Origin of the sequence: Wolbachia endosymbiont (group A) of Epistrophe grossularia (assembly GCF_947251435.1) — a bacterium.
GTDB classification, from domain to species: Bacteria; Pseudomonadota; Alphaproteobacteria; order Rickettsiales; family Anaplasmataceae; genus Wolbachia; species Wolbachia pipientis.
Genome location: NZ_OX366363.1, coordinates 115,343 through 173,013 on the forward strand (window position 1 = coordinate 115,343; position 57,671 = coordinate 173,013).

At 36.1% G+C, this 57,671-nt stretch carries 50 protein-coding genes, 1 tRNA gene and 2 pseudogenes (2 of these 53 running past the window's edge); 39 read left to right on the top strand and 14 right to left on the bottom strand.

Features of this window, described 5'->3' with window-relative positions; translation table 11 throughout:
* Window positions 1-136, top strand: partial view of a DNA polymerase III subunit delta gene (gene holA, locus OPR28_RS00525; protein ID WP_265023267.1) — the final stretch only. Its footprint begins 857 nt before the window's first position; only the last 136 of its 993 coding nucleotides appear in the window; its start codon lies beyond the left edge, outside the window; its stop codon occupies window positions 134-136.
* Between the two features lie 120 nt (window positions 137-256).
* On the opposite strand, the gene OPR28_RS00530 is transcribed toward holA, so the two are convergent.
* A protein-coding gene (locus tag OPR28_RS00530) for an IS630 family transposase (protein ID WP_264705388.1) occupies window positions 257-1,116 on the bottom strand; the annotation gives its coding sequence in 2 pieces (ribosomal slippage) (window positions 257-792 and window positions 792-1,116; 861 coding nt in all).
* 141 nt (window positions 1,117-1,257) lie between these two features.
* Here OPR28_RS00530 and OPR28_RS00535 point away from each other — a divergent pair.
* From OPR28_RS00535 to OPR28_RS00575, 6 genes and pseudogenes are all read left to right on the top strand, one after another.
* The gene (locus OPR28_RS00535) at window positions 1,258-2,292 is read left to right on the top strand and encodes a Fic family protein (RefSeq protein ID WP_265023268.1); all 1,035 of its coding nucleotides are present in this window, start codon (window positions 1,258-1,260) and stop codon (window positions 2,290-2,292) included.
* Between the two features lie 83 nt (window positions 2,293-2,375).
* Complete coding sequence (locus OPR28_RS00540) at window positions 2,376-2,510, top strand: hypothetical protein (RefSeq protein WP_265023269.1); 135 nt, start codon at window positions 2,376-2,378, stop codon at window positions 2,508-2,510.
* Window positions 2,511-2,690: 180 nt separating this feature from the next.
* A complete protein-coding gene (gene dapB, locus OPR28_RS00545) occupies window positions 2,691-3,476 on the top strand; it encodes a 4-hydroxy-tetrahydrodipicolinate reductase (protein ID WP_010962542.1) in 786 nt (261 codons plus the stop codon).
* Window positions 3,473-4,231, top strand: a complete 759-nt coding sequence (pstB, locus tag OPR28_RS00550) for a phosphate ABC transporter ATP-binding protein PstB (protein WP_065094809.1) — start codon at window positions 3,473-3,475, stop codon at window positions 4,229-4,231. The genes dapB and pstB overlap by 4 nt, the downstream gene beginning before the upstream one ends.
* A gap of 78 nt (window positions 4,232-4,309) precedes the next feature.
* A pseudogene (locus OPR28_RS07070) lies at window positions 4,310-5,440 on the top strand (IS3 family transposase).
* A protein-coding gene (locus tag OPR28_RS00575) for an IS630 family transposase (RefSeq protein ID WP_265023237.1) occupies window positions 5,413-6,271 on the top strand; the annotation gives its coding sequence in 2 pieces (ribosomal slippage) (window positions 5,413-5,738 and window positions 5,737-6,271; 861 coding nt in all). Before OPR28_RS07070 ends, OPR28_RS00575 begins: the two are co-directional and overlap by 28 nt.
* Window positions 6,272-6,481: 210 nt before the next feature.
* Here OPR28_RS00575 and prfB read toward each other — a convergent pair.
* Window positions 6,482-7,586, bottom strand: a protein-coding gene (gene prfB / locus OPR28_RS00580) for a peptide chain release factor 2 (RefSeq protein ID WP_141456981.1) whose coding sequence is annotated in 2 segments (ribosomal slippage) — window positions 6,482-7,510 and window positions 7,512-7,586 — 1,104 coding nt in all. Because the reading frame shifts where the segments join, the coding sequence is not laid out codon by codon here.
* A gap of 153 nt (window positions 7,587-7,739) precedes the next feature.
* Between prfB and mgtE the strand changes: the two genes are divergently transcribed.
* Window positions 7,740-9,110 carry a magnesium transporter gene (gene mgtE / locus OPR28_RS00585; protein WP_006280192.1) on the top strand — a complete coding sequence of 457 codons (1,371 nt, stop codon included), beginning with the start codon at window positions 7,740-7,742 and terminating at the stop codon, window positions 9,108-9,110.
* A gap of 255 nt (window positions 9,111-9,365) precedes the next feature.
* Here mgtE and OPR28_RS00590 read toward each other — a convergent pair whose 3' ends face one another.
* Window positions 9,366-10,826 carry a TrkH family potassium uptake protein gene (locus tag OPR28_RS00590; RefSeq protein ID WP_265023271.1) on the bottom strand — a complete coding sequence of 487 codons (1,461 nt, stop codon included), beginning with the start codon at window positions 10,824-10,826 and terminating at the stop codon, window positions 9,366-9,368.
* 132 nt (window positions 10,827-10,958) lie between these two features.
* On the opposite strand from OPR28_RS00590, the gene OPR28_RS00595 reads away from it, so the two are divergent.
* A complete protein-coding gene (locus OPR28_RS00595) occupies window positions 10,959-11,648 on the top strand; it encodes a hypothetical protein (RefSeq protein ID WP_265023272.1) in 690 nt (229 codons plus the stop codon).
* A 54-nt stretch (window positions 11,649-11,702) separates the two neighbouring features.
* Here OPR28_RS00595 and OPR28_RS00600 read toward each other — a convergent pair whose 3' ends face one another.
* Window positions 11,703-12,719, bottom strand: a complete 1,017-nt coding sequence (locus OPR28_RS00600) for a substrate-binding domain-containing protein (RefSeq protein ID WP_265023273.1) — start codon at window positions 12,717-12,719, stop codon at window positions 11,703-11,705.
* A gap of 141 nt (window positions 12,720-12,860) precedes the next feature.
* Here OPR28_RS00600 and dcd point away from each other — a divergent pair, with 141 nt between their 5' ends.
* Window positions 12,861-13,418, top strand: coding sequence for a dCTP deaminase (gene dcd / locus OPR28_RS00605; protein WP_006280485.1), 558 nt, complete (start codon window positions 12,861-12,863; stop codon window positions 13,416-13,418).
* A gap of 5 nt (window positions 13,419-13,423) precedes the next feature.
* On the opposite strand, the gene OPR28_RS00610 is transcribed toward dcd, so the two are convergent.
* Window positions 13,424-14,446, bottom strand: a complete 1,023-nt coding sequence (locus tag OPR28_RS00610) for a hypothetical protein (RefSeq protein WP_141456986.1) — start codon at window positions 14,444-14,446, stop codon at window positions 13,424-13,426.
* Between the two features lie 407 nt (window positions 14,447-14,853).
* Between OPR28_RS00610 and OPR28_RS00615 the strand changes: the two genes are divergently transcribed.
* The 5 genes from OPR28_RS00615 to OPR28_RS00635 all read left to right on the top strand — a co-directional run bounded on the left by OPR28_RS00615 (window position 14,854) and on the right by OPR28_RS00635 (window position 22,540).
* Window positions 14,854-18,069 (top strand): glycoside hydrolase/phage tail family protein, encoded by a 3,216-nt coding sequence (locus tag OPR28_RS00615; RefSeq protein ID WP_265023274.1) that lies wholly within the window; start codon window positions 14,854-14,856, stop codon window positions 18,067-18,069.
* 57 nt (window positions 18,070-18,126) lie between these two features.
* A complete protein-coding gene (locus tag OPR28_RS00620; RefSeq protein WP_213862945.1) occupies window positions 18,127-18,942 on the top strand; it encodes a hypothetical protein in 816 nt (271 codons plus the stop codon).
* A gap of 144 nt (window positions 18,943-19,086) precedes the next feature.
* Entirely contained in the window at window positions 19,087-20,289 is a 1,203-nt protein-coding gene (locus tag OPR28_RS00625; RefSeq protein WP_458694390.1) for a multidrug effflux MFS transporter, read from the top strand.
* 132 nt (window positions 20,290-20,421) lie between these two features.
* A complete protein-coding gene (locus tag OPR28_RS00630; protein ID WP_265023275.1) occupies window positions 20,422-20,760 on the top strand; it encodes an ankyrin repeat domain-containing protein in 339 nt (112 codons plus the stop codon).
* Entirely contained in the window at window positions 20,723-22,540 is a 1,818-nt protein-coding gene (locus OPR28_RS00635; RefSeq protein ID WP_265023276.1) for an ankyrin repeat domain-containing protein, read from the top strand. The genes OPR28_RS00630 and OPR28_RS00635 overlap by 38 nt, the downstream gene beginning before the upstream one ends.
* 25 nt (window positions 22,541-22,565) lie before the next feature.
* Here the strand turns inward: OPR28_RS00635 and OPR28_RS00640 are convergent, their stop codons facing one another.
* Complete coding sequence (locus OPR28_RS00640; RefSeq protein ID WP_264724113.1) at window positions 22,566-22,688, bottom strand: hypothetical protein; 123 nt, start codon at window positions 22,686-22,688, stop codon at window positions 22,566-22,568.
* A 215-nt stretch (window positions 22,689-22,903) separates the two neighbouring features.
* Window positions 22,904-24,889 carry a transketolase gene (gene tkt, locus OPR28_RS00645; protein ID WP_265023277.1) on the bottom strand — a complete coding sequence of 662 codons (1,986 nt, stop codon included), beginning with the start codon at window positions 24,887-24,889 and terminating at the stop codon, window positions 22,904-22,906.
* 113 nt (window positions 24,890-25,002) lie between these two features.
* Between tkt and rpsD the strand changes: the two genes are divergently transcribed.
* From rpsD to OPR28_RS00685, 8 genes are all read left to right on the top strand, one after another.
* The gene (rpsD, locus tag OPR28_RS00650; RefSeq protein ID WP_010962555.1) at window positions 25,003-25,617 is read left to right on the top strand and encodes a 30S ribosomal protein S4; all 615 of its coding nucleotides are present in this window, start codon (window positions 25,003-25,005) and stop codon (window positions 25,615-25,617) included.
* Between the two features lie 9 nt (window positions 25,618-25,626).
* Window positions 25,627-25,713, top strand: a tRNA-Leu gene (locus tag OPR28_RS00655).
* Between the two features lie 30 nt (window positions 25,714-25,743).
* On the top strand, window positions 25,744-25,944 hold the full coding sequence (gene iscX / locus OPR28_RS00660) for a Fe-S cluster assembly protein IscX (protein WP_007552114.1): 201 nt from the start codon (window positions 25,744-25,746) through the stop codon (window positions 25,942-25,944).
* Between the two features lie 446 nt (window positions 25,945-26,390).
* Entirely contained in the window at window positions 26,391-26,732 is a 342-nt protein-coding gene (locus OPR28_RS00665; protein WP_010082513.1) for a DUF721 domain-containing protein, read from the top strand.
* A 37-nt stretch (window positions 26,733-26,769) separates the two neighbouring features.
* Window positions 26,770-27,084, top strand: coding sequence for a 50S ribosomal protein L28 (gene rpmB / locus OPR28_RS00670; RefSeq protein ID WP_006279619.1), 315 nt, complete (start codon window positions 26,770-26,772; stop codon window positions 27,082-27,084).
* Window positions 27,077-27,940, top strand: coding sequence for a lipoyl synthase (gene lipA / locus OPR28_RS00675; RefSeq protein ID WP_010082514.1), 864 nt, complete (start codon window positions 27,077-27,079; stop codon window positions 27,938-27,940). Before rpmB ends, lipA begins: the two co-directional genes overlap by 8 nt.
* Before the next feature lie 60 nt (window positions 27,941-28,000).
* Window positions 28,001-28,717: a bifunctional demethylmenaquinone methyltransferase/2-methoxy-6-polyprenyl-1,4-benzoquinol methylase UbiE gene (ubiE, locus tag OPR28_RS00680; protein WP_265023278.1), complete on the top strand. Its 717-nt coding sequence runs from the start codon at window positions 28,001-28,003 to the stop codon at window positions 28,715-28,717.
* The gene (locus tag OPR28_RS00685) at window positions 28,714-29,829 is read left to right on the top strand and encodes an FtsW/RodA/SpoVE family cell cycle protein (protein ID WP_209472889.1); all 1,116 of its coding nucleotides are present in this window, start codon (window positions 28,714-28,716) and stop codon (window positions 29,827-29,829) included. Before ubiE ends, OPR28_RS00685 begins: the two co-directional genes overlap by 4 nt.
* A 194-nt stretch (window positions 29,830-30,023) precedes the next feature.
* Here the strand turns inward: OPR28_RS00685 and OPR28_RS00690 are convergent, their stop codons facing one another.
* The gene (locus OPR28_RS00690; protein ID WP_265023279.1) at window positions 30,024-30,887 is read right to left on the bottom strand and encodes an Rpn family recombination-promoting nuclease/putative transposase; all 864 of its coding nucleotides are present in this window, start codon (window positions 30,885-30,887) and stop codon (window positions 30,024-30,026) included.
* A gap of 1,038 nt (window positions 30,888-31,925) precedes the next feature.
* Between OPR28_RS00690 and OPR28_RS00695 the strand changes: the two genes are divergently transcribed.
* From OPR28_RS00695 to OPR28_RS00725, 7 genes are all read left to right on the top strand, one after another.
* The gene (locus tag OPR28_RS00695; protein WP_265023280.1) at window positions 31,926-33,632 is read left to right on the top strand and encodes an ABC transporter ATP-binding protein; all 1,707 of its coding nucleotides are present in this window, start codon (window positions 31,926-31,928) and stop codon (window positions 33,630-33,632) included.
* Window positions 33,633-33,827: 195 nt separating this feature from the next.
* A complete protein-coding gene (locus OPR28_RS00700) occupies window positions 33,828-34,046 on the top strand; it encodes a hypothetical protein (RefSeq protein WP_010962563.1) in 219 nt (72 codons plus the stop codon).
* A 93-nt stretch (window positions 34,047-34,139) separates the two neighbouring features.
* Entirely contained in the window at window positions 34,140-35,846 is a 1,707-nt protein-coding gene (argS, locus tag OPR28_RS00705; protein ID WP_010962564.1) for an arginine--tRNA ligase, read from the top strand.
* Between the two features lie 94 nt (window positions 35,847-35,940).
* On the top strand, window positions 35,941-36,165 hold the full coding sequence (locus OPR28_RS00710; RefSeq protein WP_010962565.1) for a hypothetical protein: 225 nt from the start codon (window positions 35,941-35,943) through the stop codon (window positions 36,163-36,165).
* Window positions 36,143-36,445 (top strand): type II toxin-antitoxin system RelE family toxin, encoded by a 303-nt coding sequence (locus tag OPR28_RS00715; protein WP_233395579.1) that lies wholly within the window; start codon window positions 36,143-36,145, stop codon window positions 36,443-36,445. Before OPR28_RS00710 ends, OPR28_RS00715 begins: the two co-directional genes overlap by 23 nt.
* Before the next feature lie 379 nt (window positions 36,446-36,824).
* Window positions 36,825-37,683, top strand: a protein-coding gene (locus tag OPR28_RS00720; RefSeq protein ID WP_265023237.1) for an IS630 family transposase whose coding sequence is annotated in 2 segments (ribosomal slippage) — window positions 36,825-37,150 and window positions 37,149-37,683 — 861 coding nt in all. Because the reading frame shifts where the segments join, the coding sequence is not laid out codon by codon here.
* 37 nt (window positions 37,684-37,720) lie between these two features.
* Window positions 37,721-37,876 (top strand): hypothetical protein, encoded by a 156-nt coding sequence (locus OPR28_RS00725; RefSeq protein WP_167513690.1) that lies wholly within the window; start codon window positions 37,721-37,723, stop codon window positions 37,874-37,876.
* 519 nt (window positions 37,877-38,395) lie between these two features.
* On the opposite strand, the gene OPR28_RS00730 is transcribed toward OPR28_RS00725, so the two are convergent.
* Window positions 38,396-39,691 carry a Na+/H+ antiporter NhaC family protein gene (locus OPR28_RS00730; RefSeq protein WP_006280467.1) on the bottom strand — a complete coding sequence of 432 codons (1,296 nt, stop codon included), beginning with the start codon at window positions 39,689-39,691 and terminating at the stop codon, window positions 38,396-38,398.
* A gap of 203 nt (window positions 39,692-39,894) precedes the next feature.
* Here OPR28_RS00730 and OPR28_RS00735 point away from each other — a divergent pair, with 203 nt between their 5' ends.
* On the top strand, window positions 39,895-40,062 hold the full coding sequence (locus OPR28_RS00735; RefSeq protein ID WP_155975180.1) for a hypothetical protein: 168 nt from the start codon (window positions 39,895-39,897) through the stop codon (window positions 40,060-40,062).
* 742 nt (window positions 40,063-40,804) lie between these two features.
* Here the strand turns inward: OPR28_RS00735 and ccmA are convergent.
* Both ccmA and OPR28_RS00745 read right to left on the bottom strand, forming a co-directional pair.
* The gene (gene ccmA, locus OPR28_RS00740) at window positions 40,805-41,428 is read right to left on the bottom strand and encodes a heme ABC exporter ATP-binding protein CcmA (RefSeq protein ID WP_155968378.1); all 624 of its coding nucleotides are present in this window, start codon (window positions 41,426-41,428) and stop codon (window positions 40,805-40,807) included.
* A 3-nt stretch (window positions 41,429-41,431) separates the two neighbouring features.
* A complete protein-coding gene (locus OPR28_RS00745) occupies window positions 41,432-41,863 on the bottom strand; it encodes a hypothetical protein (protein ID WP_174515653.1) in 432 nt (143 codons plus the stop codon).
* 196 nt (window positions 41,864-42,059) lie between these two features.
* Between OPR28_RS00745 and aspS the strand changes: the two genes are divergently transcribed.
* Both aspS and OPR28_RS00755 read left to right on the top strand, forming a co-directional pair.
* Window positions 42,060-43,862: an aspartate--tRNA ligase gene (gene aspS / locus OPR28_RS00750; RefSeq protein ID WP_265023281.1), complete on the top strand. Its 1,803-nt coding sequence runs from the start codon at window positions 42,060-42,062 to the stop codon at window positions 43,860-43,862.
* A gap of 61 nt (window positions 43,863-43,923) precedes the next feature.
* Window positions 43,924-45,186: an MFS transporter gene (locus OPR28_RS00755; RefSeq protein ID WP_006280528.1), complete on the top strand. Its 1,263-nt coding sequence runs from the start codon at window positions 43,924-43,926 to the stop codon at window positions 45,184-45,186.
* A gap of 7 nt (window positions 45,187-45,193) precedes the next feature.
* Here OPR28_RS00755 and OPR28_RS00760 read toward each other — a convergent pair whose 3' ends face one another.
* A complete protein-coding gene (locus tag OPR28_RS00760) occupies window positions 45,194-46,117 on the bottom strand; it encodes an RluA family pseudouridine synthase (RefSeq protein ID WP_006279888.1) in 924 nt (307 codons plus the stop codon).
* Between the two features lie 408 nt (window positions 46,118-46,525).
* Complete coding sequence (gene pdhA, locus OPR28_RS00765; protein WP_006279887.1) at window positions 46,526-47,506, bottom strand: pyruvate dehydrogenase (acetyl-transferring) E1 component subunit alpha; 981 nt, start codon at window positions 47,504-47,506, stop codon at window positions 46,526-46,528.
* A 55-nt stretch (window positions 47,507-47,561) separates the two neighbouring features.
* Here pdhA and hemJ point away from each other — a divergent pair, with 55 nt between their 5' ends.
* From hemJ to miaB, 4 genes and pseudogenes are all read left to right on the top strand, one after another.
* A complete protein-coding gene (gene hemJ / locus OPR28_RS00770; RefSeq protein ID WP_265023282.1) occupies window positions 47,562-47,990 on the top strand; it encodes a protoporphyrinogen oxidase HemJ in 429 nt (142 codons plus the stop codon).
* Between the two features lie 200 nt (window positions 47,991-48,190).
* A pseudogene (locus tag OPR28_RS00775) lies at window positions 48,191-49,399 on the top strand (IS4 family transposase).
* A gap of 46 nt (window positions 49,400-49,445) precedes the next feature.
* Window positions 49,446-49,724, top strand: a complete 279-nt coding sequence (locus OPR28_RS00780; RefSeq protein WP_155968384.1) for a hypothetical protein — start codon at window positions 49,446-49,448, stop codon at window positions 49,722-49,724.
* 614 nt (window positions 49,725-50,338) lie between these two features.
* Window positions 50,339-51,658, top strand: a complete 1,320-nt coding sequence (gene miaB / locus OPR28_RS00785; RefSeq protein WP_265023283.1) for a tRNA (N6-isopentenyl adenosine(37)-C2)-methylthiotransferase MiaB — start codon at window positions 50,339-50,341, stop codon at window positions 51,656-51,658.
* 139 nt (window positions 51,659-51,797) lie between these two features.
* Here miaB and OPR28_RS00790 read toward each other — a convergent pair whose 3' ends face one another.
* Window positions 51,798-53,264, bottom strand: a complete 1,467-nt coding sequence (locus OPR28_RS00790) for a peptide MFS transporter (RefSeq protein ID WP_265023284.1) — start codon at window positions 53,262-53,264, stop codon at window positions 51,798-51,800.
* Window positions 53,265-53,440: 176 nt separating this feature from the next.
* Here OPR28_RS00790 and OPR28_RS00795 point away from each other — a divergent pair, with 176 nt between their 5' ends.
* Together OPR28_RS00795 and OPR28_RS00800 are read left to right on the top strand one after the other, a co-directional pair.
* On the top strand, window positions 53,441-56,806 hold the full coding sequence (locus OPR28_RS00795) for an isoleucine--tRNA ligase (protein WP_265023285.1): 3,366 nt from the start codon (window positions 53,441-53,443) through the stop codon (window positions 56,804-56,806).
* A gap of 58 nt (window positions 56,807-56,864) precedes the next feature.
* On the top strand, window positions 56,865-57,671 hold the beginning of the coding sequence (locus OPR28_RS00800) for a hypothetical protein (RefSeq protein ID WP_265023286.1). The gene runs 1,941 nt beyond the window's last position; only the first 807 of its 2,748 coding nucleotides appear in the window; the start codon lies at window positions 56,865-56,867; its stop codon lies beyond the right edge, outside the window.

The window sequence follows — 57,671 nt, forward strand, 5'->3', positions numbered from 1 at the left end:
TAAATCTCATTTGAAAAGTTTGCAACTTTCAGAACTTAAGAAGATCTTGGAAAAATTGATAAGCTTAGAAGTTACCTGTAAAAAAACTGACTTGGATCATAAAATGATTTTTCAACATGCACTGACGAGTAGCTGACTACTCAGATCCAGCCTTTCTTATAATTTCATCAAAATGTTGTATTTTAACATAAAATAGCTGCTTTTATGCCTACCAAAATTCATTCTTTATAGCATTTCTCATAATAGTCCAAACAGTTCATAGGAAGGCAGAATCAACAGCACGACGAAAGGATTCGAATAGAGGAATGTTTTTCCTGGCTCTGTTTTTTATAGCAAACCAATGATGCTCAATTTTGTTGAAATCTGGAGAATAAGGCGGCAGATACAAAATTTCTGCACCAACCCCTTTAGCAAGCTCGATAATCTTATCAGACTTATGAAAAGTAGCATTGTCAAGAATGACAGTCTGTCCAGGTTCCAAGATCGGTGTCAAAAATTGCTCAAACCATCCATTAAAAACATCCATATTACAGTGGCCTTCAAAGGTTAACGGAACAACTATCTTTCTTCCACTTAAAGCTGCAACCATACTGATTCGTTGAGTTTTCTTTCCAGATTTTAAGGCATAAAACCGCTGTCCTTTCTGGCAATATCCGTAGGGGTAGTCTTCGGTGTTATCAATGCCAGACTCATCTATATACACTAAGTTTTTAGGTTCTTTTGTCGCTATAATTTTCAAAAATTCAGCACGTTTTTCTTCGTTTCTTTCCTTGTATCCATATGTCTTTTTTTGCGCGTAAATCCAATTTTTTTAAGGGCTCGATAGATCGTTTGGATACTAACGTTGTTCCAAAGTTTAGCCATTTCCGATAGAGTCTTTCCTCCGTGTTCTCTGGCAAATTTGGCAAAGGTATCCCAGTCGGTAATTTTGTGATTGTAACCCCCATTTCCAAGTTTTTTTGATTGAAAGTCTCCTGTTTCTTTTCTTCTTTGCTGCCACTCCCATAAAGTAGTTCGTCCAATCTTAAATCTTGCTGCCACTGTTTCTCTGCTTTCTCCTTCGTCTAGTGCTTCCATTGCTTTTTTTCTTAAATCATAACTATATGCTGCTGGCATTCAACCTCCTTATCATCATCTACCCTTATCCTATCACATCCGGACTTTTATGAAAAGAGCTATAGTGTGTGTCTCACAAGTATTCTTTGCTAATAGGATATTTTCGAATATAATTGAATATAACTAGATAAAAATACAGATATGTTTGACATTTCAAAAATTGTAATAACACCTGAAATGTTAAAATTAGTTGCTGAAATTGATGAATTTAAAGGAGCATGGCAATTGTTTGGTAATTTAGCTCCAGAACGTTTACAAATGCTCAAGAAAATTGCAACAATTGAAAGTATTGGTTCTTCTACCCGTATTGAAGGGGCAAGATTATCAGACCGTGAAGTTGAGCAATTACTATCCAAACTTGATACACGCTCATTTCGTTCTCTAGATGAACGAGAAATAGCCGGATATGCGTATGTGTGTGAAGAAGTATTTCAAAACTTTAACAAGATGCCATTTACAGAAAACACTATAAAACAGTTTCACATCTGGCTTTTACAATTTTCATATAAAGATCAAAGGCACATGGGAGAATATAAAAAATTCCCCAATCATGTTGAAGCGTTTGATGAATCTGGAAAAAGCTTGGGCATAGTTTTTGAAACAGCCTCTCCATTTGAGACAGCAACACAAATGCAAGAACTTATTTATTGGACTAGCCAGCAATTAGAGGTGAAATCGTTACACCCTCTATTAATTATTGGCATTTTTATAGTTACTTTTTTAGCTATTCATCCCTTCCAGGATGGAAATGGCAGATTATCACGCATTCTCACAACTTTCTTGTTACTAAAGTTAGGGTATATCTATGTACCTTACAGTTCCCTTGAAAGTAATAAGGAGAGTTACTACTTAGCTTTGCGTCGTACTCAACAATCCTTGAAGACGAGCAGCTATGATTTTAATCCATGGCTTATATTCTTTTTAAGGTCACTACAAAAGCAAAAATTTCATCTTGAACAAAAGGTGTCACATGAAAAAGTGTTAAATCTCTATTTACCACTACTTTCTGCTAAAGTATTAGCACTACTCAGCAAACATGGACGTCTTACAATTAAGGATTTGGAAAATATTACTAAAGCAAACTGCAATACCTTAAAGAAGCACGTATCTAATCTCGTAAAGAGTAATCACATCACTCAGCATGGAAAAGGCAAAGCAACCTGGTATGTAATATAGAGCTCAATAGGATATGTATTCATTTTGAATTGTTAAATTATTCAGCTATAGAATATAGATCACAGCTGTACAAACATTGTAGTTTGAGCCCACTAGATCCCAGTGCCCTATTCTTGTCATCCCAGTGCCTTCTCCTGTCATCCCAGTGCCCAGACACTGGGATCCAGAAAAGTTTGCTTGTAAGCAAGCAAACTAGCATAGAAAAACGTTTTCGATGAGATTGCAGAAAGGCTAGATTCCAGACTGGAATGACATCGTTCACTATGTACCATATTGCAATAGTTGTGGTCAAGGCACTGGGATCTGAAATTGCAGTGTTCGTACAGCTATAGAATATAGATCAGAAGTGACAGAGCTTAAAAAAAGGCCTAACATTCTTAATAAACGTAAAAAGCTTTATGAAAATCAGAGTTGGAGTAATAGGCTGCTTAGGCAGAATGGGCAAAAAAATACTCAATGAATTAATTACAAATACCAAAGTGGAAATAGCAGGTGCTGTTGCCCGTTCAGGTAGTAAGTACATAGATTCAGATATTGGACCAATTATAGCCAATCTAGGAATTAAAGTTACAAGTTCTATTAGTGGCATATTTGAGTCATCTGACGTTGTAATAGATTTTACAACTAAAGAATGTATGTTAGACTGCCTTAAAGCAGCTGTAAAATTTAAAACACCGCTGGTTAGTGGCACAACTGGAATAGAAGGTGTCGATTTGAAAGAATATGCTGCTGAAGTTCCAATATTATGGTCAGCAAATATGAGTGTTGGGGTTAATGTGTTGCTGAAATTGGTAAAAAAAGCTGCTGAGCTTTTAGGTAATGAATATGACGTTGAGATTTGGGAAATGCATCATAACTTAAAAAAGGATTCACCATCTGGAACAGCTATAGAACTTGGCAAAACAATTGCTAACGCTTCAAAAGTGGATTTTCAGTCCAATCAATATTTACATAGTGGTTCAAACATAAGAAAAAAGGGGGGAATAGGTTTTGCAGTATCTCGTGGAGGTGGAGTAATAGGAGATCACAGCGTGATGTTTGTTAATTCTGATGAACGGATAGAACTAAACCACAAAGCAATTGATCGCACAACATTTGCTAGAGGAGCTGTTCAAGCAGCAGTATGGCTATACGAAAATAAAAGAGAAATTCCGGGGCTCTATTCAATGCAGGATGTGATATGAGCAATACACGTGCCTCTGTTAAAGATTTAAATCTCTGGTACGGCTCTAAGCAAGTTTTATTCGATATAAATTTGAATATTTATAAAAGAAAAGTTACTACTTTTATCGGACCATCCGGGTGCGGTAAATCAACATTTTTGCGTTGTTTTAATCGTATGAATGACTATGTACCAGGTTGCAAAACTGTTGGTGAATTAGATATCGATGGGCTGGGTGATATATATTCACGCGATATGGATGTTGTACTACTTAGAGCAAAAGTTGGTATGGTATTTCAAAAGCCAAATCCTTTTCCAAAATCAATATATGATAATGTTGCTTATGGGCCAAAATTGCATGGTATGGCGAAGGATAAGCAAAAATTGAATGAGATGGTGGAAAATAGTTTAACCAAGGTTGGTTTATGGGAAGAATTGAAGGACAGATTGCAAGATAGCGCACTCAATTTATCCGGTGGCCAACAACAGAGGCTATGCATCGCTCGCGCAATTGCAGTGAAGCCAACTATTTTATTAATGGATGAACCGTGCTCTGCTCTTGATCCAATGGCAACCAATGCAATCGAAAATCTTATACAAGAGCTGAAATTAAGATTTACTATAATTATGGTGACTCATTCAATGAAGCAAGCTAAAAAGTTATCTGATAGTGTAATTTTCTTTCATAATGGCAGAATTGTTGAGTCTGGAAGCACTCAAGAAATATTCGAAAATGCTCAATCTCCCTTAACAAAGGAGTATATCCTGGATCATTAAATTTCTGACCTTACCCAGAAAAAGTGGAGAGAAAGAAAAGAGTTTTTTTGGGTAAAATAAAATTTTGGAGGATTAGAAATGGTAAGAGAATATACAGCAGAATTCAAATTGGAAGCTGTTAAGCTGGCAAATGAACAAAGAAAGGTAGGTCAACCAGTTGCAAAAGTAGCAAGAGATCTAGGAATAAGGGATAGTGTATTAGGAAAATGGATGAAGAAATATAACGAAAAAAAGTCAGCAGCAGATGCATTTCCAGGTAGAGGTAACATGGCTCCTTACGACAAAGAGAGGTTTGATTTACAAAGCAAGAGTAACAAGGGAAAGAGACATTTAAAAAAAAGCCCTGGCCAGTCAAAAAGAGTAAAATATTTTTTTATATAGTAACTGCTATAAAGTACAGGAATTATGTAGGATTTTCTGCTAGTGGCTACTATAAGTGGACCACAAGGAAAATAAGCAGTAGAGAATCAGCAAATAAAGAGTTATTAGCAGATATTCAAAAAATATATCAAGCTTCTAAATGTAGATATGGAGCTCCTAAAATTCATGCTGAATTAAAGGCTTTGGGTAAAAGTTGCAATTTGAAAACGGTGCAAAGTATTATGCAGAAAAATGACATCAGGGCTATACTGAGAAGAAAGTTTAAAATTAAAAAACAACAAACAGATAATAGAGCTGTAGCTCCCAATATACTAGATCAAAACTTTATTGTTGATCAACCAAATAAAGTATGGGATTACTTACATCAAAACCAAGGAGGGATGGCTATATTTGGCAGCAATAATTCTCACGTATGGTAGTTAATGAGTAGTGCAATAAATAAACAATTGGTTATGAACTCTTTATTAATGGCCATTAATAGGCGTAAACCTGTTAAAAATCTACTGCTGCACAGTGACCAAGGTTCACAATATACTGCGCAAGGGTATCAATATCTCTTAGCTGTAAAGAATATAGATGAGTAATAAAGGCTGTTGTTACGACAATTCTGTTGCAGAAAGCTTCTTTAGCTCATTGAAAAGAGAAATACTTATTGATACTTCACAACACTCTGCTCAACAAACTAGAACTGCAATATTTGAATACATAGAAATTTTTTATAACAAACAACGTCACTATTATAGCTCTTCTCATAATAATCCAAATAAGGTAAGATATGGATTTATGGTAGTGGGGTTTGTATGCCAGCAGCGTATAGTTATGACTTAAGGAAAAAAGCAATGGAAGCATTGGATGAGGGAGAAAGTAGAGCAACTGTTGCCAAGAGATTTAAAATTGGAAAAACGACTTTATATGAGTGGCAGAAAAGGCGTGAGGAAACAGGAGATTTTCAGTCAAAAAAGCCTGGAAGCGTAGGATATAACCATAAAATTACCGACTGGAATGTCTTCACCGAATTTGCAAAAAACCATGGCGGCAAAACTCAGTCAGAGATGGCTAAACTCTGGGGCAATATCAGTCGACAAACGATTCACCGCGCACTTAAAAATATTGGCTTTACAAGAAAAAAAGACCTACGGATATAAAGAAAGAAATGAAGAAAAGCGAGCTCAATTTGCAAAGGTTATAGCAACAAAATATCCTGAAAATCTTGTATATATTGACGAATCTGGGATAGACAATACAGAAGACTACCCATACGGATATTGCAGAAAAGGAGAGAGGTTTCATTCACTAAAATCAGGTAAAAAAACTCAGCGTGTCAGTATGATTGCAGCTCTAAATAAAAAGAAAATCATTGCTCCATTGACCTTTGAGGGATACTGCAACAAGGATGTTTTTGAGGCTTGGTTTGAGCAGTTTTTGACTCCAATTTTAAGGTCTGGCCAAACTGTAATTCTTGATAACGCTGCTTTCCATAAATCTAAAAAAATCGATGATCTTGCTAAAGGAGTAGGTGCTGAAATTCTTTATCTTCCTCCATATTCTCCAGACTTTAACGAAATTGAGCATCATTGGTTTGCTATAAAGAACAGAGCTAGAAAAAATATCCCTATTTTTCAGTCTTTCCGTCAAGCTGTTGATTCTGCTTTTTTATGATTTGTTCTGACTATTATGAGAAGAGCTATAACTATTGCATTCCAGAACAATTTGATGCATCATTCTTTTTGTAAAAAACATTCCACACTTTCTCTCCACTTTTTCTGGGTAAGGTCACTTTTCCACTGATCATATTTAATCGCCATAACTTTACTCCTACTTTAACAATATTTTAATTATCATATATTATGGCAAGAAAGTCAACCCTACCTAATTTTGCTTAGTAAGCACACTAACTATGAAACAATCTATATTACCATCAAAAACAGAATTTATATTGCCCACTTCATGTCCGGTTCTTAAATCCTTCACCATTTGATATGGATGCATAACGTACGATCTGATCTGATTGCCCCAGCCTATATCGCATTTTTTACCATATTCTTCAGCCATCTTTTGTTCTTTCTTTTCCAGTTCAATTTGGTATAAACGTCCTTTAAGTAATTTCAATGCCTCATCTTTATTTCTGTGTTGAGAACGACCATTTTGGCATTGAACTACAACACCAGTTGGAATATGCGTAATGCGTACTGCACTTTCAGTTTTGTTCACATGCTGACCGCCTGCTCCAGAAGCTCGGTAGGTGTCGATCTTTAGATCCTTTTCATCCACAGCAATATCAATTGAATCTTCTATCACTGGAGTTACTCCTACACTTGCAAAACTGGTATGACGTTTACCATTTGCATCAAATGGCGATATTCTAACCAGCCTGTGAATTCCACTTTCACTTTTTGCCCACCCATAAGCTTTTTCTCCAACGATTTTTATCATTGCAGACTTTATACCAACTGACTCTCCTTCTAATTTTTCTACAACTTCAACTTTAAAGTTGTGATAAATTTCTGCCCACCTTATATACATGCGCATCAGCATTTCAGCCCAATCATTGCTCTCGGTTCCGCCAGCTCCTGAGTGGATTTCTAAAAAGCAGTTATTATTATCTGCTTCACCAGTAAATAAGGACTCTGTTTCTTTATACTTGATTAATTTCTCTAGCTTAGCTAATTCATTTTCAACTTCAGAGAAAAATTCTTCATCATTTTCATCAATAGCAGACTTCATTAAGCTGATGGCATCGTTGTAATCGCTTTCCAGCTTTAAAAACGACTCTACGTCATTCTTAATTTTAGAACGTTCTTTTAAAACTTCTTGTGCTTTTTGGTTATCTTGCCATAGGTCATCATTCGACGCTTGGGAGTCAAGCTCTTCAAGGCGCAACTTTAATTTTTCTATGTCAAAGACACCTCCTGATAAGAGAAATACTTTTATTTAAGCTTTGAAAGTGTTCAAGAATTTCTGGATAAGTTTTCATTATACTTTAGATTTTAATATATTTACTATCAATAACAATAACAGTAAACAAAATAGAAATTTAACCATATGATAGTTAATTTAAATAATTTCATTATACTTTAATGTTTAAGGAAATCAAGCGCGTATATTTATTAAAAAACAAGGTAAAGTAATGAATATTGAAATAAGTTCCCATTATGGTTTAGACAAAAAGGCTATTGATGACTTAATAGAGTCACTTGATAACGAGGAGCTAGAGAATGTTCGTAATATTGTAAAAACGATAGACAGTGTTCAGTTAGCTTATTTTTTATCTACTTCGATCAGTGATCACAGGGAGAAATTAGTTAATATCCTCGATCAACATTTGTTAAGTGATGCCCTAGTGCATGTAGTGCCAGATTTACAAATAGAGATCATAGAAACATTGGGAATAGAAAATACAGCAAAGTTACTAATGCTCCTTGATGTAGAAGATATAGTAACCATAGTGAAAGATTTAGATAGAAAGTCTGTAGAAAATATACTTTACTATTTGCCCAGCAAAACTCAGAAATCGGTAGAGGAGTTGCTATCATATCCAGAAGAAAGTGCAGGAAGGTTAATACATAAAGATATGGTTATAGCTCCATATTATTGGACAATAAATCAACTGACAGAATTTGTGTGCAACTATAAAAAAATACCAGAAAAATTTCACCAGATATTCATTATCAACTCAAAATTAGAGCCTATAGGCAGTGTTAATTTAAATAAGGTAATATCTCACTCAGGAGACACAATAATAAAAGAGATAATGGATCATGACATAAAAATCATTAAAACTGGAATAGACCAAGAGGAAGTAGCAAGAATATTTAAAGATTACTCTCTATTATCGGCTCCGGTAGTAAATAAGAATGGTAAAATTATTGGTGTGATCTTAATTGAAGATGTGATAAAAGTTGTTCAACAAGAAACAGAAGAGGATGTACTCAAAATAAGCGGTGTATCTTCTAAAGCCGATATAAATGCCCCTATACATAAAACTATAATTAAAAGGCTACCTTGGTTACTGTTTAACCTCTTAGCTGCAACAATGTGTTCCATAGTAGTTGGCTTTTTCGATGATGTAATAAAAAGTTTTATAGTGCTGCCAATAATCATGCCGATAATTGCATCAATGAGCGGAAATGCAGGATCCCAAACAGTAACGCTAACCATCCGGGCAATCGCAACAAAATATCTAACTGAGCAAAATGCAAAAAGAATACTGATGAAAGAATTTTTAATAGGTCTTATAAACGGGGTGATCTTATCTACTATTTCATTAGTAGTGTTAGCAATAAGGTTTCACAACTTCAAAGTGGAGATGATTTTTGTGGTCTCCATGATTATGATGTCAATTATTGCAACGTTCATCGGAACTTTCATTCCTATAATGCTTCACCGTTTAAAGTCTGACCCTGCCGTTTCTTCTTCAATCCTAACATCGGCAACAACTGATATTCTCTCAGCTTTTATATTTCTTGGTTTAGCTACGATCTTTTTATTAAATAGCTAATACTATCTATAGCTATACCGCCGCGAACCGTCATGCCGCGATTCATTCGCGGTATCTCTTAGCATAGATCCCGCTAACAAGTAGCGGGATGAGGAGAAAGGGGCTACTTGGATGACATTCTTCCTGGTGTGCCCAAATCACAATGTTCGTACATCTGTGGATTTATTCGCGGTATAGATTCCGCTAACGAGTAGCGGAATGACGGTTTTTCAAATTGTCGTAAGTCAGTTTAGCTATAATATCAAATTTTACCAACTATTTCTTTCTATTAAATAAGAATAAATTGCCTATACAAAAATAGATTGGCAATATTTCAAGTCTGCCAAGCAGCATTAAAAACGATAGAAATAATTTTACTTCAATACTGAAAGAGGAATAATTACCCGAAGGACCTATTAAATTACTAAATCCCGGGCCAGAGTTTGTAAGCGTTGCAGAGACTGAACTGATGCTAGTTATAAAGTCTGCATTGCTTAAGTAAGACATCACTATTGATGAAATGGTAAACGTTAACATGAAAATTGCAAAAAATATAAAGACAGAGTGAACTTCATCATTCTCCAGGGTTTTTCCATTGAATTTTACTCCATTGTCTGCATCAGGGTTTAATAAAAGGTAAAAGTAATTTCTTATAGACCTTAAAAGAACAATCAAGCGGAAGATTTTGACACCACCACTTGAAGAACCACTACATCCACCAACAAAGGTGAGAAAAAAAGCTAAGACTGAAATGAAACTCCAATCTATATGATTACAGATTGCATAACCAGTTGACGTAATCAAGGAAGTGATGGTAAATGTGCTGCATCTAAATGATAATGACACTCCTAAATCAACATTTTTATACAACCAAAAACAAGCAAATAAAGATGAAACAATAGCTATCTTAAAAAAGTAAGAGACCTGCTCATCATAGCAAATGTCTAACCGTCTTATGATTTTTAAATAGCTAAGAAAAGGCAGAGAACCCAAAATCATAAAAACGATCGTTATGGCTTCTAGTATGGGATTATTATAGTGCCCTATAGAATCATTATAGTTAGCAAATCCACCAGTTGATACAGCAGACATTCCGTGACATATTGCATCAAATAGTGGCATACCAGCTAGATAATAGGAAAATATACATAACAAAATTAAGCCATAATATATTGCCGTAACATGAATCACTACGCTTCGCGTATTCGGCAACTTCCTTTTGGTAGCATCTGAATACTCAGAATAAAGTAAATTATTTAGGCTGAGAACCTTAAACATAGGAAAAACTGCAATTCCTAAAGTGATTACACCAAAACCCCCCATGCCATGTAGCATTGCTCTCCATAGCAGTATTCCTGGAGATTGTTTTTCAATATCATTAAATATAGTTGCTCCTGTGGTTGTGATGCCAGATATCGTTTCAAACAATGCATCAACATAGCTCAGATTATCAAAATAGAAAGGAATAGCTGCAAACAGAGACAAGGCAATCCAGGTGCAACTAGTAATCGCAAAAATTGCTGGCATTCCATGCAATCTACTTAATTTACCGAGTAAAATAAAAATTGCGCCAGATGTGCAGGTAATTATGAATCCAGCGAGGAAATTTTTCCATTCGTAGCTGAGATACTTATTGGTAATAGCAGGAATAAGCATTGCTAAGCTAAACAGCAATAGGAATATTCCCACAATAAATGCAATTGAACGCAAATTTTGTAAACGTTGATGATTTTTCATAGAGTTACTTTCTAGCTATACAAAACCATAAAAGCTATTCTAACGTCAAGCACTTTGTTGGCCTTTATTAACAGTTATTCTTGACTTACTTGTAAATATGTGTGATAATTAAATTTTTATTAGAGGTAAGATATGGTTGAATTAACTGATGCACAACAAAAAATTCGAACTTCATTAATTACAGCAATTAGCAATGACAACCTTCAAACGGTCCAGGACATATTCAACAACAATGAAAATGAACATGATGATATACAAGCAGCTTTGAGCCACAAGGGGACTGCGGATTCTAACCTAGATACCATTTTAGATTTTGCTATTGTGTGTCTTAAAAAAGAAGTTGAAGCTCAAGGAGAAATTGGAAGAAGCGTAGAGATCATTAAACGAATTTGGCAGGAAGCTGATCGAAAAACTCGTGATTCTGTGTGTTATCGTGCAATGGATAGTTTTCAAGACTATGAAGTTGATAACATATCTACTCTTAAACCAGTTATTCAAGAGGTGGAAGAGCACAAGAGGGTAAGGGGTCTTGATTCCAACGCTCCTATAGTAACTAACACTACTACACCAACTACTGGCAACAAAACCCCAGAAAAGAACGATACAAACTTCTTGAGTAAACACAAAGGGAAGATTGCTCTAGGCGTTGTTGGACTATGCGTAGTTGGTGCTATTGCAGCCTATGTGCTGGCATATCCTGTAGTTGCATTAGTTTTAGCAGTTTCAGCATTGGCTGTACTAGCTGGTGCTTATATTGGAGGAGTTTTTGAGAATCCAAGTGCAGAAAAAACGTTTACATCACCAAAAGAACGAGAAGTATAACATTAATAATGTCATCCCAGCGCGCCGCGCTGGGACAAAGAATATAAAAGACCGTCACGTTATATCATAAACTTTTGCTGAAGCTTTTTTCATGTCTTCACTTGAAAGTGGGATTAGACCAAGCCTAGATAGATACCCATCTTCAATGCCGATCGAATCTATAATTTCTTTTATGAATTCTCTTAATCCATCAACAGTATCCAGGTGTTCTTTCTTTATATAAAGGTATAGAGGTCTTGCTAATATATATTTTCCCGATGATATATTTTCGTAAGTTGGCTCAATTCCTGCAATTGTGCTCCCTTGTATTTTATCTTGATTCCTCATTAAAAAGCTAAAACTAAATATCCCTAAAGCGTTCTTGTTACTTTTCAATTTTTGTATTATTATGTTTTCATTAATTCCAACTTCTATATACCTTCCGTCATTCCTTATATTACCACATGCTTGCTTTCTTTCTTCCTGATCTTTATAATTCTCTTTGAAAATTCTCGAGTTCATGCATGAATATTGATCAAGCATAATAGAATTAACCAAAGTTTCGTATGTGCCTGTATTTTGATGTGGACCATAAATTTCAATTTCTGTTTTTGGTAAGGCTTGATTTACATCAGACCAAAACTTCTTATTATTTTTTACTAATTTATCATTTTCTTGAGAATATGCAGATAAAGTTTCAAATAAGTCCTTCTTTGTGAAATCAAATCTATGGCTTTGATTTGAATTTGCAATGACAATTCCATCATAGCCAATGATGATCTCTATCACTTCATTAATTTTATTTCTTTTACATAGTTCTCTTTCTACTTCCTTCATAGGGCGAGATGAAGTGGTGATGTCTGGCGTGTCTTCCCCTATTCCTGAGCAAAACATTTTGAACCCTGATCCACTTCCTATTGATTCCACAACTGGAGTCTTAAAAGGGAATACACGATTGAACTCCTCGGCTATAAACGAGATAAAAGGAAAAACAGTTGAAGATCCAACAATTCTGATGTATTTCCTGGCATCAGCATTTGACGGCGGCGTGAATAATACGAATACAAAAATCAGGAGAAAGTTTCTAAGCATTATTTTTAGTTAAGAACATAAATCTAATTATTGTAACAAAACATCAAACTGAAAAGCTTTAATTGCATGACAAAAGCTACAGTTTACATTTAAATTTTATTTTATATTATTGTAAGTATTACACAACTTTAAGGAACAGTTATGGCAGTTATGCCAGATAAATGGATAAGAGAAAAAGCTGAAAACTTTGGAATGATAGAGCCTTTTGTGAATCACAAAAGCAGCAAAGGTGTTATATCTTTCGGACTATCATCTTACGGTTACGATGCAAGAGTGGATAATAAATTTAAAATTTTTACTAACGTTAATTCAGCCATCGTGGACCCTAAAAATTTTTCTGAGAATAGTTTTATAGATAAAGAAACAGACGTATGCATAATTCCACCAAATAGCTTTGTGCTTGCAAGTACAGTGGAATATTTTCGTATACCAAGGAATGTACTGGTCATTTGTGTTGGTAAATCAACTTACGCAAGATGTGGAATTATAGTAAACGTTACTCCCTTAGAACCTGGATGGGAAGGTCATGTCACACTCGAATTCTCAAACACCACTCCGCTTCCCGCGAAAATTTACGCTAATGAAGGCGCATGCCAATTCGTATTTTTAAGCGGCGAAAGTGAGTGTGAGAAATCATATGATGATATGAAAGGAAAATATATGAATCAGCATGGTATCACTTTGCCGTTAGTTAAGTGATTACTTTAGGTAAAGCGTGATATTGTTTTATTGTACTGAAGATTACTAAAATGAGTTTTAACTAATTTGTCGCATTCTTTATCACCTAAAACTGCACGTGCAGAGTGGTTTTTAAATGACTCTACATAGCTTGAAAAGAAATTTGTAGAAGGATTACTTAAAGCTTCTGCAACTTCTTTTTTTTCTTTATCATTGGAAAGCTGATTAAATAGTTCTTCTCCCTTTTTTTGCAGCTCATTTTCAAATTCCTGCTTTATAGTATTCTTATCTGCTTTTTGCAAGAAGGAAAACTCTTCAAAAGTGTACAAGGAAGAGACAATACTGTTGAAGGTGCCAGTAAAACATGCACTTGAACCACGACCACCACGCACTCCGTATTCTGTTTGCGATTCTACTAAATGTTTAACCAGTTGATATTTTCTCTGTGATATGCGGGTATTAATAGCTATATTATTTGCTCTAGTTTGATCGTTGCAAGCCTTCCAAACTAAATTTAAAACTTGCTTCAATGTTAACCCGCTTCCACTATGTGTACCAGGGTTATTTTTTATACGCTTCAAGCACTCAAGTGCATGTTTTTTCTCATCTTCTGTAAGTTGATCTTTATCTGCAGCTTTTTGTGTGCCATTTGCTATGCACTCTAACTGATCAATAAATCCTTCTATTTCCTCTATAAACTTATCATCAATATCAGGCTCACCGTAGTTTTCTTTTAGCTTTTGAACGTTAATATTAATTGCATCATTTACATCAGTATCATGCGTTGTTTGTGGAATACGTGCTGCCTCCATAAATGCTTCAGCTCTTTGCTCTAACCATTCTGGTGCTTTGCCTCCTGCAAAAAGATATAGCTTACTCAATACATTGGCGATTGAGAGAAACACCAGGAAAGAAATAACAAATATTATCAAAAGTACTACAGATAAACCTATGATTAGCCACCTTACAGGAGCTAGCAGAATTTCTTTTGCTTTTTTTAATTTTGACGGTCTTTGTATGTTGTCTGGTGTATTTACTACTGCTGGCATAATTAGTTTAAGTTAATATCAATATTATTAATATACTATATTTTTTCTTATTTTGTCAACTCAAATTTCTACTTCCGCACTTTCTTATTGTTGCTTACAATGATTATAGCTACATGATTTACTCATGTATTTTTCCTGATTAAAAACTTCAATTATTCATTGTAAGCTGCTGAATTTCCTACTATTTAGTGGCAAATTGTTATCCAAGTGGCTGTAAAACGACAAATTCGTCATTCCGCTACTAGTTAGCGGAATCTATGCTAAGAGATACCGCGAATGAATCGCGGTATGACGGTTCGCGGCGGCATAACGATAAGCTCGTCATCCCGCTGCTTGTTAGCGGGATCTATTCGCGGCGGCATGACGTAGAGCCTACATTAACTATAGAAACAAAAAGGAGGATTATCATGTCTACAATAATTTTATCATCAATTTTCGGTCAAGCAGGCAGCATTTTTGGGCCAATTGGCCGGATTATCGGCTCAGAACTTGGTGCTCTTCTTGGTGCACAGCTAGATGGGGCAATGTTCGGCCTTGAAGCCGAGCAAAAAGTAACGCATGGGGCAAGGCTAAAAAATCTGCAAGTTCAAACCTCAACCTACGGCAGAACGATCCCAATTATCTATGGCACTGCTCGTGTTGCAGGGAATATTATTTGGGCACAGCCAATAAAAGAAGAGGCGATAACCACCAAAAGTAAAATTGGAAGAGGTATGAACGTTACATATAATTACTATGCAACGCTTGCAATTGCGATCTGCAAGGGGAAAGTAGAAAAATTAAACAGAATCTGGGCAGATACAACATCACTTAGCTTTGATGAAATAGATTATACTTTTTACAGCGGCAGAGAAGACCAAAATCCTGATCCATTTATGTCATCAATTGAAGGAGAGGGGAATGTGCCGGCTTATAGGGGAATATCTTACATAGTCATCAAGAATTTTCCTTTAGCAGACTATAATAATCATGTTCCGGTATTTACGTTTGAAGTGCAAACTGCAGTAAAGTCAAATGAATTTTCAGTAGCAAAAAATATTCGGAATATCAATATAATACCAGGCTCAGGAGAGTTTGTATATGATACAAAAATACAGAAGAAAATCGCGCAAGAGAAAATAAGCAGCAACCAATATATCCCATATGGGCTGGCGCAAAGGGTAAATCACAACAACCACACTAAAAAGAGCGATGCAATGCTTTCTTTGGATCAATTAAAGGGAGATTTACCAAATGTTGAGTGGGTATCGGTAGTAGTCAATTGGTTTGTGAATGATCTGAACATTAAAGATTGTAAAATATATCCTGCAGTTGAATTTCAAGATGATTCCGCAATATTACCTGATGATTGGCAAGTAGGGGGTGTAACCAGAGATAATGCTCAGCTAATTTCAAAAGATGCGAGTGGAAACCCAAGGTATGGTGGCACAGTTAGTGATGCAGCGTTGATAAGATATATAGAAGAGCTACACAGCAGAGGCTACAAGGTGATGCTCTATCCAATGCCCTTACTTGATACAAAGAACAAAGAGTGGCGAGGAAGGTTGAGCGGGACTCCTGAAGATATAAGTGATTTTTTTAAGAATCAGTACAACAAATTTATAGAGCATTATGCAAGCATTGCCAAACAAACTAAAGTGGAAGGGTTTATCATTGGTTCTGAATTTGCGCAACTTACCAAAATCAGGGATGAACAAGGGAATTACCCTGCCGTTATAGAGCTGGTCAAGCTTGCAAAGCGAATAAAACTTCAGCTTGGAAAAGAAGTAACGGTAACTTACGCTGCTGATTGGAGTGAATACCATTCATATGATGGTTGGTATAATATGGATGAACTGTGGTCTTCAGAGTACATCGACGTTGTTGGCATAGATGCTTATTTTCCACTGACTGATGGTCCAGAGCCTCCTTTTGGCTATTCTGCGGAAGATGTAATGGGTGGTTGGAGCAGTGGAGTGGGGTATGATTATTTCTATGATTACTCAAAGGGTGAGCCTGAAAGAGTAAAGTATAACGACAGCAGGTATGCGTGGAAAAATATAGAGAAATGGTGGAGTGAAACTCACACAAATCCTGACGGTAGCAAAACGAAATGGCAACCAAAGATGAAAAAAATATGGTTTACTGAGTATGGATTTCCCAGTATGAACGGCTGCACTAATGAGCCAAATGTGTTTGTTGACAAAGGCAGCATAGAGAGCAAATATCCACGATATTCAAACGGAGAGGTGAGCTTTCTTTCGCAAAAAATTGCAATTGAAGGAACGCTAAAAAAGTGGCAAAGCTCAGAAATGGTAGAAAAAATGTTTCTCTGGGCATGGGATGCAAGGCCATTTCCTTACTTTCCCAATTTATGTGATGTGTGGGCTGACTGCCATAACTGGCAAACAGGACATTGGATTCAGGGAAAGCTTTCACAACTTAATATTTCCGATGTTTTATCGGATCTGTTACAAAAAACAGGTTTAAAAAGCGATCAGTTCGATACAAGCAACGTCAAAGGGTTATTGTCTGGGTATGTGATAAACGACCAGCAACCCGTACGTTCAATTATTAAAATGCTGCAAAGTTGCTATTTTTTTGATGTGGTTGAACAGGACTCTAAACTGAAATTTGTCCAAAAGGGCAGGGGAGTTACGACTGGAATACCAATTGGTGAAATGGTTTTCAGTAATAATTCAAAACTTGCTAATATCAGTCAATTAGATTTAAACAATAAAGTTAACGTCGTTTATTTTAATCGCAATTTTGGCTATCCAATTGATGTTAAATATGCTGAGTTGCCAAAGCAAGGCGCTGCTATAACAGTTGAAATACCGCTCATTATGGAGGAGGGAGAGGCGCAAAATATAGCTGAGGTTTTACTTTATTCTTCGTGGCAAGAGAGAAATATATACAATTTCAAGCTGCCGATAAAATATGCGTGGCTTGTGCCAAGTGATGTAATAACGATTTTAGACGGTGAGAAAAAGCATACGGTGAGAATTATAAAAACAAAATTCGAAAGCATGTCCATTCAAGTAATTGGCGTTGGTTATGATCACTCTATATATAAGCTTTCTTTTCCTTCAACAAGGTCACTTATGCTGAAGGAATACCCTCCCTCTCACATTAGCAAAACCATCGTAGAAATGATAGATTTACCGGATATTAAAGGTAATAGTGCAAGCTTTACTTTAATTAGTGAGGAAAAGAATTGGAAGGGAGCAACACTCTTTATTTCGTACAACGATAAGGATTATAAGCCTATTGCAAGCACAAACAAGCAGTCTACTTACGGATATGTAATGGAATCTACCGACGAGGGGCTTATAGTAGTGCTACGTTTTGGTAAGCTGCTAGGAATTATCGATTCAAATTCAGCATTAATCGGAAAAGAGGTAATAAAATTCCAGAGTGCTGAACTTATAGATAAAAATAAATATAAGCTTAGTAACCTAATCAGAGGACAAGAAGGTACTAAAGAGTATCAGCACACTGCAGGTGAAAAATTTGTTCTACTTGATGATTCAATAATATCTTTCGAAGTGCAAAGGGGAAAAAAGTTTTACCTAAAAGCAGTGACTTACGGTGACTCGCTGGAAAATACGGAAGTGAAAGTGATAAATTCATTTAGTAATTGAAATTTAATAAAGTAAGTGCTAGAATTAATATACAGGTATTAATGGTAGAGATATAACATGTCAAAGGAAATGGTCAATGCGTTGAAAGCTGAAGTGAAGAAGCTCAAATATGCTGATTTCAAAGCTAACACTTGGGACGAAGTAATTTCTGGTGAGGGAACATATAAGGATCTTAATAGAACACACGGCCTTGCTATTAACGGACAAAAAATAACTAACGAATTTATTAACAATCTGTATTCAAAACATAAAAATCTAATTCTACGGGATGAAAACGGAAAAGGGAATTATCGTCCATTTCTCAGACAAATTTTTACAGAAATGTTTAAACACGTTGGTGCAACAATTCCCAATAACTCTATTATTGAGGAGTTAATAAATAACTATTATCAGGGCGGATATACTCATTTTCTTCCTAATGATATGAGTCAAGCTCTTGGATCTTTTCATTTGTCAATGCAAAGCAACTGTATGACAAGAGAGTATATTATGGATTGTCGTGAACCCAATTGTATAAAGCTTAGTTTTAGCATGAAATATACAAAAATGCTTAACTATGATGATTATACATATATCGAAACACCAGGTTTTTGCAGTTCAGCGGAATTTAAACTGAAATGTGAAGATAAAAATGTAACATATGAAGATGGTAAAGTACTTCTTACCATTCCTAAAGAGCTAAAAAACTACAAAGTAAGTGGTAAGAATTTGTTTGATGTTATTGTTGAATATTTTCAGAAGCTTTGCGAAAAATTGGGCTTTAAATTTGAGACAAAAGTCGAACATAGCCTTGGTGAACCACTAAAGGTAGTAAGTGAGGCAAATGCATCTTCTGTTGAAGACTTAAAGCTTAAAGTGAATAATCAAAGGTAAAATATTGAAATTCGTGCTTTTCATGATTTTAGCTTAAGATTTCAGTGTCCGCTACTCGAATGACATCGTTTACTATGTAACATTGTACTTATACTAATGAAAAAAATACATTATAATTAAGCATATTTACCAATAAATCATTAAGTGAAAACAGCTCTTTCGCAAAATATCATCTCTCTTATTATGATATTGTCTGTAGCAATTGTCGATATGGCAACTGACCTATACTCAGTTGCACTACCAAGCATTGCCAATTATTTTAAAGTAGAAGGCAGTGTAGTGCAGCTTACAATTAGCTTGGATCTAGTTGGATTTGCGGTGTCTGGATTAATTTATGGTCCATTATCGGACCATTATGGTAGGCGTCCAATGATGCTGATTGGTATGACAATTTTTACTTTGGCAAGTGTCATGTGTTATATAGCCGACAGTATTGCGCTCTTGATACTAATTCGCTTCATACAAGGAACAGGGGCTGGTGTTGCAGGTGTTGTTGGGTATGCAGCAATAAGGGATATGTACTCGGGTAGTGAATACTCGAGAGTAATTTCAAAATTAAATATGGTTGTGGCACTCTCACCTGGAATAGCTCCAGTGGTGGGCAGTTATATAATTTCACATGGTTATCATTGGAAATTTTTGTTTTTTATTATGTCACTCGCAGCAATTGCTATACTTATTTTTATCTACTTTAAGTTACAAGAAACACTCACTGTAAATAAAAATGAAACCAGTATAACTAACATAACTACTAATATCTTCAAGCAATATATATCAATATTTAGAAATTATCGTTTCCTTGGGTTTTCAGCCATTCATGGATTAACTTTCATGTGGCTTTGGGCATACATTGCTAACTACCCGTTCATATTTGAATCGATGGGCATTGAAGTACAGTATTTTGGCTACCTCATATCGATCATAGTCATATTTTACATAATTGGAACTTTAATTAATAGAAGGTATGTACCAAAAGTAGGGGTTAGCAAAATGCTAATAATAGGTTTGGTGTTACCGATAATATCCGATAGTTTATTGGTATATTTTTATTTCGCGGACAAGTTAAATATATTAATTCTTCAAACTGTTTGGATTCCAGCCAATATCGGACTTGCATTAATAATAAGCAATAACGTAACTTCTGCTTTAGAAACGATCAAAGGTATAGGGCTTGGTAGTGCAGTCCTCTCATTCTGCAATATGATATTTGGGGCTATTGGAATATATATAGTAGGAAAATTTTTTCGCTATGGTATTTTACCAAATTTACTATTAACAATAGCATGCTCTACAATTGCAATTCTTATGTACAGCCAGCTCAAATGTACTGAAAAACACAGGGAATAACCATTATTTGCGTGATCCAGAGCTCATGGGTTATTAATGACTTTATCATGATAATATAATTTTACAGGGGGTGAGAGCTCATAGATTATTAACGACTTTATCATAACAATATAGTTTTACAGGAGGTATGGGATGAGTAATTTACAAAGTATAAATAATGATTGGTTTTCTGCTGTTATAAAAGGTAATACTAATAAAGTAAAGCGTCTAATAAGTGAAGGAGCTGAGGTTAATGCAGTAGATGAATATAACATGACTCCTTTACATTATGCTGCTACGAATGGCGATGCAGAGATAGTAAAAGATCTATTGGATAATGGGGCAGATGTTAATGCAGTAGGTCAAGATAAAAAGACTCCTTTACATTGGGCTGTTGCACATGGCCGTAAAGATGCAGTAGATGCCCTACTGAAAGTAAAAGGGATCGATGTTAATGCACAAGATAAAGATGGAAAGACTCCTTTACACTAAGGCAGAAGAAATAAAAACTCTATTAGAAAATGCAGGAAAAACAGATAATGCTAGTCCAGTATTGCAAAATGATGAAGAAGAAAGCCAAGTTCCACAAAATGCTGCTTTACTTGAGGCTGCTAAAAGTGGTGATATTAATGAAGTAAAGCGTCTAATAAGTGAAGGAGCAAACGTTAACGCAGTTGAAGATTTGTATACTCCTTTATATTGGGCTGCTAAAAATAATCATTTTAATATAGTAGAAGTTCTATTAGATAATGGAGCATATGTTGATGGTGTCAATTATTCTATGGAACGTGATGTGTTGACTCTATTACAAGAAAAAGAAGCTGAATATTGCAAGAGCTCTTTACATCTGGCTGCTAGGCTTGGCAACTTGGAAGCAGTAAAAGATCTATTAGGGAAAGGGGCAAATGTTAATGCACAAAATGACACAAGAGAGACTCCTTTACACGTCGCTGCTAAAAAGGGCCATAAAGATGTAGTAGAAGCCCTACTGAACGTAAATGGGATCAATGTTAATGCACAAGATAAATATGACAGCACTCCTTTACATCGGGCTGCTAAAGAGGTCCATAAAGATGTAGTAGAAGCTCTATTGGACAAAGGGGCAAATGTTGATGCAGAAGATGAAAATGGAGACACTCCTTTAGATTTAGCCACTACTCAAGACATACGAACTCTATTACAAAACACAGATGAATTACTTAAGGCTGCTGGAAGAGGTGATATCGATACAGTAAACGATCTAATAAATCAAGGAGCAAGTGTTAATGCAACAGATCAAGATGGAAAGACTCCTCTACATTGTGCTGCTAAAAATAGCCATGAAGAGGTAGTAGAATCCCTATTGGGAAAAGATGGAATCGATGTTAATTTAGCAGATAAGAATAAAGATACTCCTTTACATTCTGTTCTTAAAAAGGGCAACATAGATATAAATGTATTGAACGCTCTACTTAGAAAAGAGGGAATTGATGTTAATTTAGCAGATAAGAATAAAGATACTCCTTTACATTCTGTTCTTAAAAAGGACAACATAGATATAAATGTATTGAACGCTCTACTGGGAGCAGAAGGAATCGATGTTAATATAGAAGATAAATATGAAAAAAAGACTCCTCTACATTTGGCTGCTCAAGATAACAACCAAGAAATAGTAGAGGATCTAATAAGAGCAGGAGCAGATGTTAATAAAAAAGATAAAAATGGAGACACTCCTTTCGATTTAGCCACTGATGACAAAATAAAAACTCTATTGCAACCCGCAGAAGAATCTGATGATGGTTCAGTGGATGAGTCATCGACAGATAGTGAAGGGGGTCAAGAGGAAGAAAAACGAGTAGGTGATGATACTGAACTACAATCAGATAATAGCAAAGAAGGGGAAAAAACCAGCACCACCAGTGCAGAACAAGGAACTGGTGTAAGCAACGGTAGTCAACCTACTGGATCTACACAAAATAAGGGAGGACAAACCAGCACCACCAGTGCAGAACAAGGAACTGATGTACAAGACAACGATGTAGGTCCTGTTGCTTCCACAGAACCTGCACAAACAGAAGAACAGCCGAGCTCTTTTTTTGGTAGTTTGTTTAGTATACTTATGAAGCCTTTTTCATTAATTGCATCATTTTTTGGTGGTTTTTTTTCATGGTTGTTTGGGTCTGACGAAGAAAAGTCTGACACACAACCTTATGATGATTCTTCTTCACCTGGGGTCGATCAATCAGTTGAACAAAATAATGGTGATCATAATGACCAGAGCAATGTGATTTGATAGTGATCTTCTACCGGAAAAGGTGTCATCCCAGTGTCAAGCACTGGGATGACACCGTCTTGGATGGAAAACTGGATTCCAGTGTCAAGTGCTGGAATGACATCCTCTCTAAGTAGCCTCCTTCTCCTGTTATCCCAGTGTCACGCACTGGGATCTCATTTTACTTTATGATGATGTCATGAAAGTAGCTGACATTGGGATCCAGAAGACTTAATTTCAACCAAATAATAAAGGCTAGATCCCAGTGTCACGCACTGGGATGACAAAAAAAGGAGCACTGGAATGACACCATCTTGGATGGAAATAACGTCACGCGCTGGAATGACAAAGAAGAGTGGGCTTTCATATGGTTATGCAAGAAGTCTACTGAATGTAAACCAGCTTCTCGCACACACATTTTACCACATGATCGGCGCTGATATTAAAATGCTCATAAAGTGTTTTATAAGGTGCTGATTCTCCGAAGCTTTTCATGCCAATAAATATACCGTTTGAACCTATATATTTATGCCAACCCATTTCACTTCCGGCTTCAATTGCAACTTTAATGCTGTCATTATTTAATATTGCCGCTTTATATTCATCGCTTTGCTCGTCAAAAAGCCTCCAGCATGGCATAGAAACAATCCTTGTACCTATGCCTTTTTCCTGCAATTTCTCCCTTGCTTCAACTGCAATTTCAACCTCGGACCCCGCAGCAAATATTGTCACTTTTAATTCTTTTGAACATTCACACAAAATATATGCACCAAACTTCGATAAATTAGCAGATTGATCGATATCAGAGTAGAACTTGCGCATGTAACTTACGTTTTGCCTTGAGAGCGCAAACAGTGCTGGAGATTCTTTCTTTTCGAGTGCAATGCTAACACACTCCAGAGTTTCAACTGCATCGGCTGGCCTAAAAACATATAGATTTGGTATAGCACGCAAAGAGGCTAAATGCTCTATTGGCTGATGAGTTGGGCCATCTTCTCCCACTCCAATTGAGTCGTGAGTCATGACATACATAACCTGCTGCTTCATCAGAGCTGAAAGACGTATAGCAGGACGACAATAGTCGGAAAATACCAAAAAAGTGCCGCCATAAGGAAGAATCGCGCCGTGAAGTGCCATACCATTCATACATGCTGCCATAGCGTGCTCTCTCACTCCATAGTGGACATAAGAGCCACTATAATTATTGCTATTTATTACCTGCATGTGCTTATATTTAGTGCAATTTGACCCGGTAAGATCAGCAGAACCGCCGATTAATTCCGGCATATGTTGTGTTAAAAGTTCCATTACCCTACCAAAAGAAGATCGAGTAGCTTCGTTTGGCATTAGCTCACATATTTGTTTCTTCAGGTCAGCTAAAACACCAGCGATATTATCCGGCAAACGCTTATCAAGTCTTCTTTTTAGTTCTTCATTTTTTTCTCTGGATTCCAGCGTCACGCGCTGGAATGACATCGTGTAGTTTTGTTTTGCTCTCTCAACAGTTTTCTTCCAGGCATTTTTCACATCTTCTGGTACATGGAATGGTTCATAATTCCAGTTTAATTTCTCTCTCATCTGTTTTATGTCTTCCTCCGAAAAAGCACCACTGTGAGCAGAGGATGTGCCAGCACGGCTTGAAAATTTTCCGATAATGGTTTTGCAGCAGATCATTGTAGGTTTACCAGACTTTTTTGCTTGCTCTATTGCAAGGGATATGGCATCAAAATCGTGGCCATCAATTTTGTCAACATTCCATCCATACGCTAAGAAGCGTTTCTCTACATCGTCAGAACAGGAAAGGCAAGTAGCGCCATCTATAGAAATATCATTATCATCAAAAAGAGCTATAAGCTTATTCAATTTAAGATGCCCAGCAAGTGATGCTGCTTCATGGCTTATTCCTTCCATAAGACAGCCATCCCCTAGCATCACGTAAGTGTAGTGATTGATTCTGAATTGCTTTTTAAGGATTGATTCAGCAAGTGCCATGCCAACAGCAGCGGCAAACCCCTGACCGAGCGGGCCTGTTGTTGCCTCTACCCCGGAAGTCAAGCCGAACTCTGGATGACCTGGGGTCTTGGATCCCATTTGCCTGAAGTTTTTTAGCTCATCTATGCTAATATAACCCGTCAAATATAATATTGAATATAGTAACATTGACCCATGGCCGTTTGATAAAACAAAGCGATCTCTATTGAACCATTTAGAATCATCAGGATTATGATTCAGATATTTAGCAAACAAAACAGTTGCAACATCTGCCATGCCAAGTGGCATACCTGGGTGTCCAGAGTTTGCTTTTTGTACTGCATCAATTGATAAAAAACGGATGGCGTTTGCCATAGATTTTAAATGTGAATGATTCATGTGTTAATAGAAAAACTTAAAAATGAAGTATAAAAGATTATATCAGCAAAAACAAGTTGACACTGAGTGCTAAAATCCTTAATAATCTAAAGTTAAATCGTGAGAGTTTTTATATGACAACTGTTATCACTAGAAAGTATAGGATTAGCCGTAGACTTGGTGTAAATTTATGGGGTAGAGCTAAAGACCCAGTAAACAAAAGGAAATACCCTCCAGGTCAACATGGTATTCTTGGATTCAAGAAGTTATCCGACTTTGGTAAGCAGTTTGCTGCGCATAAGAAATTTAAGTTTTACTATGCGATTTCAAGTAAGCAGCTCAGACGTACATTTTTAGATGCTTATAACAGAAAGGGTTATACGGCTGATAATTTTATCGGTATCTTAGAATCGAGATTAAGTTCTGTTTTATACCACTCTGGTCTTGTTCCAACAATTTACTCAGCAAAGCAGCTCATATCTCACAAGCACGTTACAGTTAATGATAAGGTGGTTAACATATCGAGTTATCGAGTGAAGCCAGGTGATATAATAAAAATAAGAGAAAGGGCAGCAAAAATCCCTGTAGTAGTAGAGGCTGAACAAAAACAAGAGCGCAAGGCTCCGGATTATTTAGAAGCAGATAGTAAAGAGCATTCAGTGAAGTATTTGAGGTCACCTCAATATTCTGAGGTTCCTTATTCAGCAGACATGGAAGTCAATTTAGTAGTAGAGTTTTACTCTAGATAGATAAAAAAAGCCCGTGTGGCGGAATCGGTAGACGCAGCGGACTTAAAATCCGTGGGTTTTGCGACCTTGGGAGTTCAAGTCTCCCCATGGGCACCAATTTAACTTAGCAGATAAATACAAAAAAGTATGAAATGGCTTGATATAGAAGATATTGTGGAAGCTCTGGAGGAAAAATTTCCAAATGAGAATATAATTAGTATCAGATTCACTGAGCTTAAAAAAAAGGTATTGAGTTTAGAGGAATTTGATGATGATGAAAAACGCTGTAACGAAAAAATACTCGAAGCTATTCAAGCAGCTTGGATTGAGGAAAGATTAACTGCATAGCAATAAACCATACGCAAACGTGATTTCTATTGCAATTTGCATATTGATTATGCTATTTTTTGGATCTAGCCTGGCAAGTTAATAATAATTTAACCAATTACAATTAAAACAGCTATAAGGTTAATTATGAGGCAAAACAAAAATTTTTGAATGGAACGATCTTGACAAGTGCTACGTTGAGATAAGTTTTGCATAAAAATACTGCTTTTACGGTGTGAGGCCAGAGGGTAGAGCCTTTGTAAAGCAGTTAGAAGGTTGTCATCTAAGTAGCGTGACCAGAGCTAGATTCCGCGAACACGCCGCGGAATGACGACTATGCAATATGCGTTGCGGAGTGACGATTATGGTCATACCGTCACGGTATCTCACAAACATGTAGCAGTAATGACAAAATCTCAAGTTATATGTATACTTTTATATTATCTACCTACTAAAAAAACAGAAAAATGCTCAAACGTAGCGGTCCAAAAAAATTAAAGTCTATAATTGAAAACTATGCATTAAAATGCATGAAAAATAAGATTAGTAAAAATGAAATACGTCTTATTTTAAACTGGCGAAATATAGTAGGGAAAGAAATAGCAGAGTGTACAAAACCGAAAAAGATCTCATATGCACAGAATATAAATTCGGGTGTATTGCATCTGGTAGTAACAAATGGCAGTAAAGCATTGGAAATTCAGCATATGATTTCTCTTATAATAGAAAAAATTACGATATTTTTTGGTTATAAAGCAGTATATGGTATAAAAATTAAGCAAGAGAGTATTGACTATTTGACTATATAAGGTAATCTAAGTACATAGAATAATTTGGTATATTGAAGTGAGTAGAGTTTGTGAATTAACAAATAGAAAAAAATCTTTTGGTAATAAGGTATCACATTCGAATCGTAAAACAAAGCGTACCTTTCTTTTAAATTTACATAAGGTTACGTTGACAAGTGATATATTGAATAAAAAGTTTAGATTTCGTGTGGCAACAAGAACTTTGAGAACTATAGATTACAAAGGTGATTTAGATGCTTTTTTGCTCAACACAAGAACGATTAAACTAAGTGAGAAAGCGCAGAAGATAAAAAGAAGGTTGAAAAAAGTTTTAGTAAAGCAAGAGGTAGAGTTAGCAGTTTCAGATGCATAGCAAACCTCAATGGCTCAGAGCAAAAGCTCCGACCGGTGAAGTATTCAATGAGACCTTAAACATCGTTAAACTGCATAACTTGCATACAGTGTGCGAAGAGGCTGCATGTCCAAACATTGGTGAATGTTGGAATAAACGTCATGCTACTGTGATGATTCTCGGTTCTGTTTGCACTCGTGCTTGTGCATTTTGCAACGTTGCAACTGGCATTCCTGATAAACTAGATCCTCATGAACCAGAAAATTTAGCAAAAGCAATAAAAAAGTTAAACTTAAAACATGTTGTCATTACTTCCGTTGATCGTGATGATTTGCCAGATGGTGGCGCAAATCAGTTTATACAGTGCATAGAAGAAATTAGAAAGATAACTTCAGAAACAACAATAGAGATTTTAACTCCTGATTTTTTAAATAAGAAAGGAGCATTTGAAGCAATCGCTGTTGCATCACCTGATGTCTATAACCACAATATTGAAACAGTGCCGAGATTGTATGCAAAAATAAGACCACGAGCTCGCTATTTTCATTCACTATATTTACTGAAGATGGTAAAGCAGATTAATCCTAAAGTTTTCACAAAGTCAGGGCTTATGGTTGGTCTTGGAGAAACAAAAGAGGAAATACTGCAGGTTATGGACGATTTGCGCAGTGCTGAGGTTGATTTTATTACAATTGGTCAATATCTACAACCAACTCCAAAACATGCAAAACTTGATAGGTATGTTACCCCAGAAGAGTTTGAGCATTATAAATACATTGCTTACTCCAAAGGTTTCTTAGTGGTTGCATCAAGCCCACTAACTCGGTCATCATACCACGCTGAAGAAGATTTTAACAGGCTCAAGGCCTGTCGTTGACATTTGTGTTAATTCAAATTAATTTTTACTAATTATAAAGGAGTTGAGCGACTTTACGTAATGTCTACTATAAAAATCAAGAAGAAATCACAATTAGTTAAAGAGGTATTCGATTCCGTGGCAAGTCGCTACGACACCATGAATGATATAATGAGCCTCGGAATGCACAGATTATGGAAAGATAAGATGGTAAATAGTGTGCATTTTACAAAAAACTCTAAGGTTTTAGATGTTGCTGGAGGAACTGGAGATATAGCAATAAGAGTAGTAAGAAAAGAGCCAAGTGCTAAGGTTACAGTATGCGATATAAATCAAAACATGCTAAGCAGAGGACGTGATAAAGCTATAAATTCAAACCAAATTAATTTTGATTGGGTATGTGCAAGTGCAGAAAGTTTACCATTTGAAGACTCCGAATTTGATTATTGCACAATAGCTTTTGGCATTCGAAATGTTTCTGACCGCAAGAAGGCTTTAAATGAGGCGCACAGGGTATTAAAACCACATGGGAAATTTATCTGCTTAGAATTTGCCCCTATGCACTATCAAAATGAGATATTTACCAAACTTTATGACTTATATTCATTTAAAGTAATTCCTAAAATTGGCAGCATAGTTGCTAAAGACAAGAGTTCTTATGAATATTTAGTGAGGAGCATTAGAGAGTTTCCAACTCAGGCTGATTTTAAAATGGAAATTGAAGAGGTAGGCTTTAAGAATGTTGAGTTTCATAATATGAGCTATGGAATAGTGGCATTACACATTGGAACAAAATGAATATTAAACTCTGGTATAGAACGCTGGATTATTATCTCATCCTTCCAGTGTTTTTTTTGCTCACTATAAGCTTCATTCTTGTTTATTCAGCAAGCCCTGTAATTGCGCAGCGTCTTTTTCTGCCACAGGATTATTTTATACGGCGCCATACAATTTATATAGTCCTGTCACTAATTACCTTGGTGACATTTTCTTTTCTCAACACAAGAACTATACTTAACCTCTCATTCGCAGGTTTCATTTTATTTACTATTCTAGTAGCAATTGCGATAATACTTGGTATAGAGGTAAAAGGTGCGAAACGATGGTTACATATTGTCAAAATTTCTGTTCAACCATCTGAGTTCGTAAGGCCATTTTTTTCTGTTGTTATAGCTAGTATCTTGGCCAGCGAAATGAGGTTTAAAATGCACATATCAATCATAATATTTCTGTTAGTTTTTGTGTTGTTACTTTTGCAACCTGATTTCAGTATGTCCATGCTTTTAACATATTCTTTTATTGGTCAAATGTTTATTGCATGTATACCATTTTTATACTTTCTATGTATAATAGGAGTGGTCACAACTGGAATTACCACGGCTTACTTATGTCTCCCGCATATAAAGCAAAGGATTTACAATTTTGTCTTTTTTGCGCAGCGCGATAACTTTCAAGTCACAAAATCATTAGAAGCATTTAAAAGAGGTCAATTAACTGGAGTTGGACCTGGTGAAGGTAGCGTAAAAGCCTCTCTTCCTGATTGTCATACAGATTTTGTGTTTTCTGTTTTAGCAGAAGAATTTGGTTTGATTACGTGCTTAGCCACATTGATGTTATTTGGTATCATTTCCGCCCGCTTGCTTTACGTTGCATATAGGGAAAATGAATTATTTAATCTGTTAGTGATTCTCGGTATCTCAATTCAATTCATCACACAATTCATAATAAACATAGGGGTAACATTGAGTGTTTTTCCAACCACCGGCATAACCCTGCCACTACTTAGCTATGGTGGTTCTTCTCTTTTATCTTCGAGCATCGCACTTGGCATAATGCTGTCTTTTAGTAGAAACCAAGCTATCGCATTAAAGTTTCGTGAGCGTGTTATGCTTGGAAGGTATATGGACTAAACTTGTACCGCTCACAACTATTATTGGTATCCCTCCAAAATGGGTATCTGTTCAGATGAGTGGCAAGAGATATTATGAAATCTGAAAGAGTTATGTGGAAATTTTTCAGAAAATATTCCACTGACATGCTGAACAACAAATACATCACTATGTCGTTTATCGCAAAAACTTATATTTTTCGTAACCATTCACACTTAATTCTGCAATTCTTTGATCTCACTCATAGAAAGACCAGTAGTTTGAGCTATAATATTAAAAGAAACACCTGCTTTAAGTAGATTCTTTGCGACTTCAATTTCCCTCTCTTTTCTACCTTCCTCTTTAGCAAGATCAAGTCTGTATTCAAGAATGGCTTCTTCTTTGCGCAGATCCATTATTCTTTCTTCATAAGCTATTAGATCTTTTTCATTCCAGTGAAACTTATCTAATTCATCATATGCTAGCTTTATTATTGGTGATTTTTCCGCAATTTTTCTGAGATCTTCGTCCGTTGTTTCATCTGCATATTTGAAAAAAAATAGCCAACGGTCTACTACACTTTCTAGTTGTTCTGCTCTACTCTTAGGAAATTTTGGCAGCTCTATGAAGATAAATTGAAAATCTTTTAAGTCATGTTCATTGGTTTTCTCATCTCTTATGGTATGGCTAGATATATAGTCAAGCTTATCAGGGAATAAGGTACAATTTGAAATCGCGATAAAGAAAATCTTCTTTAAATCAACGTATTTACCAGATTTATCAGCTTGTCTTGAGTAAGCCTTAGCAGCATAAAGTTGTGCACGTTTTTCAAAGCCTTTATCACGAGTGAGCTGCATCTCAATTATATACCTGTTCCCACTAGAATCCCTGCAAAGAACATCAACAATGCTTTGTTTATCAGAAGCAATTTCAGGGTCCATAATGGTGCTTAAGAATTCTACTTCTTGTATAGTGTTGACTTCAGTACATCCTAAAATATCGTTCAAAAAATGAATAAGAATATTCTTATTTCTCTCAGTACCAAATATTTTTTTAAATGTTAGGTCCAATTTTGGATCGAGAAATTTAGAAAGAGCCATAGTAAAAATACTGAGAAAAGATTAATAATTATACACTATTATTAACAACTATTCAACCATATTTTTAAGTATAGCTATACCGCCGCGGCGCTAACACGTAGCGGGATGACGAGGTTATCGTCATTCCACCACGAACCGTCATACCGCCGCGGCGCTAACAAGAGATCCCGCTAACACGTAGTGGGATGACGAGCTTATCGTCACGCCGCCACGAACCGTCATACCGCCGCGGTATCTCTTAACATAGATCCCTTACTTAACCGTCATACCTTAACATAGATCCCGCTAACACGTAGCGGGATGACGAGCTTATCGTCACGCCGCCACGAACCGTCATACCGCCGCGGTATCTCTTAACATAGATCCCTTACTTAACCGTCATACCTTAACATAGATCCCGCTAACACGTAGCGGGATGACGGTTGTCGTTTAGCCATAAATATTAAGAAATTTACCAAACGAAAAAAAAGGCAAAAGAAGCCCTGGGGTTATTATCTGCTTTAAAATATTGGCGTTTTTTATGTTTTAAACGCTTGACAAGCGAGATTCAGCCGCTTTTAATTGCAACTAACTTACGCTGCAAATGTTTAAGAAATTTACTAAGCAGAAAAAAAGACAAAGAATCCCCGAGTTAGCTAGTCTTTTACTATCTCTGTCGAGTATTGGCATTTTTTGATGTCTTGTAACGCTTTATAAGCGCGTTCAGCTTATTTAGATAAAAATCTAGATGTAGATGAAGTTTTGTAAAGACATACAGTATCTATATACTGCAAAAAATTGAACATAAGACGCCGATACATTAAGTAATCCTTACCTTTTAATCTGCAGATTGGCGAAAGCAAATACAATAGCTTCAGTTTCATGATAAGGGGGCTGGCGGAGTTTGTCAAGTAAGTTTTTTGTTTCTGCGAGCTACTACCCTTTCTTGGTGGACTAAAATCACAACAGCTGCAGAACCTAAATTGCTTCATACTACACCTTTCCCCTTTCCCCTGAAACTAAAATCTATATACTTAACTTTAGAAACTTTAAAATAAGATGCGATCTAATATTAGGCAGTTATTTTACTATATAAAGCCTAATCTATCTTATTTCATCATAGCTTTTATTGCAGTTTTATTTTCAGCCTTAACGATCCTCCTCTTTGGCAGAGGCTTAAGCAATATAATTGATTCTGGCACAGAGCACGATTTTACTACCAAACTATTAGTTGCAATACTTATAGTTTTAGCCATTTCTCTCACTGCATTTACTCGGTTATATTTCATTGGCATTGGCAGCGAGAAAGTTATCGCAAGAATCAGATATGACTTATATAGCAGTATCACTAACTTGCAACCAAGTTTCTTTGAGAACACAGGCGTACAAGATGTTATCTCAGCGTTAATTACTGATACCTCTGTGCTGCAATCAATAATAAACAGCAGCTTACTAACCATATTACGAAATTTTGTGATTCTGATTGGCAGTGTTGCTATGTTATTATATACAAATATACAACTAACTGCGTATGCAGCCGCAATAATACCTATACTACTCATTATCATGACCTCACTTGGAAAAAAAGTGCGTAGCTATGCACGCTTTGCTCAGGATAAATTAAGTGAGCTTGCGTCATTTAGTGAGGAAAATTTTAGATCTATAGTGACTATCAAATCGTTTGTACTCGAGGAAAACGAAAAAATCCGTTTTAAGGAACATTTAAACTCAGTATCAAAATCATACGTAAAATTAGTACTCTTGCGTGCTATTTTAGTAACTCTAGTTATCACGTGTGTGATAGGTTCACTAGTTGTTTTGCTCTTTTTTGGTATTAAAGAAGTCTTAAGCAATAATATAACTATTGGAGAACTCTCCTCATTTGTGTTTTATTCAGCGCTCGCAGCAGGAGCTATAAATAATTTGAGCGATAATATCAGTGATTTACAACGAGGTCTTGGAATAGTAGAGCGTTTATTTGAATTTAAAAATATGAAAAGCTCTATAGCAGATCCCGATGATCCTATAAAAATTTGTAGTGTTCAAAAGGGAATTTCGTTTAATGGCGTAACATTTTTTTATGCTGATAAGCCAGCATTAGATAACGTATCATTTTCTATAGAGGCAGGTCAAGCAGTATCAATTGTTGGACCATCTGGCAGTGGTAAAAGCACCATTTTAAAGCTTCTGCTCCGTTTTCATGATCCAAACAAAGGTAGCATTACTATCGATGGGTACAATATTAAGTCAATTGCGCTAAATGACCTCAGATCGTTGTTTGGCTTAGTGCCACAAGATCACATGATATTCTCTTGCTCAATAATGGAAAATATACTATATGGCAAACCAGGTGCCGAATATGAGGAAGTGAAGCAAGCAGCCATCAGCGCTTATGCAATGGAATTTATTGATAAGCTGCCTGATAAATTTGATACATTTGTAGGAAAAAGAGGATTAAAACTTTCTGAAGGACAAAAACAGCGTATTATAATAGCAAGGGCCATACTCAACAATCCTCAGGTTTTAATACTGGATGAAGCAACCTCTGCCCTTGATTACAAAAGTGAGAACCTCGTGCAAAAAGCATTGAGCAAGTTAATGCAAAACAGAACAACAATCGTAATTACACACAGGCTATCAACCGCACTCAAGACTGACAAGATTATAGTAATTAATCATGGAAAAGTAGAAGAAGTAGGCACTCATGACTCTCTAATAAGTAAAGACGGGCTATATGCAAAACTGGCGAAGATACAGTGGAATTGAAAGAAAATTTAAATCATACCGTTAGTTGATATGCTAGATTTATAATTAAAATTATTAAATTTTTAATTTTATTATTTTATAATGGTTCCATAGTTATCCGGAAATTTCGTGATCTGTAGTTTCTTTCATTCACGTTATATTCATAGCTTGTTCTATCTTAATGTAATTCCAATTTTGACTGTATAGGAGGTCTCTATGTTAAAACATAACTATAGTGATAAAATCAATAATCGCTATTCATATACTAACAAATTTTCTTATAGTGATGAGGGTGTAGACGAGACGATCAAGGATAAAATCACAACTGAAGATCAGGTAGTAACTGATGATGTTGAAGAGCCTGATGCTGGTAATGATGGTTACAGCGAAGGTATGGCTTTCTCTTACCATGGTTACGGCAACGACTTAATATAAACTCTGATCCAGGAAGATAAAATAGTTAAGATAAACCTTCAACTAGTCCCACTTATTCACTATACTGCTATAGATTTTATAGCAATATAGTGAATGAACATTTTTAAGCAGATTTCTTCTCTAATCTTTAGTAAATTGAATGAGTTGAAACAAAGGGGTGTTATAAGCACAAGTGCAGCAAACTTTATCATAGAGCCTCCAAGCAATAGAGTCCATGGAGACATTTACACAAATGTTGCTATGGTGCTTGCAAAGCATGAAAAGAAGAATCCCATTGAAATTGCAGAGGTTTTAGCCAAAGAATTTGAACTTTTTGATGAAGTTGCAAAAGTGGAAATAGCAGGCTCTGGTTTCATCAACATGCACTTAAAAATAGAAGTGTGGCATGGAATTTTAAAACAAATAAATGAGCTAAAAACAGAGTTTGGCACCCTAGATATAGGGAACAATCAGGCCATTAATGTTGAATTTGTATCTGCAAATCCAACTGGTCCACTGCATATTGGTCATGCAAGAGGGGCAGTATTTGGTGACGTTCTGGCAAATTTATTGAAAAAAGTTGGTTATAAAGTTACTAAGGAATACTATATTAATGATGCTGGAGCGCAGATAGATACGCTAATTCGGTCAGTATATTTGCGGTATAAGGAAGCTCTGGGAGAAAAAATCAGCATCGAAAAAGGTTTATACCCAGGTGAATATTTAAAACCAATAGGGACTGGGCTGGCCAAAAAATATGGCGCAGAGCTTCTAGAAAAGCAAGATAATCAAGTGATTAGAGACTATACTTTAAGTTCTATCTTAGAAATCATAAAGGAAGACATGAACTTACTTGGAGTAAATCATGATGTTTTTACTTCAGAGTATGAGCTACAAAAAAGTGGCAAAATTGAAGAGAGTATAAAGATATTGTCTGACAAGGGTCTAGTGTATGAAGGGTACCTGGAGAAACCAAAAGGCAAAGAAAGCGAAAATTGGACTTCCAGAAAAGAGATGCTATTTCGCTCTACAAAATTTGGTGATGACGTTGACCGTGCATTGAAGAAAGAGGACGGCAGTTGGACTTATTTTGCCTCGGATATCGCTTACCATTTTGATAAGATATCGCGTGGTTTTAACAATATGATCGTAGAGCTTGGTAGTGACCACGGCGGTTATGTCAAAAGACTCAAAGCAGTCGTCTCTGCGCTCAGTGATGATCAAGCAAAAATAGAGGTAAAACTGCATAATATTGTGAATTTTTTCGAGAACGGCAAACCTGTTAAGATGTCCAAAAGATCAGGAAACTTCCTAACAGCAAGAGATGTAGTGGAAGAAGTTGGCAGGGACATAACTCGTTTTATAATGCTAACACGCAAGAATGATATGGTCTTGGACTTTGATTTTGCTAAAGTTAAAGAACAGTCAAAAGACAACCCTATTTTTTACGTGCAATATGCGCATGCTCGTGCTCATTCGTTAATGCGTAATGCTCCAAAAGAGCTCCCAACAGCAGATCCTTCACTTTTAAGGACAGGTGGAGAGCTCTTCCTCATAAAAACCTTAGCAAAGTGGCCAGATGTGGTAGAAATTGCAGCAAGGCTTTGTGAGCCACACAGAATTACTTTCTACTTACTTGAAGTTGCAGAAGCGTTTCACGTTTTATGGGGGTATGGCAAGAGTGATTTAAACATGCGTTTCATACTGGAAGACAACTTAAACCTCACCGCTGCAAGAATGTTTCTCGTGCAGGCCTTAGCACACGTCATCGCTTCTGGACTTTCTATCTTCAATATAGAGCCTTTGGAAGAGATGAGTTGATTTTTTTATGCAAGATTGTTTTTTCAACGAATAGAGAAGTTGACAAAATTAAGTAAAAATGTTATAGTTTATAGTAGTATTTTCTGGTTAATATATGGCTCACAGTCAAAAAAAGCTCAATGTTAATGTAAGTTTTGACAGTAAATTGGCTCAGTATCTTACAGAAATGGCAGAGACTCAAAATAAAACTATTCCTGAAGTTTTAGTAGATTTAGTGGAAGAAGAGTTCGAAGAAGATGTAGAGCTATCCAAAATAGCTGACGATCGCCTCTCTGAAGGTGAAGAAGAAGTAGAGGATGATGAAAACATCTGGAAATAAAACTTACACTATAAAATTCTTAAAAAATGTTATTGAAAAAGAAATTCCAGCTCTTCCGGCAAAGATTAAATTAATGGTTCAGGAGGCCATAAAGAAACGCCTTACAGTTGATCCTTTTAATCTAGGAAAGCCTTTATGTCATAGCTTTAGAGGGCAATATAGGATAAGGGTTAGCAACTACCGTATAATTTACATCATAAATCATTCAGAACGTAAAGTACTTATTACTGCAGTGGGGTATAGAAAAAACATTTACAAACACAGAAGATTACACAATTAAAAATATAAGAAAGATCTCACCGCTGCAACTTGTCCAAGCCTTAGCACACGTCATTGCTTCTGGACTTTCTATCTTTAATATAGAGCCGTTAGAAGAAATGAGTTGATTTTTTTTTGTTACAATATGTAATGATCAAAATATTATTCAAAGTAGGGTAAAGTTATGACAATCAGTTTTAGGGAGTATTCAACTGTATTCACTGAAGTTGCGGAACAGACAGATTTAAATGGAAATAACATAATTGAAAGAATAAAAGGGCATTAGCATAGATCCCGCTAACAAGCAGCGGGATGACGGTTGTCAGGGTGTCAGGCTAGTATAGCTCTTCTCATAATAATCCAAATAAGGTAAGATATGGATTTATGGTAGTGGGGTTTGTATGCCAGCAGCGTATAGTTATGACTTAAGGAAAAAAGCAATGGAAGCATTGGATGAGGGAGAAAGTAGAGCAACTGTTGCCAAGAGATTTAAAATTGGAAAAACGACTTTATATGAGTGGCAGAAAAGGCGTGAGGAAACAGGAGATTTTCAGTCAAAAAAGCCTGGAAGCGTAGGATATAACCATAAAATTACCGACTGGAATGTCTTCACCGAATTTGCAAAAAACCATGGCGGCAAAACTCAGTCAGAGATGGCTAAACTCTGGGGCAATATCAGTCGACAAACGATTCACCGCGCACTTAAAAATATTGGCTTTACAAGAAAAAAAGACCTACGGATATAAAGAAAGAAATGAAGAAAAGCGAGCTCAATTTGCAAAGGTTATAGCAACAAAATATCCTGAAAATCTTGTATATATTGACGAATCTGGGATAGACAATACAGAAGACTACCCATACGGATATTGCAGAAAAGGAGAGAGGTTTCATTCACTAAAATCAGGTAAAAAAACTCAGCGTGTCAGTATGATTGCAGCTCTAAATAAAAAGAAAATCATTGCTCCATTGACCTTTGAGGGATACTGCAACAAGGATGTTTTTGAGGCTTGGTTTGAGCAGTTTTTGACTCCAATTTTAAGGTCTGGCCAAACTGTAATTCTTGATAACGCTGCTTTCCATAAATCTAAAAAAATCGATGATCTTGCTAAAGGAGTAGGTGCTGAAATTCTTTATCTTCCTCCATATTCTCCAGACTTTAACGAAATTGAGCATCATTGGTTTGCTATAAAGAACAGAGCTAGAAAAAATATCCCTATTTTTCAGTCTTTCCGTCAAGCTGTTGATTCTGCTTTTTTATGATTTGTTCTGACTATTATGAGAAGAGCTATACCTTCTCTTGTCATCCCAGTGCCCAGACACTGGGATCCAGAAAAGTTTGCTTGTGAACAAGCAAACTAGCATGGAAAGTGGTTACAACATTTTCGATGAGATTATATGGAAAACTGTATTCCAGTGTCAAGCACTGGAATACATCACAGGGGCACTGGAATGACACCCTTTACGGGCTCTTAAATTGCAACTATAAATGTTTAAGAAATTTACCAAATGAAAAAAAAGGCAAAAGAAGCCCCATGGTGGTTGGCTATTTACTATGTACTAAAATATCGGCGTTTTTTTTATTCTAAAACGCTTGATTAAGAGCGATTTAGCTGCTTTTAACTTGCAACTAACCTACACCGCAAGTGTTTAAGAAATTTACTAAGCAGGAAAAAAGGCAAAGAAACCCCGTAGTAGCTAGCATTCAAATTCTCCCTTGTCAATTTGACGTTTTTTGCTGTCTTAAACGCTTTGTAAGCGCGTTTCGGCTTATATAGGTAAAAACCCAGAAATTTTTAAAGACATGCGATGCACGTAGTGCGAAAAATTAAACATGAGACGCCAAATACCCTAAGTTTTTTGTCATTAACCTGCACAGATTGCGAAGATAAATAAATAGCTTCAGTTTCATGATAAGGGGGTTGGCGAAGGGTGTCAAGTAATTCCGTTCCTTATGGGTAAAAAAAGAGAAACTCTAAGTTGCAGCCGCACAATGTTTCTCTTTTCTGCTGTTGATGATTATTTCGCCTATTGTAACTGCCGCTAGAATAAAGCAATAATATACCTGTGTTAATAAAGAAATAGGTGATACAGAGGCGATGCTACCTGCTAGCAATAGTTGGGAACCATAAGGTAAGATACCTTTTGTAGCACAAGCAAAAACATCTAATAAGTATGCGCTGCGATGTGGCGCAATACTGTGTTTTTGTGCAAGCCTTTTTGCAATGCCACCACTTAGTAAAATAGCAATGGTATTATTGGCAACTAAGGTAGTAAACATAGACGCAATTCCTGCTATCACAAATTCAGCTTTAGTTTTTGTGATATTGCTTTCATCGATGAGTTTATGCAACGCTTTTTGACCTTGCTTGTACATTATATGGCTCAATCCACCGATAAATAGAGCAAATATCACTATTTCGTTTACTTTTTTGAAACCGTCATACACGTCATGAGGAAATTGAATGATAGCATAGTCAAAAAAAGTTATTCCTAGCACACCAGCAATAATTATGTTTATAGTTATTGTTACTAAAGTGGCGACTTCAAGCAGCCCCATGATTATTAAAGAAATGTAAGGAATAATTTTTATTATAGAATAATAATCTAAATTTGATATAGAAATAATTTTTGTACTATTTGAGGCAACTGCTAGGTAGATGAGTGTTATAATGCTGGCAATAAGTGCAACTTTAGAGTTCATTTTAAGTTTATCTTTTGCTGAAGCTTCCTGTGAAGAAACAGATGCAATGGTGGTATCAGATATCATCGAAAGGTTATCGCCAAACACGGCACCACCTACTACAGTTGCAGTTCCTATTTCGAGACCAAAAGCTCCACTTTTTGCCAGATTAACAGCTATAGGTACCATCAGCGCAACAACTCCCATAGATGTGCCAATTGCAGTTGAAATAAAAGCAGAAGCCAAAAATACTCCAGGCAGCAGTAATCTTGCTGGAAGGAAATTAAGAATTAAATTAGCAACAGTGTCTGCGCTACCGATTGATTGAGTCACCGCAGAAAATGCTCCAGAAAATAAAAAAATTAAACACATAGTAAGGGTGTTTTTGTCACCCATGCCCTTGATAACAGTATCGATGTTATGCTGAATTTTATTTGTACCACGTGAGACAGCAAAAAATAGTGCTGGTAATAAGCAGATTACTGGTGAAACCTGATGAAGTGGATTATCAGTTCCGATAAAAGAAAAATAAGCACCACTTCCAAGATACAAGATTAAAAAAATAATCAAGGGGACAAAAGCTGTCATTTTACTGTACCTAAACTTATAACTATAACTAATTAAGTGGTTTTAAGCAAGTTTGGTTTTCACTAGTTCTACAGGAAGTCAATAGCAGAGTTTTAAACTTCATATTTAATCTACTAAATAAATAGCACATGTAGCTTATTGCTTGACAATAGGATCTAATTGTTGTCTAGATTCCAGCATCACGCGCACAACTGTACGAACATTTGTTTGCGAAGAAATGTTATAGCTGGTTTTGCCTCAAACACAAAGATGTCATCCGAGTAGCTGACTACTTGGATCCAGAAAATTTTGCTGCGAGTAAGCAAATTTGTTTGGTGAGCATAGAAAGTGGAATGTGTAAGCGCAGCCTCAACAGGTTGTCATCCAAGTAGCTGACTACTTGGATCCAGATTGGATACTGAGTTGGTGAGTATAAAAGTATAGCTAACGCGAGCTCTACGTCATACCGCCGCAGAATAATTAACCGTCATACCGCGATTCATTCGCAGTATCCCTTCGCGGTATCCCTTAGCCGCTAACAAGCAGCGGGATGACGAGCTTATCGTCATGCCACCGCGAACCGTCATACCGCGATTCATTCGCGGTATCTCTAGATCCCGCTAACAAGCAGCGGGATGACGGTTGTCGTTTAGCTATAAATATTTAAGAAATTTACTAAACAGAAAAAAAGGCAAAAGAAGCCCCGTAGTTGGCTAATTACTTACATTATACTTTCAAGTATGGCGTTTTTTTATTCTAAACGCTTAATAACCGCGACTCAGCTGCTTTTAAATGCAACTAACCTTAGCTATAAATGTTTAAGAAATTTACTAAACAGAAAAAAAGGCAAAAGAAACCCTAGGGTAGCTAGTTATTCACTATCCATTTTTTAAGTTGGCGTTTTTTTATGTTTTAAACGCTTTATAAGCGCGTTTCAGCTTATGTAGGTAGAAGTTTGATAAAGACATAAGGTGCACATAGTGCAAAAAATTAAACATGAGACGCCAGATACGTGAGTTTTTTTGTCATTTAATCTGTACAGAGAAGATAAATAAATAGCTTCAGTGTTTATGATAAGGGGGCTGGCGGAGTTTGTCAAGCAAGTTTTTTATTTCTAGCGGTTGTTGCCAAAAACTATACAAGAAGTCTATTGAAATTACGTATATCAATCGTTGTAAAATCACACAATTGCTCTGTAGAGCTATGCCCTGTAATAATTACTATACCATTTTGCTCAGAGCGTATTGAGATTAGGTTCAGCACTAATTCACACGTTGCACTATCAAGATTACAAAATGGTTCATCTATCAGCCAAACGTTTGCATTAGAAATCAAGAGGCGAGCAAGCGCAACTCTCCTTTTCCAGCCTGCAGAAAGTTCGCCATATCTAATATTAAGTACAGGTTGCAACTGCAAGCAACAAATAGCTGCCACAATCAATTCTCTAGTATTTCGTATTCCTGCCCAGAATTCTACGTTTTGAGCAACAGTTAAGCTATCTTTACAGGCATTCTTATGGCCTATATAGACCATAGAAGGTATATAGGATTTTGGATCATCATATATATCTTTTCCGCAGTGCCTTATATTGCCTGATACCGGCGGTAAAAGTCCAGATAAACTTCTAATTAAGCTGGTTTTACCACTACCATTTGGACCAGTGATTAGAATCTTTGATTTTAGCTCAGCTTTAAAACTGAGATTCTTAAATAGTACCTTATTATTACGAGCGCAGGATAAATTTTCACATTCAAGCATGGATTATCTGCCCTTCCCCTTATGTTTACCTTGAGTTGAAGCCTGAGCTTTTACAAACAGCTCCCAAAATCCTTTCTGTCCGCCTTCTCTATGTATCAATTGTGCAAAACGCTGCATTAAACCATTACCCATCATAACCATCTTTGTCCATTTACCTACCGGTTTTGCTATGTCAACTATTTCTGGATCTTCTTTATAAACTTGCACATCTTTTTGTTTCTCGCGTAGCGTTTCTTGTTGTTTCATCAACTCTTTTTGCTTATTTTTTTGATATAATTCATTGAATTTTCTGTCTTCTTCCCACTCTTCTTTAAAAACTTTTCTAGGAAATATGATTTTTCTAATGCGATTTTTGTATATTTTTCTCAAAAAGAGAAATACTGCAGCTACAGCAAGTAATGTTACGCTATATAATATGATCTGTGTAAGTGGCATTTCCTGTATCTAATTCATTAAAAATACCCTTACTATTATACCATAATTATAGAAATTGTGCAATTTTTTTGCGGGTAAAGACAATATAAAAGCAGTACTGCTCTATTTCGAAAATTGCGCAAATATCTGACGAACGGGCTTGTATGTAATAAGGTTTATTTCTATACTTCTTAAAGAATTTAGAAGTAAAACAAATATGAACTGCTATAAAACTCATACGTTCAATGAACTGAGGAAGAACGACGTAGAAAAGGAAGTTACCCTTTCTGGATGGTTATATCGTAAGCGCGACCATGGTAACCTAATTTTTGTTGATTTAAGAGACTTCTACGGAATCACTCAGCTAGTATTTAATAATGACAAAGACTTTTTTGATGAGATATCAAATTTAAAATTGGAGAGTGTAATTACTGTTACAGGAATAGTTGAAGCTAGAACTGAAGATACGGTAAACAGCTCTATTTCTACCGGAGAAATCGAGGTGATAGTCAACAATTTGCGCGTTGAGTCGGAAGTTGAGTTCCACTTTGATGAAGAAATAGCAAAAGAAGAAAGAAGTATATTGGCAAGCATTACCGGCGAGCAAGAATACCCAGAAAACATGAGATTTAAATATCGATTTCTTGACTTAAGACGTGAAAAAGTCCGCAACAATATTATTTTGCGCTCACAAATTATTGCAGAGCTCCGCAAGCTCATGATAGAGCGAGGATTTTTAGAGATTCAAACTCCAATACTCACTGCTTCCTCTCCTGAAGGAGCACGCGACTACCTAGTGCCAAGCAGGCTAAATCCTGGCAAGTTCTATGCATTGCCACAAGCTCCGCAGATTTTCAAACAGTTGCTCATGGTTTCAGGGTTTGATAAATATTTCCAAATTGCACCGTGTTTTCGTGATGAAGACGCAAGGGCTGACCGTTCTCCGGGAGAGTTTTATCAGCTAGATCTTGAAATGTCTTTTGTAACTCAAGAAGACATCTTTCAGATTATTGAGTCTACCTTATATAGAGTGTTTGCTAAATTTTCTCGTAAGTCTGTTGATAAAGATTTTCCACGTATTACATATAAAGAAGCAATGCTTAAATATGGTTCTGATAAGCCAGATCTGCGCAATCCACTATTAATCAGCGATGTTACAGAAATTTTTCGTGATTCAGGGTTCAATATTTTCAAAAGCAATATTGAGCGTGGTATGGTAGTGAGAGCCATCCCTGCACCTAAAACAGCAGAGGAACCACGCAGCTTCTTTGATAAAAAGATAGAACATGCGCAAAAAGAATTCGGTGCTAAGGGTCTCGGATATATAACGTTTGATAAAGATGGAACTGCGAAAGGCCCAATTGCTAAATTTCTTGATGAAAATAGGCTAAACCACATAAGAGAAGCAACAAACATAGAGCCAGGAGATAGTGTATTTTTTGCTTCTGACAAAGAGAATGAGGCGGCAAACATTGCAGGAAAAGTACGCACTCTTTTAGGGTCAGAACTCAGTCTTATAGATGATAATATCTTCAAGTTTTGTTGGATCATTGATTTTCCATATTTTGTATATGACGATAAAAGTAAAAAAATCGATTTCTTTCATAACCCATTCTCCATGCCACACGGTGGTCTGAAAGATTTAGAGGACAAAAATCCACTGGATATCCTTGCTTACCAATATGATCTTGTTTGCAATGGAATAGAACTGTCAAGTGGGGCGATTCGTAATAACAAACTGGATATCATGTATAAAGCTTTTGCCATTGCAGGTTATAGCCGGGGAGAAGTTGATACAAGATTCGGTGCACTTGTACGTGCATTCAGATTTGGTGTTCCTCCTCATGGTGGAATAGCACCAGGAGTTGATAGAATAGTTATGCTGCTTGCTGATGAGCCAAATATTCGTGAAGTAATCTGTTTTCCTATGAACCAGCAAGGTGAAGATGTTCTAATGGGTGCTCCTTCCAAGGTGGAGGATAAGCATTTACGTGAATTATCCTTGAAGGTTATTGAATGAAAAATTTTATAGCAAGGAGCACCGGTTAATGATATATTAGGTTATGTTAAATTGAAAGACCATGAATAATATCCAAAAAGCAATACTATCGGGCATGATCTGTAACATGATTGTGTGGTATGAACTCACTCTTTTTGGAGTATTAACAGATACAATCATCAACGTTTTTTTCCCATCAGAAGATCATTATTTGAGTACACTCAAATTCCTTGGTGTTTTTGCAATTGGTTTTGCGTTTAGACCAATTGGTGCAGTAATTTTTGGTTATATGGGAGATAAGTATGGCAGAAGAAAGACTTTACTTACTTCAGTAATATTAATTTCAATATCATCCACAATTATGGGAATTATACCTGGGTATAAAGAAATAGGGTTGCTTTCACCTGTATTGCTTGTGTTTTGTAGAATAGTGCAAGGAATAACTGCAGGAGGTGAAACAAGCATTAATACAGCATTTACGATAGAGCATTCAAAAGATAAAAAAAATCTAGGTTTCTTAGGAAGTATGAAGCCCTTTAGCGGAGCCCTTGGAACGCTCTTATGCATAACAATGATATTTATCTGCAAAAGAGTTACAGGTGAGAACTATGAAATATGGGGATGGAAGTTGCTTTTTTATTTTTGCTTTTTTTTGGGGACAATAGGTTTTTTAACTAGGTACATATTAAAAGAAAGCTTAGCATATAAAACTAATAAGTACGCTAATAATTTAGCACATTCACCATTGTTAGAACTAGTAAGAAACTATAAAAGGCCGCTTATTATTTCAATCAATCTGGGAATTGCTCAGAATGCAATTGTCTACGCAGCAATAATGTTTTATAATATATCAATAAAAGAGCTAGTTATTTTATCTATTAGTGTTAAAGATTTAATGAGGATAGTAATACAGGTTGTATTTGCAGCATCTGCGGTACTTTTTGCAATTTTATCTGATAAAGTTGGAAGAAAACGCGTAATGATTCCTGTACTGATTATGCTATCTCTGATTGGTACATGTGTATTACCATTATTATCTTCCGTTAACCACTATGTCGTAATAATAACTTACTTATTGATTACTATACCAGTAGGTGCATCTTTTGGAATATATGGCTCTGTTATTTGTGAACTGTTTCCAACAAAAGTAAGATGCACTGGCGTAAGCTTAGCAAATAATATATCTGCAGGAATTTTTGGTGGCCTTTCTCCATACATATGCATGTGGCTTATAGAAAAAACCGAAACAAAACTTGCAGCAGGCATTTATCTTACTGCCTGCGCATTAATTAGCCTAATATCTGTGCTTCAAATTAAAGCCAAAGACAGAAAAGTTGATTGGTGAAATCGTTTCAGTCGAAAAATAGCGCTTCAATGGATTTTTCGATGTGTTTAGTGATAGGAGCGGTGATAGTGATTTCTTTATTGTTTGGCAGTTTTAAAGATAAAGAATGCGAATGAAGGTGAATTTTATTTGCTATCCCATCAATAAAAGCTTTTTTACCACCATATTTACCGTCACCAAGAATAGGGCAATTTATATGAGCTAAATGTGCACGTAACTGATGGGTTCTGCCGGTAATTGGTTGTAATTTTAAATAAGCAACATTGTGTTTGGATTTTGCTATAATTGAAAAATGCGTAGTGGCATTCTGAGGTGAATTTTCATCAACGACCACTTTTTCTTGACCTGAAACATATTTTTTCACCAATGGATAGTCTATTGTTCCACTATCCTTGCTCGGTATGCCAGAAGTTAATGCTAAATAAGTTTTTTTTACTCTTCGTCCTTTAAATTCTTCCATAAGGTATCTGGCAACATTAGCGTTGCGTGCGAATATTATCACTCCACTCGTATCTCTATCTAGCCTATGGACAATTTTAAATGTTTCTCCCTCTCTTATTTGGTCAAGCAAATCACTCATGCTAATCTTTACTTTTACGCCACCTTGAACGATGACCCCTGCGGGTTTGTTTATAGCTAGTATATATTCGTCTTCATATAATATGTTCTCTCTTAGTAGATTCACTAACTTTTCATTATATTTGCGATCAGAATTAGCGTTTTCAATATAATTCAAGTGCTTCAGCGTTATAGTTTGCCCAGAATTTACTCTATCACTGGACTTTGCTTTGCAATCATCAACTTTGATTAATCCTTTCCTTAAAGATTTTTCAATTACAGATTGCTTTAGATCAGGAAAGATTCTTCTGATGTACCTATCCAGCCTAACGTTATCGTCTTCTATTAATATGGTTTTTATACTTTGTAGCATTCCATTATTTATAATGAATATCTAGTGAAATGTCAATTATTGGTGTCATTCCAGTGTCAAGCACTGGAATGACACCGAAGGGGCTACTGCCGTCATAAAGGAACCAGTGTCAGCTACTCGGATGACAGGAGAAGGAGACTACTGAGATGACAGCTAGCCTGACAACCGTCATCCCGTTGCTTGTTAGCGGGATCTAGAGATACCGCGAATGAATCGCGGTATGACGGTTCGCGGCGGCATGACGTAGAGCTTGCGTTAGCTATACTTTTATACTCACCAACTCAGCTGGATCCAAGTAGTCAGAGCACTGGGATGACAAAAAAAGGAGGGCACTTGGATGACGGGAGAAGGAGCTATTTGGATGACATCGTTTATTATACAATGTTTGTACAGTTCTGGATAAAAAAATTAGCTAACAAATTTATAAACATCAGTATACAGCTCATCAACGCTTGGTTCTTTACTATTTTTGGCAAAATCTTCCGACTTTTTTACTAAATCACGTATTTCCTTATCAATTACTTTGCACTCTTCTTCTGAAGCCATTTTATTATCTGTCATGTATTTCTTTAAAGTGCTTATAGGGTCATGATTTTGCTTCATATCTTCAACTTCTTCTTTTAAGCGATAAGTAGCAGGATCTGACATTGAGTGACCGCGATATCGATATGTCTTCATTTCAAGCAGGATAGGCCCTTTTCCGCTGCGTGTGTGTTCCGCTGCTTCGCTTGTAGCCTCATAAACAGAGAAAAAATCCATTCCATCAACTTGTTTTCCAGGAATACCAAAACTTTCTCCTCTTTTATATAACTCTGTTACTAAAGTTGACCTTTGCACGGAGGTTCCCATTGCGTATTCATTATTTTCTATGATGTAAACCACAGGCAACTCCCACAAAGATGCCATATTAAACGATTCATATACTTGTCCTTGATTTGCAGCACCGTCGCCAAAATATGTAAATACCACATTATCTTTTTTCTTATATTTATTAGCAAATGCTATTCCTGTGCCAATTGGAACTTGTGCTCCCACTATTCCATGCCCGCCGAAGAATTTTTTTTCAACGTCAAATACGTGCATCGAACCACCTTTACCTTTCGAGCATCCTGTTTCTTTGCCGGTAAGCTCTGCCATTACAACATTTGGATCAGAATCACATGCGAGCATTAAGCCATGGTCTCTATAACTTGTGATAAAAGCGTCACCTAATTTTGATGCAGCTTGAGTTCCAACTGCAACTGCTTCTTGTCCTATTGATAGGTGACAGAACCCGCCTATTAATCCCATCCCATATAATTGTCCTGCTTTTTCCTCAAATCTGCGTATGAGTAGCATTTTCCTGTAGAATCCAATTATCTGTTCTTTAGTGAAATTTTCTGCTTTCATATCGATTTCTTTTTCATTAAACTAACACAATACCAGGAATTTTAAATTTTTGCTAATGAACTATTACCACTGGCTTGAGGCTTTTCACGTTATCTCTGTTATCATGTGGATGGCAGGTATGCTTTATTTACCCAGGCTTTATGTCTACCATGCAACTGTAAAACCGGGATCGGAAAATGATAGCTTGCTTCAAACAATGGAAAAGAGGCTACTTAGATATATCATAAACCCTGCAATGCTTTTCTCACTTGGTCTTGGAATTACACTAATGGTTATTAGGGAAGCATATCATGAAGGATGGTTTCATGTAAAAGCATTTGCAATACTTTTGATGTTAATTATTCATATGCTACTTGCAAAATATAGGAAAAATTTTGCAATGGGTTCGAATAAGAAGTCACATATTTATTTTCGCGTTTTAAATGAAGCAGTTACAGTATTGATAATAGTTATAGTTATTATGGTTGTTGTAAAACCTTTTTGACTGACCTTACCCAAAAAAAGCAGAAAGCTCGTATCTGTTCAGCCAATGGCGTCAACTTAAGGAAAAATATCAGCGATAGTGTATAAAATTTCTCTCTAAAACTTTTACCATTAAATTATCCAGAAGCCGCAGGAAACAGCACTTTTGTTTCTATTTTATTTCAACAAAGAAGTTTAAAATGTGTCCTTTTTAGGTGAAACATGCAAAAAGGAAAAAATTTTATTCTACAAATTAAAAATATAATATACTCGAAAGCTTTTCAGAGAATCCATTGTGTTGAGTTTTACACGAACAAGAAAACTTCCTTTTTCGACAGTATTTTCTATGATTTTAAAGTTAGTTAAAAAAAGTTTGGGAATAGAATGTGAACTTATGGAGCCATTGACATGTACCCTCAAAGCAAGCTTTTTCTAAAGCAAGGTATAAGATTTGCCATACAGGCTTTCAAGAATTTAAGCATCCAAACAGCCTATCAGGATGAACCTGAGTTGGAGAGGCTATAGACTTATTGCAGCAGATGGTTCTGGTATGAGATTACCCAGCTCTGAGGAAATTGTATCCGAGTTTGGCCGCTTTAAACCAAATGGAACAACAGGCACCATTGGCAATTTGTTTGTTGATTTGTGTACTTCGCTGATTTGTAGTGCTCGTCTTGCGGCTTGGAATATAGGTGAACAAACGTTGGCGGAAGAGCAATTACCCGAAGTTATCACTCAAATGCGTTCATTAAATCAAAAGAAATTATTATTTATCTATGATCGTGGTTATCCTTCAGTAAAATTCATTCAGCAGCATTATGATTTGGAAGTAGATTTTATTTTTCGCTTGCAAAAAAGAAATTATAGCAAGCTATGGGAACGCTGGAGAATTAGATTTCGATTTTATATTAGAAAATGAAAAGCTAAAAAATAAAATGAAAGGACAGAAAGTAAGAGTTATAGTGCTGACATTAGCCAACGGAGAAACAGAGGTATTGATTACTTCACTTTTTGACCGAGTAAAATTTACTTTGGAAGATATCAGCAAAGCTTATGTGTTAAGGTGGCATATAGAGGAGTGCTATAAACGACTCAAAATAGGTGCAGAATTAGAGAATTTTTCTGGCGTAAATTTAGAGGCTGTATTACAAGAATTTTGGGCAAACTTAGTCATGTGTAATATATTGTCGCTTCATATGTGTGATGCACAAGGGCCTTGGAATCCAGATCAAATTGCTGAGTATCGTTTAAATTTTTCAGTTTTATTTGGTGTAATGAGGCAGAAACTCTATCAGGTACTTATTGCGCCAAAAAACTTTCAAGCCCTTTTTAAGTATACGCGCTAAAGTTAAAATCCGACCAGGACGATTGTATAGCCGCGATAAGGTAGATAAGCCCAAACGCCATCATGTCTTTAGGAGAGTTTGCTAATGGAGGCTCTTAAGTTGACGCCATTGTCTGTTCAGATGCATGGCTAATGTACAATACTGAAATAAAAATTCCAGTGCTCCCTTTCTTGTCATCCCAGTGCTTGACACTGGGATCCAGCTTTCTTTACAAATTCACCAAAAGTGCTTCATTCTATAACGCAAAACCCATACTCACCAAACTCAATGCATTACTTGCAATTAAGTTTCCTGGATGCCAGTGTCAAGCTACTCGGATGACACCATTCTTTTTCCTGGATCCCAGTGTTAGCTACTTGCATGACACCATTCTTTTTCCTGGATCCCAGTGGGCTTTGTTGCATCGCTAGCTATGATGGATTAAAGATAAAAAAGATAGGGAATATCAGTAGCTTATTATTCTGGTATTTATAACAAGAACGGTCAGTGAATACCTAAATTTGAGTAAAAGAAATTTCACTACCACTCACCAATCTGGCTAAAATTCAAGAATTTCAATGCTTTAGCTATTTTCAATAGAATTAAATTTATTAATATAAATAACAAATTACTATTCTTAAATTTGATCAGATTGATTGCAAAAAAACAAGATTTTCAATAGGTTGCTTATAATCCTAACTATAGTTAGCCTTTCATAAGTAGCGATGCAACAAAGCCATCCCAGTGTCAAGCACTGGGATGACAAGAAGAGGGCACTGCCCTCTTGGATGGAAGCCAGTGTTAGCTACTTTCATGACACCCTGACAACCGTCATCCCGCTACTTGTTAGCGGGATCTAGAGATACCGTGATGGTATGACGTAGGGGTTGCCGAGAACTTGTCATCCCAGTGCTTGACACTGAGATCCAGTTTTTCGTATAATTTTGTCAAAATCTATTGTGCTAGCAAGTTCACTAGCGTCACGCGCTGGTCTGTTAGACATTTACGTGTAGGGTGAAGAAATTTTGAAAAAGACATACCAAATATGAAAGGCCTATATATTAAAACTTACGGCTGTCAGATGAACGTTTATGACTCCGTTTTAATGGAAAATGTAATTAAACCTTTGGGGTTCAACGTTGTTAGTGATGCAGGGAAAGCCGATTTAGTGATACTGAATACTTGTCACATTAGAGAGAAGGCAGCAGAAAAACTTTACTCAGAGCTTGGGAAGATTCATTCGTTACGAAAAGAAATGACTATAGTGGTGGCTGGGTGTGTAGCGCAAGCAGAGGGAGAAGAAGTGTTCAGAAGGGCTCCTTTTGTTGATATTGTTGTTGGTCCGCAGAGTATCGCTACCTTACCGGAGCTGATAGTCAAAGCAAGCAGAAGTAAAGGTCATGTAATAAACACTGATTTTCCTGAAGTTGCAAAGTTTGATAAATTGCCAGATGAATGCTATGGCAATAGCCAGGGGTCTTCTGCGTTTCTTGCCATACAAGAGGGTTGTGATAAATTTTGTACGTTTTGTGTAGTGCCCTATACTCGTGGAGCTGAGTATTCACGGCCAGTGAATGAAATATTTCGTGAAGCATTGAAATTAGTTGCAAATGGGGCAAATGAGATCAATTTGCTTGGTCAGAACGTCAATGCTTACCATGGGGAGTGCGAAGGGGAAGTGTGGGATTTAGGAAAATTAATTAGTCATATTGCTAAAATTGAAAAGCTAGAGAGGATTCGTTATACAACTTCTCATCCAAGAGATATGCATGAATCTCTCTACTTGGCACATGCGGAAGAGCCAAAGCTCATGCCGTTTGTTCACCTGCCTGTGCAGTCTGGTTCGAATAAAATATTGCACGCGATGAACAGGAAACACACTGCAGAGGAGTATTTGGAAATAATAGACAGATTTCGCAAATTGAAACCTAAAATCGAATTTTCTTCTGATTTTATTGTTGGTTTTCCTGGAGAAACCGAAAAAGATTTTGAAGAAACTATGAAATTAGTAGAAAAAGTTAGATATGCTCAGGCTTATAGTTTTAAATACAGCCCAAGACCAGGCACACCGGGAGCGGAAAGAAAAGATCAAGTACCAGAAGAGGTTAAAACAGAGCGCCTTCTTCGTTTACAGAAATTAATTAGTAAGCAACAACTTGAGTTTAACCAGAGTATGGTAGGTAAAACTATACCTGTTCTATTTAGCGATAAAAAAGGTAAACACCAAAACCAAATTATTGGTAAAAGCCCATATATGCAATCAGTGTGCATTGATGATTCTGAAGATAAATACAGGGACAAAATAGTAAATGTGAAAGTGTTGGAAGCTCGGCAGAGTAGTTTGCTGGGGTGTGCATTTCACTGATTTTAAGCAGCGTTAAATATAAATCTTAAGCAAAGAGTATTGAAAAAATGCAATCATAATCTTTTTCAAAAGTTACAAAGTTTAATTGCTACCTCTGCTGAACGGGTACCTTAAACCTACAAATTTGAGCTTACCTATATCAATTTTTTGTACAAGATGAGTTAGTAACAACTTTATGTATAAAATTGAAGAAGAATAAAAATACAATAACGAGCATTAAATTAAATATTCCCACCTTTAAAAAACCCTCTTTATATATTTCTAAAGATTCTAAATAATTTATTTTACCATTTACTGAAGGAACTGACATAAATTTTGATATTGCAACTCCGGCTAGGTTAGAAAACGCTAATGACAGCATTACTATACCCATCACTACTCCTCTAAGGTTTTTGGGGGCTAGTGTAGTTGCTTGTTCTTGGACTAATGGAGCAATACATAATTCTCCCAGTCCCATAAAGGAGATAGCAATTATTAAATATAAGTATTCTACTTTACCTTCAATGTTAGAGTTTAAACATCCTATGTACAGTGTGAAAAAACACATAGCCATTGTCAGAAGGCCAAGGGTAAACATGGAAGTTGCATATTTTTGCTTAAACTTCATGTATGTTCCAAAAAGAAAGCCAAATATTATAATTGACAAAGGATTTATGGCTTGAGAAACTGAAGCTGGGGTTGTTATACCTAATACATTGTTAATAACGTTTCTTTCGGTGAATAAGTTAACCAAAGAGCCAAGCTGCATTTCTAAAGCAAAAAAACACAAGAAAAATACCACAAGAATAGATAATGCCACTAATTTTCGTCTTTGTTCTGCTGATAATTTAGATATTATATAAATAAATATGCCCAGAGCTGTTATTCCAATAAATATGAGCATATTAGTAAAAAATTCACTATGTATAAGCATTTTAGCAATTATTGATGATGACAGAAAGCTTCCTATCAATACTATACCAAAAATTTTAATCCCTAATATGCGCTTATTCATAAGCTCTGGATAAGGAGAAAGGCCGCTATCTCCTAAAAGATTCTGAAATTTGAGAAAAAAGATTAGCCCTATAGACATCCCAATACCAGCTAAACCAAAGCCGTAGTGCCAGCCAAACAAGTGGGCTACATAACCACATGAAATAGAAGCCAATATTGCTCCAATATTCACACCTACGTAAAATAAAGTAAAGCCTCTGCTACGTTCAGGATCGTCTTTGCCATAGCATGAACTAAGTAAGTTAGTTACGTTCCCTTTAAACATACCAGTACCTATGGCTATTAGAGATAAACCTAAATATAATAAACCTGGTTCAAACTTAACCAATGACATGCAAGCATGACCTGCTATCATCACTATCCCTCCAAGCAACAACATGTTGCGGAATCCCATCAACTTATCAGCTAAAAAACCTCCAAGTATTGGTATAGCATAACCTGTTGCAGCAAATAATGAGTAAATAGTAAAGGCCCTCTCATCAGTGAAACCTAAGTGAGAAGTCAAAAATAGGACCAAAAGTGCCCTCATTCCATAGTAAGAGAAACGTTCCCACATTTCAACAAAGCACAACATTTTTAAAAATTGTGGAAACTTATCTGTCTTCTGATCCATAAAATACCCCTAAAGCTTGGGTTAATGTTAAGTAAAACAATAAAAACTGCAAGTAAAACTTAAAAAAAGGTATTAGAAGCTCGGCAGAATAGTTTGCTGGGATGTGAGCTACGGAAATATTTTTGAATTTGTAATTTTTCAGAAAGCCCTATATTCTTTAGTTTTACATAGCGAACATGAAGTCAAAGCATTATCCTGATACAGTAAGTAGTCCTGATTTTTCGTCGTTAGAAAAAGAAATCATAAAATTTTGGCAGGAAAATAAAGTTTTTGAGCGGTCAGTTGGAGAACGTTCTAAGGATAATTGTTTTGTGTTTTATGATGGGCCTCCATTTGCAAATGGACTTCCGCATTATGGACATTTACTCACTGGTTTCATCAAAGACGCATTTGCAAGATATCAAACTATGCTTCAAAAAAGGGTTGAACGTAGATTTGGCTGGGATTGCCATGGATTGCCGGCTGAGATGGGTGCAGAAAAAGAACTTGGAATATCTGGTAGAACTGAGATAGAGAAGTTTGGTATAGATAAATTTAACGATCATTGCCGTACTTCTGTGATGAAATTTTCATCAGAGTGGGAAAAATATGTCAATAGACAAGCAAGATGGGTAGATTTTCACAATGACTATAAGACTATGGATAAATCATTCATGGAGTCGGTCATGTGGGCATTCAAGCAGCTTTATGATAAGGGTCTGGTGTATGAATCAGTGCGCGTTGTACCATATAGCTGGGCATGCGAAACTCCATTATCTAATTTCGAAACAAGGCTTGATAACGCGTATAGAGAAAAAGTTAGCAAAGCTGTAACTGTTGCATTTGAGCTTTTAGAAAACCCACAGCAATTTAAAAGTGTTAAACGAAAGTGTAAATTACTTGCTTGGACTACAACTCCCTGGACGTTGCCGAGCAACTTGGCTTTAGCAATAGGAAAAGATATTAAGTATTGTGCAGTGTCAGTCCACCCTTTGATGTCATTCCAGCGCGTGACGCTGGAATCTATTTCTGGATCCCAGTGTCGAAGCACTGGGATGACAGGGGAGGGGGCTACTGGGATGACAGGGGATAATGCAAAAGATCTAGTTAACGATGAAGTTTACATCTTCGCTGAAAGTTATTTAGGGAAATTTGTCAGCCACTGTGAACAAAGCAATATTCCATATGAAAACTGCAATATAAAACTTAAAGCGAATGATCTTGCAGGTCTTTCTTACAAACCACTGTTTGACTATTTTAAAGACACAAAAAATGCATTTCGCGTTTTTATTGCTGATTATGTGACGGAAGAAGATGGTACTGGCGTTGTGCACACTGCTCCTGGATTTGGTGAGGAAGATTTTTACCTTTGCCAAAGCCATGATATTCCAGTTATTTGTCCAATTGATAACAGTGGAAAATTTACTGCTGAAATTTCAGATTTGGCAGGGGTTCATGTTTTTGATACCAATGATACAGTAATAAAAAAATTAAAAGAGCAAGGGAATTGGTTTAAAACTGAACAATATATTCACAATTATCCACACTGCTGGAGAACTGACACTCCTTTGATCTATCGCACTATGCCTTCTTGGTATGTTGCTGTTACAAAATTCAAAAGCAGAATGGTAGAGCTAAATAAGAGAGTTAATTGGATACCAAACCACATTAGAGATGGTCAATTTGGAAAATGGCTTGAAGGGGCACACGACTGGTCAATTTCACGCAATCGATTCTGGGGTACGCCAATCCCTGTATGGAAATCAGACGATGCGAGATATCCAAGAGTAGATGTATATGGTTCAATAGAAGAACTGGAGAGAGATTTTAATGTTAAAATAGACGATTTGCACGGACCATTTATCGATACTTTAACAAGACCAAATCCTGATGATCCAACAGGAAAATCAGTTATGCGCCGTGTACCTGACGTGTTTGACTGCTGGTTTGAATCTGGCTCGATGCCATTTGCGCAAATCCACTATCCGTTTGAAAATAAGGAGTGGTTTGAATCTGCGGATTTTATCACTGAATACATAGCGCAAACCAGGGGGTGGTTTTATACGCTCTTTGTATTGTCCACTGCTTTGTTTGATAGGGAACCATTTAAGAACTGCATATGCCACGGTGTTGTTTTGGATGTAAAAGGGCAAAAATTGTCCAAACGTTTGAATAACTATGCAGATCCAATGGAGGTTTTTGATAGATACGGTTCTGATGCACTGCGTTTTCTTATGCTTTCTGGATCTATTGTTTGTGGTGGTAATTTGCTACTCGATAAAGAAGGAAACTCAATACGAGATGTTCTGAAAAACGTAATAAAACCTATTTGGAACAGTTATCACTTTTTTACTATGTATGCAAATGCAGATGGAATTAAAGCTGAAGTTTGTAAGGATTATCAAAGTACTATTGATCGCTACATGATTTCCAAATGTTTTGAAGCTATAGAAAGTATCCAAGCTTCTATGAACAGCTATAACTCCCAAGAGGCTTGCAAAATTTTAATGAACTTTTTTGAAGTGCTAAATAATTGGTATATTCGTCGCAGTCGCGAGCGTTTTTGGAAAAGTGATTTGGATCAGGATAAAACTGATGCTTATAATGTTCTATATACGGTTTTTTATTACATACTAAGAGCTGCAGCTCCTTTGTTGCCACTTATAACAGAGAATATATGGCAAGGGCTTAAGTATGAAGAAACATCTGTTCATTTGGCTAATTTTCCACAATTAGAGAAGTTTGATAGTCAGCTCATTGCCAAGATGGATCTAGTGAGAGAGGTGTGCAACTCTGCACTTTCGATCAGAAACACTTTTAATATACGTATCAGACAGCCGCTTGGCAGTATGATCATTTATCATCAGTCTTCCTGTAGTTTTCTTGAAGGTGAACCGCTTTCTGTCATCCCAGAGTTCTCTCCTGTTATCCAAGTAGCTGACACTGGGATCCAGTGTGCTGCAGATTCAAATGAGTACCAGGAGATGATAAAAGATGAGGTAAATGTAAAAAAACTGGAGTTAGTAAACAGACTTGAAGATATTGCATCACTAGAGTTAAAGCTAAATTTCCCACTGCTTGGGAAAAGAATTCCAGACAAAATCAAGAAGCTAGTTCAATATGTCAAGGAGGGAAAATGGAAGCAAGTTGAGAATGAGCAGATATTTCTAGGAGACGAATCAGAGAACTATATTATAGAAAAAGGCGAATATGAACTATTGTTAAAAGCAAACAGTGAATATTCCTCTGTATTTGATAACAATAAAGGGATTGTCATTCTAAATACTGAACTAAATGATGAATTAATTCTAGAAGGGCTTGCAAGAGATGTCGTGAGGCTCATTCAGGAAACCAGGAAACAAGCTGATTTTCATATGTCCGATAGAATCAGAGTAATAATCAAAACAGAAGATGAGAAAATTAAGGAAGCAATAAATACGTGGATTGAATATATAAAAGAGCAGACCCTTACCTTATCTTTGGACATTAATACAGAAATTGGAACTAACTTTTATTTTAAGGAGTACCAAAATTTGATAGTTGGTATTAGGTTAAATTATTAGTAGTTGAAAGTTGTCATTGTTTATGCTATACTTAGGTTACTTGAGGTAAGGTTATGGTATGCATGCTGTTGTAGATTGTAAGAAAGTTGTTGACTTAAATAACAATAGTGATGATTTAGGTAAAGTAGAATCTATTTCCAATGTTACTTTGGAAGAGGAAGAGTCTTTTGATGCTATGGAAGCTGTTTCTAATGTAGAAGAAGGGAATGATTTAGGTCTTGCTACTTCAGAAGAGGAAGAAGAATTTTTTGATGCTGTGGAAGAACAAGAGCCGTTAGCTAATTTTAACGTTCCACTCAGTATATTTCATTATAAAGATTATAACTCTGATTTTTTTACTTCTTGGTATAATATATCAAGTAGAATATTTAAAGAGGTAAATCGAGCTTGCCCGGAGAAGAAAGTATTAAATTTAGCTCTATCAGTTTTAATGTTTCCTTATATAGTTTTCACTGCGTTAGGATTAGCCGTATATAATAAATTAAAAACAAATGATAAGACACAAATCAGTTCAGAGGAGAATAAAACAAAAAAAAGTGAAGTAAGTGAAAGTACAGCAAAAAGATTGGCATATGGTGTTCTTGCTGCAATAGTGATTCTTGTTAATATCGCTGTGCTTGCAGCATTACTTATTCCTGCAACACTCGCTTTGGCTACTTTTTATCTTTTAAATAAAAAATTATCTCATTTTTTGATTGCTGCTATTAAAATAAGTAATGGGTTATGTCAAAATGAACACCAAAATATTGAGGTGTCTTTTCATGAGATAGAGGCTATTGAAGCAGACATTAAGTGGAATATGGAAGTTAAGTTTCCACCGCAATTTAAACAACTACTTAGAGATTTATACGAAGATAAAGATGGT

What these genes read in the sequence shown, in the direction of transcription:
- OPR28_RS00535 (WP_265023268.1), top strand. Translation starts at nt 1,258, where the DNA reads ATGTTTGACATTTCAAAAATTGTAATAACACCTGAAATGTTAAAATTA.
- dapB (WP_010962542.1), top strand. Translation starts at nt 2,691, where the DNA reads ATGAAAATCAGAGTTGGAGTAATAGGCTGCTTAGGCAGAATGGGCAAA.
- pstB (WP_065094809.1), top strand. Translation starts at nt 3,473, where the DNA reads ATGAGCAATACACGTGCCTCTGTTAAAGATTTAAATCTCTGGTACGGC.
- mgtE (WP_006280192.1), top strand. Translation starts at nt 7,740, where the DNA reads ATGAATATTGAAATAAGTTCCCATTATGGTTTAGACAAAAAGGCTATT.
- OPR28_RS00590 (WP_265023271.1), bottom strand. Translation starts at nt 10,826, where the DNA reads ATGAAAAATCATCAACGTTTACAAAATTTGCGTTCAATTGCATTTATT.
- OPR28_RS00595 (WP_265023272.1), top strand. Translation starts at nt 10,959, where the DNA reads ATGGTTGAATTAACTGATGCACAACAAAAAATTCGAACTTCATTAATT.
- OPR28_RS00600 (WP_265023273.1), bottom strand. Translation starts at nt 12,719, where the DNA reads ATGCTTAGAAACTTTCTCCTGATTTTTGTATTCGTATTATTCACGCCG.
- dcd (WP_006280485.1), top strand. Translation starts at nt 12,861, where the DNA reads ATGGCAGTTATGCCAGATAAATGGATAAGAGAAAAAGCTGAAAACTTT.
- OPR28_RS00610 (WP_141456986.1), bottom strand. Translation starts at nt 14,446, where the DNA reads ATGCCAGCAGTAGTAAATACACCAGACAACATACAAAGACCGTCAAAA.
- OPR28_RS00615 (WP_265023274.1), top strand. Translation starts at nt 14,854, where the DNA reads ATGTCTACAATAATTTTATCATCAATTTTCGGTCAAGCAGGCAGCATT.
- OPR28_RS00620 (WP_213862945.1), top strand. Translation starts at nt 18,127, where the DNA reads ATGTCAAAGGAAATGGTCAATGCGTTGAAAGCTGAAGTGAAGAAGCTC.
- OPR28_RS00630 (WP_265023275.1), top strand. Translation starts at nt 20,422, where the DNA reads ATGAGTAATTTACAAAGTATAAATAATGATTGGTTTTCTGCTGTTATA.
- OPR28_RS00635 (WP_265023276.1), top strand. Translation starts at nt 20,723, where the DNA reads ATGCACAAGATAAAGATGGAAAGACTCCTTTACACTAAGGCAGAAGAA.
- tkt (WP_265023277.1), bottom strand. Translation starts at nt 24,889, where the DNA reads ATGAATCATTCACATTTAAAATCTATGGCAAACGCCATCCGTTTTTTA.
- rpsD (WP_010962555.1), top strand. Translation starts at nt 25,003, where the DNA reads ATGACAACTGTTATCACTAGAAAGTATAGGATTAGCCGTAGACTTGGT.
- iscX (WP_007552114.1), top strand. Translation starts at nt 25,744, where the DNA reads ATGAAATGGCTTGATATAGAAGATATTGTGGAAGCTCTGGAGGAAAAA.
- OPR28_RS00665 (WP_010082513.1), top strand. Translation starts at nt 26,391, where the DNA reads ATGCTCAAACGTAGCGGTCCAAAAAAATTAAAGTCTATAATTGAAAAC.
- lipA (WP_010082514.1), top strand. Translation starts at nt 27,077, where the DNA reads ATGCATAGCAAACCTCAATGGCTCAGAGCAAAAGCTCCGACCGGTGAA.
- ubiE (WP_265023278.1), top strand. Translation starts at nt 28,001, where the DNA reads ATGTCTACTATAAAAATCAAGAAGAAATCACAATTAGTTAAAGAGGTA.
- OPR28_RS00685 (WP_209472889.1), top strand. Translation starts at nt 28,714, where the DNA reads ATGAATATTAAACTCTGGTATAGAACGCTGGATTATTATCTCATCCTT.
- OPR28_RS00690 (WP_265023279.1), bottom strand. Translation starts at nt 30,887, where the DNA reads ATGGCTCTTTCTAAATTTCTCGATCCAAAATTGGACCTAACATTTAAA.
- OPR28_RS00695 (WP_265023280.1), top strand. Translation starts at nt 31,926, where the DNA reads ATGCGATCTAATATTAGGCAGTTATTTTACTATATAAAGCCTAATCTA.
- OPR28_RS00700 (WP_010962563.1), top strand. Translation starts at nt 33,828, where the DNA reads ATGTTAAAACATAACTATAGTGATAAAATCAATAATCGCTATTCATAT.
- argS (WP_010962564.1), top strand. Translation starts at nt 34,140, where the DNA reads ATGAACATTTTTAAGCAGATTTCTTCTCTAATCTTTAGTAAATTGAAT.
- OPR28_RS00710 (WP_010962565.1), top strand. Translation starts at nt 35,941, where the DNA reads ATGGCTCACAGTCAAAAAAAGCTCAATGTTAATGTAAGTTTTGACAGT.
- OPR28_RS00715 (WP_233395579.1), top strand. Translation starts at nt 36,143, where the DNA reads ATGATGAAAACATCTGGAAATAAAACTTACACTATAAAATTCTTAAAA.
- OPR28_RS00730 (WP_006280467.1), bottom strand. Translation starts at nt 39,691, where the DNA reads ATGACAGCTTTTGTCCCCTTGATTATTTTTTTAATCTTGTATCTTGGA.
- ccmA (WP_155968378.1), bottom strand. Translation starts at nt 41,428, where the DNA reads ATGCTTGAATGTGAAAATTTATCCTGCGCTCGTAATAATAAGGTACTA.
- OPR28_RS00745 (WP_174515653.1), bottom strand. Translation starts at nt 41,863, where the DNA reads ATGCCACTTACACAGATCATATTATATAGCGTAACATTACTTGCTGTA.
- aspS (WP_265023281.1), top strand. Translation starts at nt 42,060, where the DNA reads ATGAACTGCTATAAAACTCATACGTTCAATGAACTGAGGAAGAACGAC.
- OPR28_RS00755 (WP_006280528.1), top strand. Translation starts at nt 43,924, where the DNA reads ATGAATAATATCCAAAAAGCAATACTATCGGGCATGATCTGTAACATG.
- OPR28_RS00760 (WP_006279888.1), bottom strand. Translation starts at nt 46,117, where the DNA reads ATGCTACAAAGTATAAAAACCATATTAATAGAAGACGATAACGTTAGG.
- pdhA (WP_006279887.1), bottom strand. Translation starts at nt 47,506, where the DNA reads ATGAAAGCAGAAAATTTCACTAAAGAACAGATAATTGGATTCTACAGG.
- hemJ (WP_265023282.1), top strand. Translation starts at nt 47,562, where the DNA reads ATGAACTATTACCACTGGCTTGAGGCTTTTCACGTTATCTCTGTTATC.
- OPR28_RS00780 (WP_155968384.1), top strand. Translation starts at nt 49,446, where the DNA reads ATGTACAATACTGAAATAAAAATTCCAGTGCTCCCTTTCTTGTCATCC.
- miaB (WP_265023283.1), top strand. Translation starts at nt 50,339, where the DNA reads ATGAAAGGCCTATATATTAAAACTTACGGCTGTCAGATGAACGTTTAT.
- OPR28_RS00790 (WP_265023284.1), bottom strand. Translation starts at nt 53,264, where the DNA reads ATGGATCAGAAGACAGATAAGTTTCCACAATTTTTAAAAATGTTGTGC.
- OPR28_RS00795 (WP_265023285.1), top strand. Translation starts at nt 53,441, where the DNA reads ATGAAGTCAAAGCATTATCCTGATACAGTAAGTAGTCCTGATTTTTCG.